At 57.2% G+C, this 57,348-nt stretch carries 55 protein-coding genes; 22 read left to right on the forward strand and 33 right to left on the reverse strand.

The genetic code is table 11. The features are described from left to right. Nucleotides 1–598: porin (locus ASF69_RS23580; protein ID WP_244475430.1), on the forward strand; the 598-nt coding region annotated here is incomplete at its 5' end. A 219-nt stretch (nt 599–817) separates the two neighbouring features. Here the strand turns inward: ASF69_RS23580 and ASF69_RS08935 are convergent. Next, complete coding sequence (locus ASF69_RS08935) at nt 818–2,890, reverse strand: lytic transglycosylase domain-containing protein (RefSeq protein ID WP_062587249.1); 2,073 nt, start codon at nt 2,888–2,890, stop codon at nt 818–820. 375 nt (nt 2,891–3,265) lie between these two features. Here ASF69_RS08935 and dapA point away from each other — a divergent pair, with 375 nt between their 5' ends. Then, nucleotides 3,266–4,150 carry a 4-hydroxy-tetrahydrodipicolinate synthase gene (gene dapA, locus ASF69_RS08940; RefSeq protein ID WP_062587250.1) on the forward strand — a complete coding sequence of 295 codons (885 nt, stop codon included), beginning with the start codon at nt 3,266–3,268 and terminating at the stop codon, nt 4,148–4,150. Nucleotides 4,151–4,265: 115 nt separating this feature from the next. Then, complete coding sequence (smpB, locus tag ASF69_RS08945; RefSeq protein ID WP_062586928.1) at nt 4,266–4,748, forward strand: SsrA-binding protein SmpB; 483 nt, start codon at nt 4,266–4,268, stop codon at nt 4,746–4,748. Between the two features lie 48 nt (nt 4,749–4,796). On the opposite strand, the gene ASF69_RS08950 is transcribed toward smpB, so the two are convergent. The 3 genes from ASF69_RS08950 to ASF69_RS08960 form a co-directional block, all read right to left on the reverse strand. Next, nucleotides 4,797–6,833 (reverse strand): HWE histidine kinase domain-containing protein, encoded by a 2,037-nt coding sequence (locus ASF69_RS08950; protein ID WP_062586929.1) that lies wholly within the window; start codon nt 6,831–6,833, stop codon nt 4,797–4,799. Between the two features lie 240 nt (nt 6,834–7,073). Continuing rightward, entirely contained in the window at nt 7,074–8,570 is a 1,497-nt protein-coding gene (locus ASF69_RS08955) for a globin-coupled sensor protein (protein ID WP_062586930.1), read from the reverse strand. Between the two features lie 179 nt (nt 8,571–8,749). Next, complete coding sequence (locus ASF69_RS08960; protein WP_062586931.1) at nt 8,750–9,322, reverse strand: NYN domain-containing protein; 573 nt, start codon at nt 9,320–9,322, stop codon at nt 8,750–8,752. A 282-nt stretch (nt 9,323–9,604) separates the two neighbouring features. On the opposite strand from ASF69_RS08960, the gene rpoZ reads away from it, so the two are divergent. The 11 genes from rpoZ (at nt 9,605) to recO (ending at nt 18,601) form a co-directional block, all read left to right on the forward strand. Next, nucleotides 9,605–10,000: a DNA-directed RNA polymerase subunit omega gene (gene rpoZ, locus ASF69_RS08965; RefSeq protein WP_062586932.1), complete on the forward strand. Its 396-nt coding sequence runs from the start codon at nt 9,605–9,607 to the stop codon at nt 9,998–10,000. A gap of 132 nt (nt 10,001–10,132) precedes the next feature. After that, nucleotides 10,133–12,367 carry a bifunctional (p)ppGpp synthetase/guanosine-3',5'-bis(diphosphate) 3'-pyrophosphohydrolase gene (locus tag ASF69_RS08970; RefSeq protein ID WP_062586933.1) on the forward strand — a complete coding sequence of 745 codons (2,235 nt, stop codon included), beginning with the start codon at nt 10,133–10,135 and terminating at the stop codon, nt 12,365–12,367. Nucleotides 12,368–12,555: 188 nt separating this feature from the next. Then, nucleotides 12,556–12,702, forward strand: a complete 147-nt coding sequence (locus ASF69_RS08975) for a DUF3563 domain-containing protein (RefSeq protein ID WP_082469690.1) — start codon at nt 12,556–12,558, stop codon at nt 12,700–12,702. 120 nt (nt 12,703–12,822) lie between these two features. Continuing rightward, entirely contained in the window at nt 12,823–13,401 is a 579-nt protein-coding gene (locus ASF69_RS08980; protein ID WP_062586935.1) for a DUF2062 domain-containing protein, read from the forward strand. Next, on the forward strand, nt 13,398–13,802 hold the full coding sequence (gene acpS, locus ASF69_RS08985) for a holo-ACP synthase (RefSeq protein WP_062586936.1): 405 nt from the start codon (nt 13,398–13,400) through the stop codon (nt 13,800–13,802). The genes ASF69_RS08980 and acpS overlap by 4 nt, the downstream gene beginning before the upstream one ends. Before the next feature lie 217 nt (nt 13,803–14,019). Next, nucleotides 14,020–14,766 (forward strand): signal peptidase I, encoded by a 747-nt coding sequence (gene lepB / locus ASF69_RS08990; RefSeq protein ID WP_062586937.1) that lies wholly within the window; start codon nt 14,020–14,022, stop codon nt 14,764–14,766. Next, nucleotides 14,763–15,482, forward strand: coding sequence for a ribonuclease III (rnc, locus tag ASF69_RS08995; protein ID WP_062586938.1), 720 nt, complete (start codon nt 14,763–14,765; stop codon nt 15,480–15,482). Before lepB ends, rnc begins: the two co-directional genes overlap by 4 nt. A 10-nt stretch (nt 15,483–15,492) precedes the next feature. Continuing rightward, on the forward strand, nt 15,493–16,452 hold the full coding sequence (era, locus tag ASF69_RS09000; RefSeq protein ID WP_062586939.1) for a GTPase Era: 960 nt from the start codon (nt 15,493–15,495) through the stop codon (nt 16,450–16,452). Between the two features lie 84 nt (nt 16,453–16,536). Beyond that, nucleotides 16,537–17,286: a Crp/Fnr family transcriptional regulator gene (locus ASF69_RS09005; RefSeq protein WP_062586940.1), complete on the forward strand. Its 750-nt coding sequence runs from the start codon at nt 16,537–16,539 to the stop codon at nt 17,284–17,286. Nucleotides 17,287–17,436: 150 nt separating this feature from the next. Further along, the gene (locus ASF69_RS09010; RefSeq protein ID WP_062586941.1) at nt 17,437–17,799 is read left to right on the forward strand and encodes a response regulator; all 363 of its coding nucleotides are present in this window, start codon (nt 17,437–17,439) and stop codon (nt 17,797–17,799) included. 64 nt (nt 17,800–17,863) lie between these two features. Then, nucleotides 17,864–18,601: a DNA repair protein RecO gene (recO, locus tag ASF69_RS09015; protein ID WP_062586942.1), complete on the forward strand. Its 738-nt coding sequence runs from the start codon at nt 17,864–17,866 to the stop codon at nt 18,599–18,601. Between the two features lie 10 nt (nt 18,602–18,611). On the opposite strand, the gene ASF69_RS09020 is transcribed toward recO, so the two are convergent. From ASF69_RS09020 to ASF69_RS09045, 6 genes are all read right to left on the reverse strand, one after another. Beyond that, entirely contained in the window at nt 18,612–19,835 is a 1,224-nt protein-coding gene (locus ASF69_RS09020; RefSeq protein WP_062586943.1) for an MFS transporter, read from the reverse strand. A 159-nt stretch (nt 19,836–19,994) separates the two neighbouring features. Next, on the reverse strand, nt 19,995–20,477 hold the full coding sequence (locus ASF69_RS09025; RefSeq protein ID WP_062586944.1) for a lipocalin-like domain-containing protein: 483 nt from the start codon (nt 20,475–20,477) through the stop codon (nt 19,995–19,997). Between the two features lie 230 nt (nt 20,478–20,707). Beyond that, nucleotides 20,708–21,553 (reverse strand): MOSC domain-containing protein, encoded by an 846-nt coding sequence (locus tag ASF69_RS09030; protein ID WP_062586945.1) that lies wholly within the window; start codon nt 21,551–21,553, stop codon nt 20,708–20,710. 7 nt (nt 21,554–21,560) lie between these two features. Further along, nucleotides 21,561–22,202 (reverse strand): HD domain-containing protein, encoded by a 642-nt coding sequence (locus ASF69_RS09035; RefSeq protein WP_062586946.1) that lies wholly within the window; start codon nt 22,200–22,202, stop codon nt 21,561–21,563. A 53-nt stretch (nt 22,203–22,255) separates the two neighbouring features. Continuing rightward, complete coding sequence (locus ASF69_RS09040; RefSeq protein WP_062586947.1) at nt 22,256–24,991, reverse strand: DUF2339 domain-containing protein; 2,736 nt, start codon at nt 24,989–24,991, stop codon at nt 22,256–22,258. Between the two features lie 45 nt (nt 24,992–25,036). After that, nucleotides 25,037–26,611: a VOC family protein gene (locus tag ASF69_RS09045; protein ID WP_062586948.1), complete on the reverse strand. Its 1,575-nt coding sequence runs from the start codon at nt 26,609–26,611 to the stop codon at nt 25,037–25,039. A gap of 286 nt (nt 26,612–26,897) precedes the next feature. On the opposite strand from ASF69_RS09045, the gene ASF69_RS09050 reads away from it, so the two are divergent. From ASF69_RS09050 to ASF69_RS09060, 3 genes are all read left to right on the forward strand, one after another. Continuing rightward, a complete protein-coding gene (locus ASF69_RS09050) occupies nt 26,898–27,938 on the forward strand; it encodes an ABC transporter substrate-binding protein (RefSeq protein ID WP_062586949.1) in 1,041 nt (346 codons plus the stop codon). Nucleotides 27,939–28,017: 79 nt separating this feature from the next. Next, the gene (locus ASF69_RS09055; RefSeq protein ID WP_062586950.1) at nt 28,018–28,806 is read left to right on the forward strand and encodes an ABC transporter ATP-binding protein; all 789 of its coding nucleotides are present in this window, start codon (nt 28,018–28,020) and stop codon (nt 28,804–28,806) included. Next, nucleotides 28,803–29,621, forward strand: a complete 819-nt coding sequence (locus ASF69_RS09060; protein WP_062586951.1) for an ABC transporter permease — start codon at nt 28,803–28,805, stop codon at nt 29,619–29,621. The genes ASF69_RS09055 and ASF69_RS09060 overlap by 4 nt, the downstream gene beginning before the upstream one ends. A gap of 44 nt (nt 29,622–29,665) precedes the next feature. On the opposite strand, the gene ASF69_RS09065 is transcribed toward ASF69_RS09060, so the two are convergent. Next, nucleotides 29,666–30,490, reverse strand: coding sequence for a mechanosensitive ion channel domain-containing protein (locus ASF69_RS09065; RefSeq protein WP_062586952.1), 825 nt, complete (start codon nt 30,488–30,490; stop codon nt 29,666–29,668). Between the two features lie 280 nt (nt 30,491–30,770). Here ASF69_RS09065 and ASF69_RS09070 point away from each other — a divergent pair, with 280 nt between their 5' ends. Continuing rightward, nucleotides 30,771–31,610 carry an EF-hand domain-containing protein gene (locus ASF69_RS09070; protein WP_062586953.1) on the forward strand — a complete coding sequence of 280 codons (840 nt, stop codon included), beginning with the start codon at nt 30,771–30,773 and terminating at the stop codon, nt 31,608–31,610. 74 nt (nt 31,611–31,684) lie between these two features. Here ASF69_RS09070 and ASF69_RS09075 read toward each other — a convergent pair whose 3' ends face one another. The 7 genes from ASF69_RS09075 to ASF69_RS09105 all read right to left on the reverse strand — a co-directional run bounded on the left by ASF69_RS09075 (nt 31,685) and on the right by ASF69_RS09105 (nt 35,890). Continuing rightward, nucleotides 31,685–32,218, reverse strand: a complete 534-nt coding sequence (locus ASF69_RS09075) for a tyrosine phosphatase family protein (RefSeq protein WP_062586954.1) — start codon at nt 32,216–32,218, stop codon at nt 31,685–31,687. Continuing rightward, on the reverse strand, nt 32,215–32,826 hold the full coding sequence (locus ASF69_RS09080) for an HD family hydrolase (RefSeq protein WP_062586955.1): 612 nt from the start codon (nt 32,824–32,826) through the stop codon (nt 32,215–32,217). Before ASF69_RS09080 ends, ASF69_RS09075 begins: the two co-directional genes overlap by 4 nt. 2 nt (nt 32,827–32,828) lie before the next feature. After that, the gene (locus ASF69_RS09085; RefSeq protein WP_062586956.1) at nt 32,829–33,677 is read right to left on the reverse strand and encodes a folate-binding protein YgfZ; all 849 of its coding nucleotides are present in this window, start codon (nt 33,675–33,677) and stop codon (nt 32,829–32,831) included. 140 nt (nt 33,678–33,817) lie between these two features. Then, nucleotides 33,818–34,567, reverse strand: a complete 750-nt coding sequence (locus ASF69_RS09090; protein ID WP_062586957.1) for a hypothetical protein — start codon at nt 34,565–34,567, stop codon at nt 33,818–33,820. A gap of 16 nt (nt 34,568–34,583) precedes the next feature. Beyond that, nucleotides 34,584–34,841: a hypothetical protein gene (locus ASF69_RS09095; protein ID WP_062586958.1), complete on the reverse strand. Its 258-nt coding sequence runs from the start codon at nt 34,839–34,841 to the stop codon at nt 34,584–34,586. A gap of 105 nt (nt 34,842–34,946) precedes the next feature. Then, nucleotides 34,947–35,378, reverse strand: coding sequence for a TIGR02301 family protein (locus ASF69_RS09100; protein WP_082469663.1), 432 nt, complete (start codon nt 35,376–35,378; stop codon nt 34,947–34,949). A 62-nt stretch (nt 35,379–35,440) separates the two neighbouring features. Next, the gene (locus ASF69_RS09105) at nt 35,441–35,890 is read right to left on the reverse strand and encodes an NUDIX hydrolase (RefSeq protein ID WP_244475431.1); all 450 of its coding nucleotides are present in this window, start codon (nt 35,888–35,890) and stop codon (nt 35,441–35,443) included. A gap of 141 nt (nt 35,891–36,031) precedes the next feature. On the opposite strand from ASF69_RS09105, the gene ASF69_RS09110 reads away from it, so the two are divergent. Further along, on the forward strand, nt 36,032–36,355 hold the full coding sequence (locus ASF69_RS09110; RefSeq protein WP_062586960.1) for a YnfA family protein: 324 nt from the start codon (nt 36,032–36,034) through the stop codon (nt 36,353–36,355). 12 nt (nt 36,356–36,367) lie between these two features. Beyond that, nucleotides 36,368–37,129: an SOS response-associated peptidase gene (locus tag ASF69_RS09115; RefSeq protein ID WP_062586961.1), complete on the forward strand. Its 762-nt coding sequence runs from the start codon at nt 36,368–36,370 to the stop codon at nt 37,127–37,129. A gap of 10 nt (nt 37,130–37,139) precedes the next feature. On the opposite strand, the gene ASF69_RS09120 is transcribed toward ASF69_RS09115, so the two are convergent. From ASF69_RS09120 to ASF69_RS09140, 6 genes are all read right to left on the reverse strand, one after another. Beyond that, on the reverse strand, nt 37,140–38,432 hold the full coding sequence (locus ASF69_RS09120; RefSeq protein ID WP_062586962.1) for a diguanylate cyclase: 1,293 nt from the start codon (nt 38,430–38,432) through the stop codon (nt 37,140–37,142). Between the two features lie 299 nt (nt 38,433–38,731). Next, nucleotides 38,732–38,866 carry a hypothetical protein gene (locus tag ASF69_RS23745; RefSeq protein ID WP_280136380.1) on the reverse strand — a complete coding sequence of 45 codons (135 nt, stop codon included), beginning with the start codon at nt 38,864–38,866 and terminating at the stop codon, nt 38,732–38,734. Between the two features lie 143 nt (nt 38,867–39,009). Next, nucleotides 39,010–39,876: a phosphatidylcholine/phosphatidylserine synthase gene (locus ASF69_RS09125; protein ID WP_062586963.1), complete on the reverse strand. Its 867-nt coding sequence runs from the start codon at nt 39,874–39,876 to the stop codon at nt 39,010–39,012. A 20-nt stretch (nt 39,877–39,896) separates the two neighbouring features. Beyond that, nucleotides 39,897–40,595, reverse strand: coding sequence for a phosphatidylserine decarboxylase (locus tag ASF69_RS09130; RefSeq protein ID WP_062586964.1), 699 nt, complete (start codon nt 40,593–40,595; stop codon nt 39,897–39,899). Nucleotides 40,596–40,844: 249 nt separating this feature from the next. Continuing rightward, entirely contained in the window at nt 40,845–42,731 is a 1,887-nt protein-coding gene (locus ASF69_RS09135; RefSeq protein WP_062586965.1) for an ABC transporter ATP-binding protein/permease, read from the reverse strand. Nucleotides 42,732–42,847: 116 nt separating this feature from the next. Next, the gene (locus tag ASF69_RS09140) at nt 42,848–44,899 is read right to left on the reverse strand and encodes a LysM peptidoglycan-binding domain-containing protein (RefSeq protein WP_062586966.1); all 2,052 of its coding nucleotides are present in this window, start codon (nt 44,897–44,899) and stop codon (nt 42,848–42,850) included. Between the two features lie 154 nt (nt 44,900–45,053). Here ASF69_RS09140 and ASF69_RS09145 point away from each other — a divergent pair, with 154 nt between their 5' ends. Further along, complete coding sequence (locus ASF69_RS09145) at nt 45,054–45,674, forward strand: TIGR00730 family Rossman fold protein (protein WP_062587252.1); 621 nt, start codon at nt 45,054–45,056, stop codon at nt 45,672–45,674. Nucleotides 45,675–45,739: 65 nt separating this feature from the next. Beyond that, nucleotides 45,740–46,537, forward strand: a complete 798-nt coding sequence (locus ASF69_RS09150; protein ID WP_244475432.1) for an SDR family oxidoreductase — start codon at nt 45,740–45,742, stop codon at nt 46,535–46,537. 31 nt (nt 46,538–46,568) lie between these two features. Here the strand turns inward: ASF69_RS09150 and rarD are convergent, their stop codons facing one another. The 9 genes from rarD to ASF69_RS09195 all read right to left on the reverse strand — a co-directional run bounded on the left by rarD (nt 46,569) and on the right by ASF69_RS09195 (nt 56,859). Next, the gene (rarD, locus tag ASF69_RS09155) at nt 46,569–47,477 is read right to left on the reverse strand and encodes an EamA family transporter RarD (RefSeq protein ID WP_062587253.1); all 909 of its coding nucleotides are present in this window, start codon (nt 47,475–47,477) and stop codon (nt 46,569–46,571) included. 165 nt (nt 47,478–47,642) lie between these two features. Beyond that, nucleotides 47,643–48,599 (reverse strand): prolyl aminopeptidase, encoded by a 957-nt coding sequence (gene pip / locus ASF69_RS09160; protein ID WP_062586968.1) that lies wholly within the window; start codon nt 48,597–48,599, stop codon nt 47,643–47,645. Between the two features lie 10 nt (nt 48,600–48,609). Continuing rightward, nucleotides 48,610–49,074: a GFA family protein gene (locus ASF69_RS09165; RefSeq protein WP_062586969.1), complete on the reverse strand. Its 465-nt coding sequence runs from the start codon at nt 49,072–49,074 to the stop codon at nt 48,610–48,612. Then, nucleotides 49,071–49,544: a GFA family protein gene (locus ASF69_RS09170; protein ID WP_062586970.1), complete on the reverse strand. Its 474-nt coding sequence runs from the start codon at nt 49,542–49,544 to the stop codon at nt 49,071–49,073. The genes ASF69_RS09165 and ASF69_RS09170 overlap by 4 nt, the downstream gene beginning before the upstream one ends. 243 nt (nt 49,545–49,787) lie before the next feature. Then, nucleotides 49,788–51,170 (reverse strand): cysteine--tRNA ligase, encoded by a 1,383-nt coding sequence (gene cysS / locus ASF69_RS09175; protein WP_062586971.1) that lies wholly within the window; start codon nt 51,168–51,170, stop codon nt 49,788–49,790. Nucleotides 51,171–51,381: 211 nt separating this feature from the next. After that, nucleotides 51,382–52,122 carry an SDR family NAD(P)-dependent oxidoreductase gene (locus ASF69_RS09180; protein WP_062586972.1) on the reverse strand — a complete coding sequence of 247 codons (741 nt, stop codon included), beginning with the start codon at nt 52,120–52,122 and terminating at the stop codon, nt 51,382–51,384. 126 nt (nt 52,123–52,248) lie between these two features. Then, entirely contained in the window at nt 52,249–53,742 is a 1,494-nt protein-coding gene (gene purF / locus ASF69_RS09185; protein ID WP_062586973.1) for an amidophosphoribosyltransferase, read from the reverse strand. A gap of 138 nt (nt 53,743–53,880) precedes the next feature. Then, the gene (locus ASF69_RS09190) at nt 53,881–54,468 is read right to left on the reverse strand and encodes a CvpA family protein (RefSeq protein ID WP_062586974.1); all 588 of its coding nucleotides are present in this window, start codon (nt 54,466–54,468) and stop codon (nt 53,881–53,883) included. 105 nt (nt 54,469–54,573) lie between these two features. Continuing rightward, the gene (locus ASF69_RS09195; protein ID WP_062586975.1) at nt 54,574–56,859 is read right to left on the reverse strand and encodes an autotransporter domain-containing protein; all 2,286 of its coding nucleotides are present in this window, start codon (nt 56,857–56,859) and stop codon (nt 54,574–54,576) included. Between the last annotated feature and the right edge of the window lie 489 nt (nt 56,860–57,348).

The following is a 57,348-nucleotide window of genomic DNA, read 5'->3' on the forward strand; positions in this document are numbered from 1 at the left end:
CGATGATCTCTCCGGCGAAACAGACATCCTGTCGTCCAACACGCTGTTCAACTCTGTTCGTTACTCCTACGACGCTGGCTCTTTCGCGGCCGGTATCTCGGTTGATGAACTTGAAGGCGTAGACTTTAATGGCGACAACGAAGACAACAACGTAGGTATCGCTGGTAGCCTCGCTGCAAAGCTCGGCACTGCTGACCTTTCGCTCATCGGTGGCTATGACATCGACCGCGAAGAAGGCGCTGTTCGTCTGATCGCGACTGCTGAAATCGGTCCTGGTACACTCGGCCTCGCTGGTGTTTGGGCTTCGGGCGTCAACGCTTACTACGGCGTTTCCGAATGGGCTGTTGCTGCTGAATACGCGATCAAGGCAACCGACAAGCTCACGATCACTCCTGGCGCACAATATCTCGGCAATGTTGCTGCTGATCTCGTAGGCGTTGGTCAGGACTTCTCGAACAACGATGCTTGGACAGCTGGTTTGACTGTTGATTACAAGATCACTGACGGTCTTGCTACAAAGATCACTGCAAACTACTACGACGAAGACGGCGCAGACGACGAAGTCACCGGCTTCGTTCGCCTTCAGCGTTCGTTCTAATCTGATCTGACTTATGTCAGTGATGGAAAGCCCGGCTTTAGAGCCGGGCTTTTTTTATTTTAACGAAGCAAGGTCAAATCGCGCACGTCATCGATTTGCAGTTTGGCCGCGAGCTGCGGTGACAAAGCGGGTGCGGGTGCGCTTGGGCGAGCGGGGAGGGCGAGAGCGGACACAGCTGTCGCGCCGCCTCAAATTCTGCGTCGGCAAATATGCGGCGTTCTACCCGGAGCGGCCGTTGCGCAGGTCGGTGACGATGTCTGTTTTTTCGCCAAGGCGCGTTTTGTAGACCTGATAGTTCTCCATCACCCGCTGAACATAATTGCGGGTCTCGGGGAAGGGGATGCGTTCGATCCAATCGACAACGTCGTCGATTGATTTGCCGCGCGGGTCGCCGTAGCGATTGATCCACTCCGTTACGCGTTTTGGCCCTGCATTATAGGCTATGAAGGTGAGAATGTAGGAGCCACCGAAGCTTTCGATTTGTTCGCCAAGATAATGGGCGCCGAGGGTCGCGTTGTAACCAGCGTCGGATGTGAGTTTGGCTTGCGTGAACTCCATGCCGTGACGGCTGGCGACCCCCTTGGCTGTACCGGGCAAAAGCTGTAACAGGCCGCGGGCATTGGCGGGCGATACGGCAGAGGGGTTGAATGCGCTTTCCTGTCTGGCAATCGCATAGGCGAGCGCCTTGCCCGAGCCGGAAATATTGGCCGTGACGGGAATGACGCCGATGGGGTAGGCGAGGGCGGCTGCATCGATGCCACGACCGAAGGCAGTCTTGCCGATCTGCAGCGACACCTGGTGACTGTTCTTGCTTTCGGCGCGCGATGCGAGGATCGCCAGTTCGCCGGGACTGTCTATCTGTTCGGCAAGCGCCCGGTAAAGGCTGTCCGCACGCCAGCCGTATCCGGCACTTTCGAGTCGCTCGATGGCTCGTACGGCTTCCCGTTCGGCAAAATGCTGGCGGTCGCCTTCTGTCGGTGTCGGATAGGCGACATTGATCGTGCTCGTGCCGATTCGGGCGGCTGCGAGTTGGCCATAAAACGTGCCGGGGTGCGCGGCGGCGCGGGTGAAATAGTCACGCGCATCTCCCGGTCCGCCAGCTTCTGCGGCGCGCCCCAGCCAGTAATAGGCGCGAGACGATGACAAGGGTTTGTTTGAGGTGGCAAGAAGTGCGTTGAAGTGCTTTGCCGCTGCGGCCGGATCTTGCAGCGCTCGCAGCGCGTACCAGCCAGCATGAAATTCCGCATCCGCGACATCCACCGGCGACGTAGCGGAATGGTTGGCCGAGATCGTATAGGCTTGGGCAAAATCACCGAGGTCGGCGAGGCCACGCGCAATGATGCGGCGCTCGTTCCACCATTCGCCAGGGTTGACGAGCTTCGCCGGGTCAGTCGGCGCCTGTGCCAGAAGCTTGGCAGCGTCCTCATATTTCTGCTGATGCCGCAGGTTTTCTACGCGCGCAAACAGATAGGCGGGGTCGTTGCGAAGGGATGGTGCTACGCTGTTCAGCGCGGCCGGCGCGTTCTTGGTTCGCTGGAGCACTGCTGCCCAGGCGGTATAGAGAGATTGCGCCTTGCCGAGGTCGCCGAAACGCTTCGCCTGGCTGACACGGCTTTTATACATGAGGTAATCCATCCGCGCCTTATGGTCGGCAGCAGACAATTCGGATGGAAACTGATCCATCACGCGATCTTCCAGATCAGTATCCATCCCCTCGCTGATCCACAGCTGGCGAACGAGTTGTTGCGCCTGTGAAAGATGGCCGGAAGCCTTCATGGCCAGTGCCAAGGCCACCTTGCCCTCCGGGGTTTCCGGCGGGTTGGTGCCGAAGGCCGCAAGGACCTGAGGGGCTGGCGGGTTTTCACGCAGCAGGGCGCGTTCGGCATTTGCGCGGAAAATCGTCACGCCGGGCCAGCCTGCAAGTTCCTTCTGAGCAGTTGCAATCTCGCTAAAGGTCACATCTCTCTGCCCGGAGATAGCAATGGCCCATGTGAGAATGTGGCGGTCGAGAGCTGTGGGCGCGAGTGCGTTGCGGATGGAGACCGCACGCGCGACATCCCGGCTGGAAAGAGCATCGAGCCCGGCTTTGAGGTCGCGGACATCAAGCGGATTGTTGGGTCTGATTATGGAGCCGGTAACCTCCGGCGTTGCAGGCAGGAAGGCGGGCACCGTCGGCGCATCGGGTTTGACGAAAGGAAGGGGAACGAGGCCTTCGGGCGCAGCGCCCGCCCATGCGGTCCACACGGTTGCGGCGAGACCGGCTGCCATCAAGCTTAAAGCTGTTTTCTTCATGCCTCTACCCGCGACTTTGGAGCAGCATATAAGTGCGCCCCAACCTCCTTTAAAGCCTGCATAAAGGGAGGCTTCTTCCAGCCAGGCCCTTTTGCGGATCATACCCCTTCATTAGCGGCTTTCATCCTTAACGAAACCTTATCCATAAGCCTCGCATTCGATCAAATATCGGTCAGATGGCGTGTCTTTCACCGATGTTGCAGGGTTTTAAGCGTTGGAATGCCGCTTATGCACAAGCTCTGAAACTATTTGCATTCGAAGGCCCAAAAGGCGCTGTAAACAGCTTGTCGGTCGCTTGGCCCCACACTAATGTGACAGCGTTTTAACCAAGGAATGCGGCTGAAGCATGAACTGGCTCACCGCAAGGAGTTTTGCATGTTCAAGGGATCCATTCCCGCCCTCATTACGCCGTTCACCGCCGATGGCGCTGTGGACGAAACGGCGTTTGCCGCCCATGTGGAATGGCAAATTGCTGAAGGCAGCAGCGGCCTTGTGCCCGTCGGCACCACAGGGGAATCTCCGACCCTGTCCCATGACGAGCACAAACGTGTCGTTGAATTGTGCGTAGAAACGGCGGCCAAACGGGTTCCTGTCATCGCTGGTGCAGGCTCCAACAACACGCATGAAGCCATTGAGCTCGCGCTCCACGCGCAGGAAGTGGGGGCCGATGCCCTTCTGGTCGTCACACCCTATTACAACAAGCCAACGCAAAAGGGTCTGTTTGCGCATTTTTCCGCAATCGCCGAAGCCGTGACGCTGCCGATCATCATCTATAACATCCCGCCGCGCTCCGTCATCGACATGACGCCGGAGACGATGGGCGCGCTGGCCAAAGCTCACAAGAACATCGTTGGCGTGAAAGATGCGACCGGCAAGATCGACCGCGTCTCGGAACAGCGTATTGCCTGTGGCAAGGACTTCGTCCAATTGTCCGGCGAAGATGCGACGGCGCTTGGCTTCAACGCTCATGGCGGCGTTGGCTGTATTTCGGTGGCGGCCAATGTCGCGCCGCGTCTGTGTGCCGAGTTCCAGGCGGCGACGCTTGCGGGAGATTATGCGCGCGCCCTCGAATATCAGGACCGGCTGATGCCGCTGCATAAGGCAATCTTCATGGAGCCGGGCGTTTGCGGTACGAAATACGCTCTGTCGCGAACCCGCAATGGCAGCCGCAAGGTCCGCTCGCCACTGATGGACACGCTTGAGCCTGCAACAGAGGCAGCAATCGATGCTGCGTTGAAACACGCAGGCCTTATGCACTAGCAAGGATAGAAGGTGCGCTGGCAATTGCGCACCTTCACTTTTCGAGCCCCGGCCACTACATAGGGGGCATCGACCCGCAGATCATTGCGGCTCCAGAATATATACGGATTGAAAAATGGCCCCCAAAGGCAGTCAGCGTGTGGTGAACAAGATCGTTGCGGAAAACCGCAAGGCTCGCTTCAACTATGAAATCCTCGATACATACGAGGCTGGCATTGTGCTGACTGGAACCGAGGTGAAGTCACTGCGCGAAGGCAAGGCCAATATTGCCGAATCCTATGCATCTGACGAAGGCAATGAAATCTGGCTGATCAATTCGCATCTGCCGGAATATCTGCAGGCCAACCGTTTCAACCATGAACCGCGCCGACGCCGCAAACTTCTGCTGTCGAAGCGGGAGATCAACCGGATGCGCGTTGGCATCAACCGCGAAGGCATGACGCTTGTGCCGCTGAAGATTTACTTCAACGACAAGGGCAGGGCGAAGCTGGAACTTGCGCTCGCCAAGGGCAAGAAGCTGCACGACAAGCGCGAGACGGAGAAGGAACGGGACTGGAACCGCCAGAAATCCCGTCTTCTCAAGGGCGGCGCAAGCTAAACCGACACATCGGCGTTGCTATGTGTAGCGGGCCGCTTGATGCGGCGTCTATTCTCCAAGCTCCATAACCAGTGAGAGCGGCGCGCGGAAGGTCGCAATCAGGCCTGATGGCGTGAAGTTTTTCTCGACATCACCTGTCCCTGCGATGCCCATGCGGATAAGGCGTGAGCCAAATCCTCTACGCTCAGGCTCGGTCGCGGGTGGGCCGCCTCTCTCTTCCCATTTCAGGGTCAAAATCGGCTTTTCCGAATCGTCAGAGACATGCCAGCTAATGTTGACGGTGCCTGCGTCGGTTGAGAGTGCGCCATACTTTATGGCATTCGTTCCTAATTCATGCAGCAGCAGCGACAGTGACAGACCGGCTTTGGGACCGAGCGGAACCTCAGGGCCAGAGATGACGATCTTGCCATCGGTCGCATGAAGATGCATGACCTTGCCGATAACGTCGCGGAGCCGTGCCGTCGACCATGATTGCTGAAGCAGCACATCATGAGCAGAGCTTAGCGCGTGCAGGCGGCCGTTAAAGGCGGCGACGGCATCCTTTTCAGTGACATTGCGCAGGGTCTGTGCGGCAATCGCCTGAACGATGGAGAGCGTGTTCTTCAAGCGGTGACTGAGCTCCTGGTTCAGCAGGCGCTGTTCAGACTCGGCGTTCAACCGGGCTATTGCTGCATAGGCCCTGTCCGCGACGCCCCAGGCGAAATCCAGCTCAAGCTTGCTCCAGAAACGCGGCTTCGAATCATGCGCAAAGAGAACGCCGACGAGAACGCCGCGATCGATGATAGGAACCTTGACGAAGGAGCGGACGCCCAGCGCGACATAGGCTTCAAGATCCGCTTCCAACCAGCTTGCAGCGTTCACGTTCGGCACGGCCAAGGTGTCGCCAACATCGAGCCGGTCGATGGTTGCGGAGAATTCGTTCAAAGCGTGATGCCCGGCAATCGATGGCACGCCAGCGGCAAGCCAGTTGAATTCGACGAAGAGATTGCCCGTGGCGCTGTTGATCGATGCATAACCTGCGCGGCTGACGGAAAGGCCTTCGGCCAGAATCTCCGATGCTATGCGGGAGATGTCTTCGACTGTCTTGCCGACCCGCAGGCGGTCGCCCAATGTCAGAAGCGCTGCGATACGGGCGTCCTTGCGCTTGGAGTCGGTAACATCGATGACGACGCCGATCATCTTGGACGGTCTTCCCAGATCGTCTTCAACGAATTGCGCGCGGCGGGCGACCCAGCGAACACGCTGGTCGTTGCCACGCCGGATGCGGTATTCGACGCTCAAAGGCGCGTTGGCATCGCCGCTGCTGGCGGCTTCGGAAGCCGTCTTCTTGTCCTCGTCGATAATGAGTTTCTGAAATACGGAGGCATTATAATTGCGCTGCGAGGGGACACCGAAGATGCGGCAGAATTCCTCAGATACAATCATGTCGTTGGATTCGATATCGACTTCGAAAATGCCGATGCGGCCTGCGTCATGAGCGGCCTTGGAACGGGCGTCATTAACGAGCAGCTCTTCGTTCTTGGCTCCGACCTTGGATGCGCGGATCTGCCGTTTTGCTGAAAGACGGCGCTCCAGTGCCAGATCATGCGACATGCCCTGCATGGTGCGTCGCAACTCAAGTTGAGACATGACCTGCCTTGCCAGCGCCTGAAGAGACCGCTTCTGGTCTTCGCTCAATTGCTTCGGCTCATAGCCAAGAACGCAAACCGTGCCAATCGCCAGATCGTCGTCGGATTTGAGGAGCGCACCCGCATAGAAACGAATATTGGGTTGGCCGGTGACGAGAGGATTGCAGTTGAAGCGCGGGTCTTTGGTGGCATCTGCCACCATCATGAAATCCTGCTCAAGAATCGCTTTTGCGCAAAATGAACTGTCGATGGGCGTTTCGCGGACGCCCAAACCAACCTCTGCCTTGAAGAACTGTCTGTCCTCACCGATCAGATTGACGACTGCAATCGGCGTTCCGCAAATCGTGGAGGCGAGTTGCGCTATGTCATCGAAGTCCTGCTCACGCGGGGTATCAAGGACGTTGTAGCTTTCCAGCGCCGCCAGACGGCGTTGTTCTTTAGACGCGATACCTTCCATGGGCTTTTGTAATCTGCTGCTTTCATTGCCGCGCCGGCCCGAAGCAGCCGATCATTCGGTAATTTGATACAATAATCCGCAGCATTATCATAAGAAAAAAAGAATGAACTGAAATGTTTTGGCCATTCTCCGCAGGACTTTTTGCCAGGCCCTGGATCACGGTCCGTCAAGAAGAAAGCGCCAGCGGGAGATCAGAGCCCACTCCGGCGCTTTTCTTGCAAAATCATATGGATGGAAGCATCATGCGGCGCGGTGTTGCCGTTGTTCCTGGCGCACTGCGCCTTGCACGTTGAAGCGTCTCACAAGCTCGGCGAGATTGGTGCTGACGTCGCTAAGACCATGCGTTGCGGCATTGGTTTCCTCCACCATGGCAGCGTTTTGCTGGGTCAATTGATCCATGCTGCTGATTGCCGAATTGATCTCCTGAATGCCCATGGCTTGCTCCTGCACAGCCTGGGTAATGGCGCCGATATGTTCCTGAATGTGATCGACCTTGCCGCCAATCGAATTGAGCGCTTCACCGGTTCGGTTGACCAGCGAAACCCCGTGGGTGACATCCTGCGACGACTTGTCGATGAGAGCACGAATTTCCTTGGCGGCGTTGGCAGAGCGTTGCGCAAGTTCACGCACCTCTTGCGCCACAACGGCAAAGCCTTTTCCTGCCTCGCCAGCGCGGGCAGCCTCTACGCCGGCATTCAGGGCAAGCAGATTCGTCTGGAAGGCAATTTCATCGATGACGCTGACAATCTGGGTGATCCGCTGCGACGATTCCTCGATGGCGCTCATGGCTTCAACGGCTTCGATCACGACGTGGCGCGAGCGTTGGGCTTCTTCCGCCGAGCTCTTGACGATATCCTGCGCCTGCTGTGTGCGCTGGGCGGACTGTTTGGAAATCGTCGTGATCTGGTCCAGGGCGGCAGCCGTCTGTTCAAGAGACGCGGCTTGCTGCTCGGTGCGGCGGGCCATGTCGTCGGTGGAGGATGTCAATTCGCGGGTGTTTTCGGAGATCTTGTGTGATTCTTCGATGATCTCTGAAAAAGCGCCGGATAGCTTGGCAACGGCCATGTTGAAGTTGTTCTTGAGTTCATCGAACTCGGCGGCAAGTTTGCCGTCCAGGCGGGAGGTCAGGTCTCCCTGAGCCATATGGTTCAGCGCGTCGTTCAACATCGAAAGAACGTGCTGCTGCTCGTCTTTCATCCGCTGCTGCTCGGCCTCAGCCTTTGCTCTCTCCTCGGCGAGTGCTTCCAGATAGACCGAAATGGAATAGTCCATATCGAGAAGGGCGGCCTTGATTGCGACCGTTACGTCCTTGGCGACCTTTTTGCCTTTTTTCTCGACAAGAAAGCCCTTGAGTTCCTTTTCGACGACAGCCTTGATGATGCCTTCCAGAATGAGGGCGTAGCCGCCAATATACCAGCGCGGCTCAAGGCCCAGCCGCGCGTGGGTACGGCCGATCGCCGTGACGGCTGTTACGTAGTCGTTATCGAATGTTGCGGAGGAAATATGCGTCCAATGCTTGATCTGCATCGATTTTGCATGATTGATGTGCGCTTCGCTGCTGAAGAACCGGGCCGTATCCGGGACGGTCTTCGCCTTGCGGTAGAAGGCGTCGAGCGAACCATCGAGCGAGGCGGTAATCACTTGCTTCAATGCCGCGAGGTCTTGCCTCTGCTCGGACCCCAGGCCAAGAAATTGAAGTCTTTCGGCGAGTTGTTGTCCGCCATTTTTACCAGTCATGCGTCGTTCCCCTGAAAACCGATGCACGACCCCGTTCGTGCCAATTCCTCAAAGGAAAACACATTTATGCTTAATGATTAGCTAAAATTACGTGCGAATACATTGTAAATTCTAATTAAGTAAATTGCGCGCATCGGCGAAGATGCGCGCATTTTCCAATAGTAAGACGAAAGTATCTTTTACTCGACCGTTTCCACAGGCTCTGTGACGCGATGGGCACGTTCACTCGGATCGCGACCAATCTCTGCTTTCAATGAAAGAAGATCGATGAAGTGATCCGCCTGTCGGCGTAGATCGTCTGCAATCATCGGCGGTTGGGTCGACATTGTTGAGATGACGGAAACCTTGCGGCCCCGACGCTGAAGCGCATCAACGAGCGTCGTGAAGTCGCCGTCGCCCGAGAACAGAACGAGGTGATCGACGGTCTCCGACTGTTCCATGGCATCGACAGCAAGTTCGATATCCATGTTGCCCTTGATCTTGCGGCGACCCATGGCGTCGGTGAATTCCTTCGCGGGCTTCGTAACGACCTTGTAGCCATTATAATCCAGCCAGTCGATCAGCGGACGAATGGAGGAATACTCCTGATCCTCGATCAGCGCCGTGTAGTAATAGGCGCGCAGGAGATAGCCTCTCTTTTGAAATGCTTTCAAAAGTTTGCGGTAGTCGATGTCGAATCCCAGGCTCTTGGAAGCGGCGTAGAGATTGGCCCCATCGATAAACAGTGCAATTTTTTCGCGTGGGTCGAACATTAAAACCAAATCCTCCTAGGCGGGTGAGCCGCCAGTAATGTAGACAGTAACAGGCTTGCGAATATAAACGCGTAAGACAGTACATTATTAAGCATTCATATAAGCGTCATCATACGTCAGTCCAGCCCCTTTCCGACAATTATGGATAAAGATTAATCCAATTGTTCCAATCGCGGGCATTTGCCCACATGAATGCGGCGGATCAGGAAAAACTTGAAATCTGTGGCCAATGCCTGTATCGGGTCGGGTAATCCGCGACAAAAAGACCGCAAAGGACAGGCAATGGCCCGTGTCACAGTAGAAGATTGCATTGATAAAGTAGACAACCGTTTCGAACTGGTCCTTCTCGCCAGCCATCGTGCGCGCCAGATTTCTCAGGGCTCGCAGATCACGATCGATCGCGATAACGACAAGAACCCGGTTGTTGCGCTGCGCGAAATCGCAGACGAGACCCTGTCGCCAGACGACCTGAAGGAAGACTTGATCCATTCGCTGCAGAAGCACGTCGAAGTGGATGAGCCAGAGCCCGATCCGGTCACGATTGCGGCTGCCGGTTCTGCAAGCGACGCGGAAGATGACGACGCGCCCGAGAGCATCAACTTCGACCAGATGTCGGAAGAAGATCTTCTGGCCGGTATCGAAGGCCTTGTGCCGCCGGAAAAGAACGACGATTATTGATTTTACCGCTGCGCACCCGGCGCGACTGCCGGTTACGCTCTGTAAAGCTTTGTCGTCATAATCTGAACCCAGATTATGCAGCAGTGTGCGCCGGTCTAGATCGGCGCGCTTTTTTTTCGGGGCATCCCATACATGATGCGACAATACGAACTCGTTGAGCGGGTTCAAAAATATAAGCCTGAAGCAAACGAGGCCTTGCTGAACAAGGCCTACGTCTATGCCATGCAGAAACATGGCCAGCAGAAGCGCGCCAACGGCGATCCCTATATTTCGCATCCGCTGGAAGTGGCCGCCATTCTCACGGAAATGCATCTGGATGAATCGACGATTGCCGTTGCGCTCCTGCATGACACAATCGAAGATACGAGCGCCACGCGCGCCGAAATCGATGAGCTCTTTGGCGAGGATATTGGCCGCCTGGTCGAAGGTTTGACCAAGCTCAAGAAGCTCGACCTCGTTACCAAGAAAGCAAAGCAGGCCGAGAATCTTCGCAAATTGCTGCTGGCGATTTCCGACGACGTGCGCGTGCTTCTGGTAAAGCTGGCCGACCGTCTCCACAATATGCGCACCATGGAGCATATGCCGGAGGACAAGCGCAGCCGCATCTCCGAAGAAACCATGGAAATCTATGCCCCGCTTGCCGGGCGCATGGGTATGCAGGATATGCGCGACGAGCTGGAAGACCTGTCGTTTCGCTACCTGAACCCGGAAGCCTTCGAAACCGTGACCAAGCGGCTTCAGGATCTGGAAGAACGCAATCAGGGCCTCATCAAGAAGATCGAGGATGAGTTGCGCGAACTTCTGCTGGCGAACGGCATCGAAGGCGCCAACGTCAAGGGACGTCAGAAGAAGCCGCATTCCGTTTTCCGCAAGATGCAGTCGAAGTCGCTCTCCTTCGAGCAGCTTTCCGACGTCTATGGATTCCGCATTCTGGTCGAAGATATTCCGGCCTGCTATCGGGCGCTCGGCATTGTGCACACCAGGTGGCGCGTCGTGCCCGGTCGCTTCAAGGACTATATTTCCACACCGAAGCAGAACGATTACCGCTCGATCCACACCACCATCGTCGGCCCCTCGCGCCAGCGTATCGAATTGCAGATCAGAACCAAGCGCATGCACGAGATTGCCGAATTCGGCATCGCCGCACATTCGCTCTACAAGGACGGCGAGATCGGCGATGGCGATGTGACGTCGCCGGAATCGAATGCCTATTCCTGGCTTCGCCACACGATCGAAGCGCTGGCGGAAGGCGATAGTCCGGAAGAGTTTCTGGAGCACACCAAGCTCGAACTTTTCCAGGACCAGGTCTTCTGTTTCACGCCGAAGGGAAAGCTCATTGCTTTGCCGCGCGGCGCGACACCCATCGATTTTGCCTATGCCGTCCACACCAATATCGGCGACACCACCGTTGGTGCAAAGATCAACGGTCGCATCATGCCGCTGGTCACCCGTCTCAACAACGGCGACGAGGTGGAGATCATCCGTTCCGGCGTTCAGGTGCCGCCAGCGGCTTGGGAAGAGGTCGTGGTCACTGGCAAGGCACGTTCGGCCATTCGCCGGGCGACACGCATGGCCATCCGTAAGCAATATGCAGGCCTCGGCCACCGTATTCTCGAGCGCACATTCGAGCGCGCCGGCAAGCCATTCTCGCGTGAGGCGCTGAAACCCGTTCTGCATCGTCTGGCGCAGAAGGATGTGGAGGATGCGATTGCAGCGGTTGGGCGTGGCGAGGTTTCATCGCTCGACGTCCTGCGCGCAGTTTACCCGGACTACCAGGACGAACGCGTCACCGTGAAGATGACCGGTGACGATGGCTGGTTCAACATGCGCAGCGCGTCTGGCATGATCTTTAAGATCCCGGGCAAGTCGCGTTCTGTGCTTGAAGATGATGGCGCCACAGAGGTTCTGGACGGGCCTGACCCGCTTCCTATCCGTGGGTTGTCCGATAATGTCGAGGTCCACTTCGGCGCTGCGGGCGCTGTGCCCGGCGATCGCATTGTCGGCATCATGGAGAAGGGGAAGGGCATCACCATCTACCCGATCCAGTCTCCGGCCTTGCAGCGCTTCGATGACGAACCGGAACGCTGGATCGATGTTCGCTGGGATCTGGATGAGGCCAACAAGTCTCGTTTCATGGCGCGGGTGATGATCAATGCGCTCAACGAGCCTGGCACGCTGGCATCCGTTGCGCAATCCATTGCGACACTCGATGTGAATATTCGCGGCCTGAACATGGTGCGGATCGGCACGGATTTCTCCGAGCTCGCGCTCGATGTCGAGGTCTGGGATCTGCGGCAACTGAACCAGCTGCTATCGCAGTTGAAAGATCTCGACTGCGTCTCAACCGTCAAACGTGCCTTCGATTAAGGCAGATTTGCTCAAAGATAAGTCATTAAGGCCACCGCTATGCGCTCAGTGCATGGCAGTGGCCTTGTCCTGTCTGTAGTCATGGGCCTCTATCGGGATTATCTTCACTCCAGAAATCGAGAACAGGAAAACGGCCTGCCAGCAAAGAGCTGACGATGTGGCCGATAAATCTGGAAAAGGAAAAGAAGATGTTTGGACCGCTCCGTAAGATCGCCCGTGCCGTTCGTGGCAAGACAACTCAGGAACGCGAATTCGATTACCTGTGTGACTCAGTATCGCGCATCGACCTGGAATTCCGCCAGCGCGAAGTCGACCGCGGCATGTTCCGCAAGTAATGCAAAAATGCATACCGGCCATGCCGGTGTGGTTGTGCAAGAGCGCATTTGCGATGCGCTCTTTGTCCGGGCTGCGGTTTCGCCCTTGGCGTAATCGAAACGATGCAATAAGTTCCTCATATGCCGTTTCGCCGCCGTAAACCCGCTGGACTGTTTGAAAGATTGCGCGCCGCTGTGTGGCCGCGCATGGGCTTTCGCCGTTCGCTTCGTTATTTGAAGCTGAGGCTCGTGCGGCTGTCTGCATCTCCATATTCCGTGGCGGCGGGCGTGGCAGTGGGTGTGGCAGTCGCATGGACGCCCTTTCTGGGTGTCCACATCATCATCGCAATGGTTCTAGGTTTCCTGCTGCGAGCCAATCTGGTTGCAGCGGCCTTGGGCACGACCTTTGCCAATCCCCTTACATTTCCACTGATCTGGGCGTCGACCTGGGAACTGGGCCACCTCATTCTGGGCCGGGGGCAGGGCGATGCGTCTGCCCATGTCGATTTCATGGCGCTTTTCAGCCACATGAACTTCCTGCAACTGTGGCAGCCGGTGCTTGAGCCCATGACCGTCGGTGCAATCATTCCCGCTGCTTTCTCTGCCATTGTGGCCTATGTCAGCGTCTACGCGATCATTCGTGGTTTCAGGACGCAGAAGCAGTTGCTGCTTGCGCAGAACATCGCCAACCGCAAATCCGCATTGGGTGCCAGCGAATGATCATAGGCATGGGCAGCGATCTCATCGACATCCGTCGTATCGAGACCTCGATTTCCCGCTTCGGGGACCGTTTCACGCAGCGTTGCTTTACCGCTGTCGAGCAGGCTAAATCGGACGGACGAAAGAACCGGGCGGCGTCCTATGCCAAGCGCTTCGCGGCCAAGGAAGCCTGCTCCAAGGCCTTGGGTACAGGTATTGCGCAGGGCGTTTTCTGGAAGGACATGGGTGTGGTGAACATGCCGACCGGCAAGCCGACGATGTTGCTGACCAACGGCGCAGCGGACCACCTCGCCAGGCTTTTGCCGCCCGGCCATGAGGCCGTGATCCATCTGACCATTACGGACGAGTTTCCCTATGCGCAGGCCTTTGTCATAATCGAGGCCCTTCCGGTAACCAAATAACGTTGAATTGCGGCAAACTGTGAGCTTTCCGCCTGTCCGCTCACGTGGAAACGCTTTCTTTTATTATTGAAACGCTCTAAAGCATGTCCCGCAAAACTGCGCAGAATTTTGCGAAGCGCCCTGTGCAGAATATTGATTTCAAGTCCGCGGGATTTTTTCACGCGGCAGGCTCTACGCAAGTCCGTTGAAAATGAAGCACGAGCAGGCAGGTCTTTAAGTGTCCGAAAAAGCTGAAAAAAAGCAAAGCGCCCTCTGGGAAAACGTTAAGGTCATCGTTCAGGCATTGTTGCTGGCGATGGTTATCCGCACGGTGCTTTTCCAGCCTTTCACCATTCCGTCCGGCTCCATGATGCCGACCCTGCTGGTGGGAGACTACCTGTTCGTCAACAAATTTTCTTACGGCTATTCGAAATATTCGCTGCCATTCTCTCCGAACCTGTTTTCCGGTCGTATCCTTCAGTTCAGCCAACCTGAACGGGGTGATGTCGTAGTGTTCCGCCTGCCGCCGAACCCTGAAGTGGATTACATCAAGCGCCTCGTCGGTCTGCCTGGCGATCGCATTCAGGTCACCAATGGCGTGCTGTTCGTCAACGGCACGGCCGTTCCAAAGCAACCCGATGGCGTCTTCACCTCGGATTACCGTGCCGATCCCGGCGCCAACGTTCCGGTTTTCCGCGAGACGCTGGACAACGGCGTGACGTTCGACACGCTGGACCAGTCACCGGATTCCCGCGGCGATAACACCCGTGAATTCATCGTGCCTGAAGGCCATTACTTCATGATGGGCGACAACCGCGACAATTCGCTCGACAGCCGTTTCGACGTCGGTTTCGTGCCTGCAGAAAATCTGATTGGCCGTGCAAGCGTGATCTTCTTCTCGCTGGGCAACGATACGCCATTCAGCCGTGTCTGGGACTGGCCAGCTAACATGCGTTGGGATCGCCTGTTCAAGGTCGTCCAATGAGCAAGATAAAGCCGCTTTCATTGGAGGAAATCGGTCGTCTGGAAGCGCTCATCGGTTATAACTTCAGGGAAAAGGCGCGCCTGGACCGTGCATTGACCCATGCGAGCGCGCGATCCGCCAAAGCGGGCAACTATGAGCGGCTGGAGTTTCTCGGAGATCGCGTACTGGGTCTGTGCGTGGCAGAGCTTCTGTTTTCGACCTTTCGCTCCGCCACCGAAGGCGAGCTTTCCATACGGCTCAACCAGTTGGTCAGTGCGGATTCCTGCGCGGCTATTGCTGACGAGATGGAGTTGCATCTGTTCATCCGCACCGGTTCCGACGTCAAGAAGCTGACCGGCAAGACCATGCTGAACGTGCGCGCTGACGTGGTGGAGAGCCTCATCGCCACCATCTATCTCGACGGTGGGCTGGAGCCTGCCCGCCAGTTCATTTTGAAATACTGGCAAAAGCGTGCAACCAAGGTCGATGCCGGACGCCGTGATGCAAAGACCGAGTTGCAGGAGTGGGCGCACGCAAAATTTGCGGCCACGCCTCTTTACAGGATTGACGGGCGTACCGGACCGGATCACGATCCGAGCTTCACGGTAACGGTGGAAATACCCGGTCTGCCGCCTGAAACAGGCGTGGACCGCTCCAAGCGCGCTGCGGAGCAGGTGGCAGCGACCAGACTATTGGAACGCGAAGGCGTCTGGCAGAAACCATCTGCCGCAAACTGATTGGACACTTATGACAGAGAACGAATTCAACGCCGCGCCGGAAAACGAAGATGGTCCGGACGCTGGCGAAACCAGACCGACCCATTCCGGCTTTGTCGCGTTGATTGGCCCGACAAATGCTGGCAAGTCTACGCTCGTCAACCGACTGGTTGGCGCGAAGGTGTCGATTGTCAGCCACAAGGTGCAGACGACGCGCGCCGTCATGCGCGGCATCGCCATCCACAACAACGCCCAGATCGTCTTCATGGACACGCCCGGTATCTTCAAGCCGCGCCGCAGGCTCGACCGAGCCATGGTCACATCGGCCTGGGGCGGTGCCAAGGATGCGGATGTCATCCTGTTGCTGATCGACAGCGAACGCGGCCTCAAGGGTGACGCCCAGACTATTCTGGAAGGCCTGAAGGATGTGAAGCAGACGAAGATTCTCTGCCTCAACAAGATCGATCAGGTGCAGCGCGAGGATCTTTTGAAGCTTGCGGCCGCCGCCAACGAAGTCGTTTCTTTCGATCGCACCTTCATGATCTCCGCCACCAACGGCTCCGGTTGCGACGATCTGATGAACTATCTCTCGGAAGAACTGCCGCAGGGCCCCTGGTATTACCCTGAAGACCAGATTTCAGATTTGCCCATGCGTCAGCTGGCGGCAGAAATCACCCGCGAGAAGCTTTTCCTGCGCCTTCATCAGGAGCTTCCTTACGCTTCCCACGTCGAAACAGAGAAATGGGAAGAGCGCAAGGATGGCTCCGTTCGCATCGAGCAGGTCATCTATGTGGAGCGCGACAGCCAGAAGAAAATCGCACTCGGCAAGGGCGGCGAAGCCATCAAGGCAATTTCGACCGCATCCCGCAAGGAGCTGTCGGAAATTCTGGAGCAGCCCGTGCACCTCTTCCTGTTTGTGAAGGTGCGTGAAAACTGGGGTGACGACCCGGAACGGTTCAGGGAAATGGGTCTCGAGTTTCCACGGAACTGAGACTTTGCAGCATTGCCGGGAGGGGCGCCGGGATGACGCCTCTAATACACGTTTCGAGTTTGTTGTTGCTGCTGGAAGGTCAGATTGCTCAAAAAGCCCAATGGAATCTCAACGACTCCCTGCGAGCAATGTCCTTTGCGCGGCCTGACCCATTTCCGGGATTTCACGCCGCCCGAACTCGATTTCGTTTCCCGGTTCAAGACCGGCGAACTGTCGGTCGAACCGGGGGCCATCGTGCTGATGGAAGGCTCCCACAGCGCCCATCTCTATACCGTTCTGGAAGGCTGGGGATTTCGCTACAAGACGCTCGAAGACGGGCGTCGGCAAATCCTGAACTATCTCATGCCGGGTGATCTGGTCGGGTTGCAGGGAACCGTCATGGGGGAAATGCAGCATTCCATCGAGGCGCTTTCTCCGGTGACCCTCTGCGTCTTCGAGCGCGGTCGTCTTCACAGCCTCTTTGCTGATCATCCGTCGCTGGCCTATGACATAACCTGGATTGCGGCGAGCGAAGAGCGGATGCTCGACAGTCACCTGTTGAGCGTTGGACGACGCACCGCCCTTGAGCGGGCGGCCTATCTTCTTGCGTTTCTTTACGACAAGGCGGTAAGGGTGGGGCTGATGGAAAAGGATATGGCTATCCCCGTCACGCAACAGCATGTTGCCGACACTTTGGGCCTGTCCATCGTCCACACCAACAAGACGCTTCGAAAGCTCGCCGACCGGGATTTTATCCGCTGGACGGACAAGGGCTGTCTCGTGCTCGATCATGTCGGTCTTGCACAGGCCGCAGGTTGGCACCCGGACAACCGCGGGGCGAGACCTTTTATTTAGATGTCGCTGATGTATTCTCGATTTGTTCCGCTATGTCTTTTTTAAATGACTAGTGTGAGTCGATCTGCGATGTCATAAATTATTGATCCCAAGAACCCTTGGGAATGTATTGCTGTCGCGGTTTGTTCCGCGTCTTGAGGAAGATAAAGAATGATCCCTCAGCGGGTTCTCGTCGTGGAGGACGAATATCTGGTTGCGATGGACGTGGAAACGTCCCTTCAGGCCATGGGTGTCGACACCATCGATATCGCGACCACGTTGTTTCAGGCCAAGGAATCACTTTCGCGGGCAAAGCCGGATTGTGTGCTTCTCGACGTCAGCCTGTCGGACGGCATGAGCTATGAACTGGCGCGGCATCTTCGAGATCACTCCATTCCATTCGGTTTTGTCAGTGGCTATGGCGATACCAGCGGCTTTCCGCCGGACTTTGCCAATTCGCATCTGCTCGATAAGCCCTTTGGCGAGGTGGAGCTGAAGGCATTCGTTTCCCGTATCATGGCTGTCGAAAGTTAAGCATCGCTTTGCCGGATTGGGTATAGTCCTTTCTCCGAACCGGCAATGTTAAGCGACCCATTCCATGCAGTGGCAAGACGAGGCAATCATTCTGGGCGTCAAGCGCCATGGCGAAACGAGCGTCATCGCAGAGCTGATGACGCGCAGCCGTGGCCGACATCTTGGCATGGTAAGGGCCGGACGGTCGCGCACAATGCAGCCGGTGCTTCAACCCGGCAACAGGGTCGATGTGACCTGGCGCGCACGTCTGCATGATCACCTCGGTGAATACCGCATAGAGCCGCTGCAATTGCGCGCCGCGCAGCTGATGGAAACCGCAACGGCAGTGTATGGCGTGCAAGCCATGGCGTCTCTGCTGCGGCTGCTGCCAGAGCGTGATCCTCATCCCCATCTGTTTGAAGCCCTGGATGTCATTCTCGACAACCTGTCCGACCCTGCGGATGCAGGCGAGCTCTTTGTACGCTTTGAACTGGCGGTGTTGGACGATCTTGGTTTTGGGCTTGATCTCAGCGAGTGTGCCGCAACGGGCCTGCGTAACGATCTTGTCTATGTCTCTCCCAAAACGGGCAGGGCGGTCTGCCGCGCGGCGGGTGCGCCCTATGCCTCGCGCATGTTGGCGCTGCCGCCATTTTTAAGCGTTGAGCAATCAAAGGCAGCCGATCGCGAAAGTCTGGCCGCCGCATTCCGGCTGACGGGACATTTTCTGCACCGTCATGTCTATGAGCCACGGGGCATCAACGAAAATGCCACCCGCGACGGTTTCGTGCAGGCGGCATTGAAAGCTCTGGAAAAAGCCGGTTGATCGAGGCCGTTCAGGCCACGGCAGGTCTCGCGATGGCGCGTTCCTCGATGGGCCAGTGCACGATGGCGGCGAAGATGCCCATGGCAACGCCGAGCCACCACACGACATCGTAAGAGCCGAGCTTGTCGTAAAGGAAACCACCCAGCCATACGCCGAGGAAAGAGCCGACCTGGTGCGAAAGGAATACGACGCCGCCAAGCATTCCAAGGTGACGGGTTCCGAACATGATGGCCACAAGGCCGTTTGTCGGTGGCACCGTCGAGAGCCACAACACGCCCATCACGGCCGCAAATATGATGACCGACAGGGGAGACTGCGGCAGCAGCAGAAAGGCCGTAACGGCTATCGAGCGGCCAATATATATGTAGGCGAGGAGATAGGGCTTCGAGTATCTCTGCGCGACGAAGCCCGCGATGAGAGAACCGGCGATGTTGAAGAAGCCGATCAGCGCCATGGCAATGACCGCGTAGCGCGGCTCAATACCGATATCTCCGAGATAGGCCGGGAAATGCGCGGTGATGAAGGCGACCTGAAAGCCGCAAACGAAAAAGCCGGTCGTTAGCAGCAGATAGCTCTTGTGTCCGAGGGCTTCTTTCAACGCCTGGGCTGCGGTCTGTTGAAATTGCGCCTGGGACTGGCTTCCCGATGACGAATTGCCGCGCAGGGGCCAAGCGAGAAGCGGCACGATCAGCATCATGGCGGCGAGCCAGACAAGGCTGTCCGACCATCCATAGCTGGAAATCAGGCCTTGGCTGATGGGCGCGAAGATGAACATGCCAGCAGAACCGGCTGCCGTGCCGATGCCGAATGCCATGGAGCGCTGTTCCGGCGTGACATGCCGGGCAAAGGCCGAGAGAATGACGCTGAACGAGCCCGCCGCGATGCCGAGGCCGACCAGCACGCCGCCGCCAAGATGCAGCCATAGCGGCGATGTACCGACCGACATGCAGACAAGACCTGTCGCATAGATCAAGCCGGACAGAACAAGCACACGCGCCGTGCCATATTTATCCGCCAGCGCGCCAAAGAAGGGCTGGCCAAGACCCCAGAAAAGGTTCTGCAACGCCATGGCAAAGCCGAATGTGGAGCGGTCCCAGCCCGTATCTGCCAGCATGGGCAACTGGAAAAAGCCCATGGCCGAGCGTGGCCCGAAGGTCAGCACCGCAATCAGGGACCCGGCGACAATAATGAGCCATGGCATGGGTTGGCTGGCGACTCGTTTTGCAATGGACATGGATGTTCCTCAGTAGATGAGAAACATTAGCATCGATCGCCGATCTCTCCAGCAACTTTTCTTGAAGATTGAATGAGAGCGCTTGATGGGTTGGTGCATGTTCCAGTCACGCTCCCTGAAAGGCTCCAGCTGCTAATGGAGCCCTTCTGGAAACAAGTGTTATTTGTCGCGCGTAAAGGTAATGATCGATCGCGTCGTGCCGGGCCAATTCGGCATCTGTCTCCAGGGAGTTAATACTTCCAGACGTTCGCCATTGCGACGGAATTCGCGGCATTGCGTGGTGCCGACCCATTCAGGGTTCCATGATGCTTCGACATGAGTACACCATTCATTCTTCTTGGTTTTCTCGATGCCGGTATAGGCAACCAACGTGTTCAGCAGCGCAGCCTTATCTGCATCCGTGCTACCAGCCTTTCTCCCTTCGCCGGTCAGTACGAAGGAAACACGGTGATCAGCTGTGAAAATAACGCGTCCTGTCGGATGGTCGCCCATTGCGGGGATTTTTTTGCCGGTAGCCTGGGATTCGACCTCATAGCTTACAAGTTTCCATGAGCCTGTTAGAGAAGTATCGTCAGCCTTGGCCTGCCCATTTGACAGACAAAAAGATGCAATTACAGCTACCGGCCAGAGTTTAAATTTCATCTTATTTAGAGCCTTTAAATATTAGTCACGTTGTTATTGGTGTGTGCAGTGCTAACGCCACGTGAAATAAAACAAGTAAAGGCAAAGTGTGGAAAATCGTAAATAAACGACTTAGAAATTAAGAATAATCATAAAGTCTCTATGGGATGTCGACCTTCCAAAATAGTGAATCGTCAAGTGGCGGCATTCGATAGCTGTCCCTGTTGAACAGACTGGAAGGGGGATGATGCTTATCCCCGCCGCTTGAGTGGCCAGCCTTCTTCCCGCTCTTCCACAATCTTCGCTATGTCTCCAACTGCAATCGATCCTTCGCCACGCGGCGTCACGTTCCAGCCGAACAACACGCCGGGCACGCGGCGGTCGGCAGACATGCGCAGGCGACCCATGGCTTTCATGGGGGAGGGTACATCGCGGGAGCCGGTTGTCTGATCCTGCGTGGTCATGATGCAGCGGGTGCAGGGTTTGACGAGGTCAAGCCGGATGCCGTTGATTTCGAGCGATGCCCAGCGGTCTTCCGCCCATGCTTCATTCGTTTCCAGCACGATGTTGGCGCGAAAACGCTCCATCCCGACGCGGTCTTCACCATTGGCGGCCATATCTGCATTGAGGGCAGCAAGCGAAGCCGTGGTGGTGACGAGGATCTGGTAGCCGTCGGAGAATGTGACGGGCGTTTCGTCTCCTGCCCACTCCGGGTTGGCGATGCGGCGTGACTGCTCATCGAAGAAGACGAGCTTTACATCGCGGCCGAGCCAGCTGGAGAGCGTTTCATTCGCCTCATCCGTGGCGAGGGCCGCGTCGATGACGGATTTCCACACGGTCGCATCGAGCCGCTTTTCGGATGGTTTGGCGAGAATCTCGCCCTTGCCCTCGGCAGAGATCCGCAAGCCGCCCTGTTCGGGCACCACGCTGACCGTCGCGAGAGCCTGCATTTCGCGTTGGGTGATGAAGTGCCCGGAGGGGTCAACCAGCACCGCGCGACGGTCTCCAGCCAAACCCTCGGCGGTGATTTGGCTCTGCGCCAGCGAGATGCCGCGGGCGCTTTTCAAAGGGTAGATGTTGAGTTCCGTAATGCGCATGGCTGCCTCAAATCTCGTCCAGAAACAGGGTCAGAACCTGTTGCAGACGTTCGTGCCGTTCTTTTGCCAATTGCCGCCCGGCTTGCGTCCGGAAGCCATCGGCAAGCTTGAACAGCTTGTTTTCGAAGTGGTCTATGGCAAATCGCCGATCATCCAGCGGGCGGTTTTCTGCCAGCGGATCTTCGGGGTCGTAGAGGGCAGAGCCCATGCGCCCGGCGATGTAGAAACAGCGCGCGGCACCAACCATGCCGATGGCATCCAGCCGGTCCGCATCCTGTAGAATTTTTGCTTCCAGCGTTTCAGGGGCAATATTGGCGGAAAAACTGTGAGCCAGAATGGCGTGGGCGACGGCCTCGATATCCGTCTCTTCCCAGCGCAGGTCCCGGAGCAGGCCGCAAGCCTTTTCCGCTGCCAGTCGCGACGCCTGCGCGCGCAGTGGCGAGTTCTTTTCCACGGCAACGCAGTCATGCAGCAGCACGCTTGCCGCCAGCACCGTTCCATTGCCGCCTTCTTGCCCATGAATACGCATGGCATTGCGAAACACGCGGTGAATGTGGGCCAGATCGTGCGATCCGTCATCGCCTTGCGTGGCGTGGGGGATCAGCGTTTCGGCAAGCTGCTCGTAAGGCGAAAAGGCATCTGCCCGCATGTGATTCCCCCGTCATGAAAGATGCTTTTAGGACGGGGAAAAGGCAGGCGCAATCACCCCCGCGCTTCCTGCGTCTTTGGCTGGGCGGTGAGTATCTTCTGGTAGAACAGGCCAATACCGATCAGGACCACGCCAAGACCGATGAAAGACAAAGCCCGCAGTACACCTTCCAGATTGCTCATATCGATGAGGAATGCCTTGGCGACGGCGAGCAGCACCAGGGCAGCTGAGGCAAGGCGCAGGCTTTTGGCGTTGAAGCGGGAACCCAGCAACAGCAGCAGAACGCCAATGACCAGCCAGACAACGGAATAGCTGTAGGTTTCTCCCTGTAGAAAACCTTTCCAGTCGGCGATGTTTTCACCCTGCCAGAAACGGCGGACCGAGAGTGTCGCCCAGGCAAAGCCAAGTGCCGCGCCGGAAAGGGCCAGCATCGCGACATAAGCGGCGGGGCGTTTGCCGCGCGCATACCAGGCAAGCCCGCCATAGGCCGCAGCCGGCATCAGATAGGCGATGAGCAGCAGGTTGAGGAACGGCCACGGCCCGGTATTTTCGCCGGTAAAATAGGGGTTCAGGGCAAAGAAATGGGCCACCAGCACATTGAACATGGCAATGACGCCCGCCAGCATGGAGCCATAGCGAAAGATGGGGCTCGGGCTTTTCAGATCCAGCGTCATCAGCACGCCTGACATGCCGATGGTCAGCAGCGTGTAGATGGATTGTTCGCCAAGCGTTGGCGCAGCGTCGTTCAACACGCCGCCATTCATGGCGTGACGAACGAGAATGGCGATGGTCAAAAGACCCATGAGGCTGGCTATGGCCTGCAGGACGTTTCTTGCCCGAGCGCCCGGCCAGTTGCGCAGCAGCCATGCGGAGGCGATAGCCAGCAAGGCGGGTAGGCCGTAACCGGGCAGAAGCGCGTTGAAGACCGGCGTTGTGCCGAGGTTCTGCGGACCGACGATGGTAGGCTCCCACGCAATGCGGCCAAGAACGAAGACGCAGGCCAGCGCCATGGCAAAGGGCAGGGCGTGCCAGCGCAGTCTCAGGCCGCCAAGCAGGTAGGCAAAGCCGACGACGGAAATAAGGATGGTGGTCGCCAGACCCGATGTCAGCGTATGAACGACAAAGACCATCGCCAGGAACGAGCCAAGCGACATGATGTTGAGGGGTGCTGTAAACGCCTCATCGTCTTTCTTGCTCAGCCAGTAGGCACGGCCAAACAGCAGCAGCGCCGCAGCCAGACCATAGGCCGCGTGCAGCCAGTCGCGCGTCAGGTTGCCATATTCCACGAAACTGATGATGCCGAGACCGAGCGGCACGATGGAGCCGAGAACAGCCCACAGGATGCCGAAGGAGCGATCCCTCGAAGACATGCGCCGGACGGCCTCTATGGAGAACAGCAGGAAGATAACGCCCATGACCCGCGTGATGGTGCCCTGCACGGCGGTGTCGACCCCGGGTGCCGAAAGTGCGGTGCTGCCGTCACCCAGTGTGGGAAGGTAGTTGACCCCGAAGCCAGCCAGAAGATTGGCGCAGCCGAGGGCTGCCAGCGATGCGAAGATGGCAGGCCAGACCGCGTGGTTGCGCCCGGCACCATATGCCGCCAGCCCAAGCACCAGAACTGCCATGGCATAAGCCGGATGCATCGTAATTCCGGTCTCGATGACGGAAAAGGCGAGCGCGGGCAGGACAATTGCCATAGAAAGCGTGATGTTGATGCTCAGTGGCGCCCGGCTCATGAGATCGGTCACAATCGATCGGCCAGCGACGCCCGGTTGCGTATCTTCTTCGATATTTTGCGGCTCGCTCAAGTATTTTCCGGGCCATATCCAGATCGATCCGGCGATCATGGCAATCAGGCTGGCAATGACAGGCTCGGCTTCGATCAATGGCGCAAAGACCATATAGCCTAAAGCCCAGAGACCAAGGCCCACATTGGCAAGAGTAGGGACCACATACCAGCGTTGGCTGCGCGATGCCGCAGCTGTCGCAAGCCATGATGCGGTAAGATAGCCGAAGAGTGCCCAGATGTTCGGGTTTTCGGTGGAAATCAACAAGGGTGTGACCATGGAGCCAAGCAGGCCGAGACCCGCCAGCGCCTGCCCATGCAGCAGCGACAGGCCAAGTGTTGCGAAGCCGACAATCGCCAACAGAAGGAAAGCCGTTGTCGGGCCGATATAGCCATAAATGCCATAGGCGGCATAGGTGACGCCGAACAGTGTCAGAGCGCCAGCTGCCGTCAGCACGCCGGGAATCATGGCGTTGGAGTAGGCGCTTGCAATGTCAGGCAAGACCTTGCGCCGGACGGCTTCACCGGCGGCGGCCAGCAGCAGGCCGAAGATTGCAGCCATGGCCAGCCGGACGCCTGGGCTCAGAAGGCCGCTTTCAATGGAATATTTGACGAGGAATATGCCACCCAGCGCCAGCGCCAGACCACCGGCCCAAACCGCCCAACGCGCGCCGAGCCTGCTTTCAAAGCTTTCCTTCTGACGTTGCGGAGCTGGTTCTTCGGTGGTTGCGGGGCCGTCTTCCACAGTCGTTGCGACTGCGGGCAGGGCTTCCTCCGAAGCCTTTGCAGCTATGGGCAAAGCCTCTTCCGTCGTCGATGGGTCAGTTGCTTCCATCGAAACAGTTTCGCCGGGCAATTCAGGCGCAGTCGCAAGCTTTGACTTGAGAGCCTTCAGTTCCGCTTCGACGATTTCAAGCCGCCGCGAGTTTTTTATGCTCGCATTCAGCGTGTAGAAAAACGCCACGATATAGGCCAGCAAAAGCAGCAACAGGAATGCGGTCATAAGAACTCCGGATATGATCCTGTTTTTTAAGCTCTTTCTGAAGGATTAGGCAAGGCCCGTCACGCCAGCCTCCACCGCCCATTGTCTTGCCAGTTCCACATCTTCCAGCCCAAGCTGGTGACCAAGCGGCAGATGCCGGATTTGCACGGCGGCACCATTGCCCTCGAGGCGCGCTTTCAGGTGCTCCGTCTCACTGCCGTGGCGATCCTTCGTGCCTGCTGCAAGCGTCAGCTGTTTTCCCGCAAGATCCGAAAGCGGCCACGGTTCAAGCACCGGCATGGGGCGCAGCAGCAGGGCATTGCGCGCGAATTGCGGGTAGAGCGCAAAGAAAGCAGCCAGGAAGTTGGCGCCATTCGAATGGCCGATGAAGCTCAGCCTTTGCCAGTCAAGATCATAGGCGGAAATTGCTCCTTCGATGAAAGCGGCAAATGCTTCCGCTTCGGATGCGATGTCCTTCTGGTCAAAGCTTGTGGGGGAGAAGCGGCGAAACCAGCGCGCAATGTCTTCCTCCGTGCTGCGGCCGCGCACGCCCAGCAAGGTTGCGCGCGGGTTGGCACGGTGTGCGAGAGACATGAGACTGGTTTCGCTGCCGCCTGATCCATGCAGGAGAAGGATCGTGCTGCCATCCGCATCCTTCGGCGTGTAGAACCGGTGCACGAACGGAAGGTCGCGGTAGATGACCCGCTCTTCCCCCGGCATGGAGAATTGCGGCAGAGCCACGCGCACGTCCTCCTCATCCCGCATGAAAAGCGGCGGTATGAAGAGTTGCTCTCCCAAGGTTTCTTCCGGCTCATCCAGCGCCATGCCCGGCGCATCCGTCGCCATCTCGATCAGCACGTTGCCGGGCTCGCGAACATAGAGGGAAGAGAAGTATTTCCTGTCATGTGCGTTTGTGGTGGAGGAGTTCAGGGACTTGAGCTCCTTGAGCGTCTCGTTCAGGTCATCCATGTCTCTTGCACGAAAGGCGATGTGATCCACCGTGCCGGTGCCGGGCGCGCTAGACCAGAAACCTGCGGCATCGCGTACATCCACAATGTCGCCGGACGCTGATCCCAGTCGGCGGATCGATCCGTTGTGACCAAGCCGCTCATAGCCGAAATAGCGCTGCAGAAAGCTTTCCGTTTCCTCCGGTACTTCACTCAGCATCGTTGCGCCGCGAATGCGGCGAATGGCGTGTTCGAGGGGAATGCCGGGGGCCACATGCGGCGTTGCCTGTGGAAAAGCATGAGTGCCGACAAGTTTGAGGATGATGCCGTCAGGGTCCTTCAAGCGAATGACCGGTTCGCCGAATTCCTCCATCGGGCCTTCGGTGCGAATACCGGCAGAGAGAGCGCGCGTCAGCCAGAAGCCGATGCTGCCGGGGTCTATGGCAAGCGACACTTCGAGTGTCTGCCCATAGCCCACGCGGCCCTGGCCACCGTCTTCCCAGACAAGGAAGGTCATGAGGGAGCCCGGTGTCGCCGCGTGATCGCCGTAGAAAAGGTGGAGCTGCATGGCATCTTCGAACCCGGCCGACCGTTTGACCAGCCGCAGCCCCAGAAAGCCGACGTAAAAATCGACATTCGCCTGAACCTTGCGGGTGATCATGGTGATGTGGTGGATGCCGAGGGCGGATGTCATGGGTGCCTCCAAAAGGTCTTCGCTTGAGGCCCTATGTTTGCCGCATCTGCTTTTTTAGCAATCCCGCCATTAGAGAACGATGTGTTCGATTTGTGAACAATCTTGTGACGACGGCGATGAATGCCTGCAAAACGCGCTTCAAGCAGCTGCGAAAAATGCTAAAAGCACAATATTTAATCAGAATAATTTTTGTGTAAAAAATGTGCTGTTTTTGCTTGCCATGCCGTTTCAAATTGGTTTGTATGGTCACCAACACAATAAAAAACCTCCAGAGGGAAATTTCAGAATGTTGACGCGAAGGCTGTTTTCAAAGACAGCGGCTTTGGCCGCTATAGGTTTGTCTGCAACAATTTCAGCGCTGCCCGTTCCAGCCTTCGCGCAAACCGCCGTCAAATTCACGCTCGATTGGAAATTCGAAGGTCCTGCCGCCGGCTTTCTGCTCGCGCTCGACAAGGGATATTTCAAGGCGGAAGGTCTTGATGTGACGATCGACAGCGGCAATGGCTCGGTGGAAGCCATTCCGCGCGTGGCGACCGGGGCCTATCAAATGGGCTTCGGTGACATCAATTCGCTCATCAAGTTCCTGGACGAAGATCCGTCCCAGAAGGTCAAAGCCGTCTACATGGTCTATGAGCGCCCGACATTTGCGGTCGTTGGCCGCAAGTCGCTGGGTGTGACGGGTGACCCCAAATCGCTGGAGGGCAAGACGCTGGGCGCACCGCCGCCGGATGGTGCCTTTGCGCAATGGAAAGCCTTCAAGCAGGTCGCGAAGATCGATGACAGCAAGATCAAGATCGAATCCATCGGCTTTCCCGTGCGTGAGCCGATGCTCGCAAAGGGTGATGTCGACGCCGTCTTCGGTTTTGCCTTTTCGGTCATTCTCAATCTGAAGGCCCAAGGTATTGCCGATGACGACATCGCAACCATCCTCATGGCCGAGCATGGCTTGAATCTCTATGGCAATGCCGTGATGGTAAACACTGATTTTGCTGCGGAAAATCCCGCTGCGGTCAAAGGATTTCTCAAGGCTCTCGCCAAGGGTTTCGCCGATGCGGTCAAGAACCCCGAGGAAGGCGTCGCGGCCGTTTTGAAGCGGAATGAAACGCTCAACAGCGACATTGAATTGCAGCGGCTGACAATGGCCAATGCCATGAACATCAAGACACCCTATGTGGTCGAGAACGGCATGGGTGGCGTAGATCCCGCGCGCCTTGCGGCATCGCTCGAAACGCTCAAGGTCTCGCTTGGACTCAAGGGAAATGCGAAGGCCGAACAGGTGTTCGATGCGAGCTTCCTGCCGCCGAAGGACGAGCGGTTGCTGCCCTGACGCTCGCCCTGCGACGGCAACTGCTGTCGTCGTATGAAGACCGCGAGCTTCAAAGCGAAATTCAAAAACAGGAACAGGAATGGCTCATCTGGTTGAAATCGATGGCGTCGATATGCGCTATGGCGGCACAGCCGGTACGCTTGCCGTTTCAGGTCTCGATCTCAAGATCAAGAAGGGCCAGTTTGCCGCTGTCGTCGGACCATCGGGCTGCGGAAAATCGACCTTGATGAAGCTCGTCACCGGCCTTCATATCCCCCAGACCGGCAATGTCATCGTCGCAGGTAAGCAGGTGACGGAGCCGGTATCCATCGTTGGAATGGCATTTCAAAACCCCACCATGCTGCCATGGCGCACAACGCTGGAGAATATCCTGCTGCCGCTGGAGATCGTGGAAAGACACAGGCACAGGCTGAAGGCCAACAAGGCAGAATATATCGCCAAGGCCGAGCGCCTGCTGGAAATCGTGGGGCTGAAAGGCTTCGGCTCGAAATTCCCATGGCAGCTGTCTGGCGGAATGCAGCAGCGGGCAAATCTCTGCCGCGCGCTCATCCATGAGCCTGAATTGCTGATGCTGGACGAACCATTCGGCGCGCTGGACGCCTTTACGCGCGAAGAGCTGTGGTGCGTCATCCGCGACCTGCACGCTGCCAAGCGCGTGACCATCGTGCTTGTGACGCATGATCTGCGCGAGGCGACATTTCTGGCCGACAAGGTCTTCGTCATGAGCGCAAGACCGGGGCGGATACTTGCAGAACACAAGGTTCCTTTCGCCAGACCGCGCCAGCTGGATCTGATGTATGAGAAAGGCTTCAACGAGATGGTGCAGCAGTTGCACGGCGAAATCGCCAAGACGAGGGTTGCTGCATGAGTTCGGCCATTGAAAGCCCAGTGGCTGCGGTACCGCCCAAGCCACTGGTTGCCCGTATCAACTGGGTCAAGGCAGCGCCGTGGCTCTATACACTTGCGCTAATTCTTGTGTGGGAACTGCTGGTCCACGCGTTGAAGATGCCGCAGACCGTTCTGCCGTCGCCCATGCGGGTCGCGCAGGCCATCGTGCAATACTGGTCGCCGATCTGGAAAAACTCGCTGCAGACGCTTTATACGACCACGCTTGGATTTGCGCTTGCTGTGGCAGCAGGGCTGGCAATCGGTCTGTTCATTGGCTGGTCCAAAACCATTTATGCCGGGCTTTATCCGCTCATGATCGGCTTTAACGCCATCCCTAAAGTGGCGCTAGTCCCCATTCTTGTGATCTGGTTCGGCATCGGAACCGTGCCTGCGGTGCTGACGGCCTTCCTCATTTCCTTCTTCCCGATCGTCGTCAATGTGGCGACCGGCCTTGCCACCATCGAGCCTGAAACAGAGGATGTTTTGCGGGCGCTGGGCGCAAGGAAGATGGACATCATGCTGAAAGTGGGCATCCCCAGATCCATGCCCTATTTCTTCGGCTCCCTGAAGATTGCCATCACGCTTGCTTTCGTCGGGTCCGTTGTCTCAGAAACCGTCGCTTCCAATTACGGGCTTGGCAACATGATGAGCTCGGCCCAGAGCCAGTTCAATGTGCCGCTTGTTTTCGCCGGGCTGTTGATGCTCGCCGTCGAGGGCATCGTCATGTACGCCATCATGGCGTGGGTTGAACGACGCATGACAGGCTGGGCACACCGGTCCACCATGGGTCAGTAAGTCGGGCAGGCAGGTCGTTCGGACGACCTGCCTGCGTCACGCTTTTACTGTGCGGACTGATCTCCTACATTCACCGCGCGTTCGTCGAACGCCGACTTCAGCGCCTTTGTCACGTCGCGGGTTGTCGCAAACCAGTTATCGCTTTTGGCCCAGTAGCGCAGCTTGACGGTTGCGCTGTCGTTGCTGGCGGAATCGACAAATGTTGTCGGTGCGGGATCAAGCAGAACACGGCTGTCGGAGCGGACGATGTTCATCAGCATTTCCTGCGTGTCAGCGATGCTTTCGCCCTTCGGAACGGTAACGGTAAGCTCATGGCGGCGTGATGGGAAACGGCTGAAATTGGTAATCGGCACGTTCCATAGCGTCGAATTGGGAGCCAGGCGATAAAGCCCATCACTGGTCTTCAACTCCGTCGCAAACAGTCCGATTTCAACGACAGTACCGGTGACCGCGCTGGTCTCGATATATTCGCCAACGCGGAATGGGCGAAGGACGAGCAGCATGATGCCGGCAGCAATGTTCTGCAGCGTGCCTTGAAGCGCCAGACCGACGGCCAGACCGGCGGCACCCAGCGCCGCAAGGATCGAAGCCGTCTGTACGCCAAACTGGCCAAGCACCATGACGAGCACGAGAATGAGCACAACGTAGCGCACGATGCCGGAGAAGAACCGCGCCAGCGTTTCATCAAATCCGCGAATGCGCGACAGACCCTCATAGGACCAACGCTGTAACAGCGTTGCGGCAACCCAGCCGATGATCAGCAGAATGAGGGCTCCGACAATGGAGAAGGAATATTGAACCATCAGCGCACTTGCCTGACGAAGTGCCGCCTGCGACGCGACGATGATATCCGTAGCCTGTTGATCCATATATTCTAACCTCTTTATGTTGCGTGAGAAACGGTAACGGCGCGATGCCGGTTTTGCTCCATCCGTAGAGAAAAAACGACGATCGGGGCCTGTCAGAACGGGTTAGATAACGAAGCGATTTTTTAGATTTGTGAAATGTCGACCAGAAATAAATGGTTAACAATTCGTTTTTATTTTCACTGTAATTCAAGTAATTATTGTCTGGTTCGCCTTTATCGCGTGGCGCGAACATGTCCCCCTAAACAGCCCAAGACAATATGCTCCGACAGGGAGACGGTGAATGACGACCATTTCATCAATTTCTAATAATCAATATTATCGCAGCCCCAACGCTCTCGCCCAGACCACCGATAGCACTGTCAATTACGAAGGAAACAGCACTGCCTCAGCTGGCGGCTCGTCTTCAGGCTCCAATATGAGTTCTGAAAGCGCAGACAGCAGCAGCGCGATCAACCAGTTCCTTTCCACGCTGATGACAATGCTGCTCAATTTCTCGCCGACCTCCGAGTCCGACGAGACGTCGAGCAGCACCAGCGAACAATCGCAAGCCGACTATTTCTCCAGTCTTGATACGGATGGAAGCGGCACGCTTTCGCAATCCGAATTCTCGACAGCTCGGCCTGATGATGTGACCGAGGAGATGTCGACCAACCTCTTCACGCAGCTGGATAGCGATGGCGATGGTGTCGTCAGCGCGACAGAGATGTCTGCCATGGAAACCCGGCCGCGTGGTCCGCATTCCGCTGGCAGCGAGGAGGACGATTCGACCACGACATCATCCCTCGATACCAACGGTGACGGCGTCGTTTCCCAGGCAGAATTTCTGGCCAGGCGCCCTGACGACCTGGCCGAAGACATGGCGACAACCCTGTTCAGCAGCTTGGACAGCGATGGTGACGGTTCTGTCAGCCAGGAAGAAATGAAGGCGGGCAGGGGCACGGAAGGCGTAGGTCCACTGCCACGTGCCATGTCTTCTTCAGCGGAAACTGCAGAGAGCGATGACAGCAGTGTTGTCGATGGCTCAATGGATGGTTTTCTCGCGCGTCTGGAACAGATAGCCAAGGAATATCAGTTCGTAGGCGATGAAGAGGACACCACCGCGCAGTCGATCACCGTCTGACATGTCGTTGCCGCAATGATGCGGCGACCTCATCCATGGAGAGCCGGGGGCGGATCGTGCTTCCGGTTTTCGCCTCACTCCTGAGCCACCTGCTCATAGAGGGGCAGGACAAAGGGTACATTGCCATCCGTATCCGCGCCGCGTCCGATTGATTTGATGGCTGCAATCAGCGCACCGCCCCGGCCAAGCAGGCGATCGCCGATTTCGATGATGCGGGAATTGGGCGTAGCATAGGGTGAAACGATGCGGAGCCGCGCGGCGAGCGCCGCGTCATCCTGTTCCGGCCGAACCGCCAGAGCGACGATAAGCGCAGCGGCGGGAGAGCGCGAAACGCCCATCCAGCAATGAATCAGCAACGGGGCGGACTGGTCCCACCCATGGGCAAAATCGATCAGTTGCTGCACGTGCAGATCATCCGGTGCAATCAGCTTGTCGGTGCCCTTGAAGGTAATGTCATTCATCTGAAGGGTCAGATGGCGTTCTGCAGAAATCACGGCAGGGCGGTGGAAGCTCTGCTCTTTCGCAATCAGCGTTACCATTTCCCGCGACTTGTGTCGCACGGCCATTTCCCCGATGCGCGACAGGGGGCAAACGACAATCTGGCTCATCTCAAATCCTTCCGAAGCTGCTCTATAGCTTCGAAGCGTGCTATAAATCGATCTTGAGCATCGATCGCAGGCACGGGCGATATCTCGATCATGTCTCTGGTGATGCCGCGTGGCAGGCCGAAGAATTTCTGCGCTTCGCTGAGTGAGAAACCCGCCAGCTCGGTTGCCTCAAAAAAGGCTGCGACAGTATCCGCCTTCTTGATGCGGTCCTTGAGTTCGCGTCCTGGATGCGGGGCAAGACCGAAGCGCAGGTGGATTGCCGCTTCCAGCCGCTTTTCGACACTCTTGTAACCGCCGCCGACAACGGATTTGAAGGGCGATATCATGTCGCCGATCACATATTCCGGCGCGTCATGCAACAAAGCCATCAAAAGTTCGTCCGCGGTCGCCGCAGGGTTCAATCTGGAGAAAATGGTTTCCACGATGAGGCTGTGTTGCGCGACGGAAAACGCATGGTCACCCTGCGTCTGCCCGTTCCAGCGCGCCACTCTGGCGAGACCGTGAGCGATATCGGCCAGTTCCACGTCAAGCGGCGAGGGGTCCAGAAGATCGAGCCGCCTGCCCGAAAGCATTCGCTGCCACGCGCGTGGCGTTTTCGACGCTGCCACGTTCAGTCTTCCGAAGAGACTGCCGGGTCGGCAGCAGGAAAGCTCAACCCGCTCCAGGCGGGCAGGGCGACCGTAACCGCGGCGGAGCCTGCGGTGATATCGGCGTCCGATGCCATCGCATCGGCGGCGCGATCCGTACGGATTATGGCTAGTCCCTGTTTTCCGCAGACGGTGCCGAGGACGCCGAGAGGTTTGCCGGCGGCGAGGATTTCCGTGCCGCTGTCCGGGAGGTCCGTATCTGCAGTTACCGTTACGACACGGCGGCGGGCCGTGCCGCGATGCTTCATCCTCGACACGACTTCCTGCCCGACGAAACAGCCCTTCCTGAAGGAGACGCCTTCATTCACGTCCATCAGGACATCATGCGGGAAGGCATCCTGAAGCTGGTAGTCGAGGCCAGCGACGACGATGCCATGTGCCACGCGAAGCTGGTGATATGAAGATGCGTCTTGCGCGCTGGAAGTGCCAGGCATGCGGTAGAGATCGACACCGGCCTTCGAGAAATGGCTATCCTTGACGGCACCTGCCGGTGCCGTCTCGTCCCAAAAGACGCTGACGCCCGGTTGTTCGTCTGCGGTGAGTTGGACAGGGGCACGCAGCTTGTACATGGTCAGGCGGCGCAGCAACTGGTCCTGTTGATCGCTGCCCGTTTCCAGCACGTATCCATCGTCGCTGCGCCAGATCAGGAATTCGAACATGATCTTTCCCTGCGGCGTCAGCAGTGCGCCAGCGCGCGCTTCACCCTCGGGCAGCGAATCGAGATCGGGGGTAATGAGGTTCTGCAGGAAATCCGTGGCACCGGTGCCGGAAACCCGGATCAAACTACGGTCGATCAGAAAGGCGGAAGACATGGGCGTTACCACTCGGGTTCGTTCTTTCCCGAAGAGCTAGAGCGTTTTCAATGCAATTGAAACCCTTCTCTTGGCTTGATGTCCATTAGAAAGGTGTGGGAGCAGCAGGAGTGAGGCGCATTGCACGGAAGGTGCGGACCTCAATCCCCCGCCGTGAAGAACTTCCACTGGCCGTCAGGCGAGATGCCGATCCGGTAGAAGCTGTAATTCCCGTATTCCTGCATATCCGCGAGATCGCCCGCGGTGATGATCCGCAGCAACTCCACCTTTTCAGGCTGAGTGAGGGTGTTCAGCGGCTTTCCGGCAAAATATGGGAAGACATACATCTCGTCAGGCGTACCAGCGTCCACATGCGCATAGCCGGTCGACAGCAGATCAATGATGATGGCGAGGACTTCCAGCCCATCGGGATCGCCGGAGAAGCTCTTCAGAGCAGCGACGGGGTCTTCCGCATCACCATCCACCCGTGCCTGGTTCGGGCCGGGATTGACGAGCGGGCGCAATTTTTCAATGTCGCCGGTAGAGGCTGCATCGATGATGAGCTGGCGCAGGCGGCGAACCGGCTCAGGTGCCTTGCTGATATCGTGCTCGATCTGTGCCGAAATCTGCGGTGTATCGTTCTGGGGCTGTTCGGCCTTCTGCGCGCCGGAGCGATTTACCAGGGGATCGGGGAGCGGAATGCCGTCCGAATCACCTTCAACTGCGTCCGGCTCTACGGGCTGCTTGTTTTCAGCAGGTTTTTCACCTTCGCTACTGGCAGGATCCTGCGCTGGCCGCAATTCCGACAGGGCGAAAGCAGAGCCTGGAACGCTGACGGCGAACACGGACAACGAGACCATCAAGGAAACAGCGGCTGTCGACCGCAAAAACCCCTTGCGAGAGCGATACATGATATAAAACTCCAGCTTACTGAATAATGCGGTGAGGGGAGAATTCGCCCTCAAGCATGCGCTGGCGCAGAGATTCCAGCATGGCTTCAGCGCCCGCTTCACCGTGCATACGGATGGTTTCGCGCATGGCAAGAGCGATAGCGGCGTCAGCGATGATCTCCGGCTCGATCCCATCGGCCATACCGTCGGCCCATGCTTCGTTTTGATGTTCCAGAGCGACCTGCATCTTTTCATGCGCGATCATATCGTGGATTTCGTTACGGCTTGTTTGCATCTTTCATCCTCGACAAGGCGGGCAACTCGTTACCACCCTGTTAACAACTCTAACAGTCTTTTCTCAAAACGGCACGGCCCGCAGCCAAAAGAGGTTAATAAACCACTAATTTCCGAACCTTGACGCAATTTCCTGCGCCAGTGTTGCCCCTTCGATACGGTATTTCTCTTCTGCAGCGATTGCGGCAGGCGTGCAGGCCGTATGAACGGCCGCAAAACTGCGATAGCCACGGTTGAATGCTGCAGTCATTCGCTGCCGTCGATTGGGCTCATTGGCAGTGTCTGCCGCCAGAAGGTCGCTCATCGACTTGCGCCATTCCTCCGAGCCCGTGGCAGGACAAAGCGTGCGCAGATATTGCACGGCACCCAGTATCTCAGACAGTCGCGCCATCTGGTTGTCATAGGGTGCCGGCTTGTTTTCCTGCTGGGCGGCGGCGGCTGGCGGCGGCGGTGGAGTGTGCTGCGCAGCATTGGCCACGGTCAACGGTGTTCCCGTTGCCACCGCAATCGCCAGCATCCATTCCATCCGTCTTTTCATCAATTTACGCATTACCCGGCATGACGGTTTACTCATCCGCCCGGAGATAGCCGCGATTCTTCTTAGCATTGCAACTGCCCCAGCAGACGTTCTGCACACTCGACAACGCTTTCCGGCGCAGGCAGGCTTCGGATTTCGTCCAGCGTGTACCACCCGGCTTCTGCCGCATCGTCTGCTGCCACCACGATTGCGTTGCTGTCGGCTTCCACAGTGTATACCGAGAGAAAGAAATGGCTGGTCAAATGTCCGTCAGCGTCATAGCCGGGCAGATCATAGGTCGCGAAAAGCTGTGGATGACGGGCGACAATGCCGGTTTCCTCTTCCAGTTCACGCAGGGCAGTTTCGTCCGGGCTTTCACCCGGCTCACCGCGACCTCCCGGAAAGGCGAACATGTCTTGCGAGGGAGGATTGATGCGGCGCACGAGGAGCACGCGATCGGCGCGTCGAACGATTGCGGAAGAGGCAGCTTGGGGCAGGGGCATACGGTATCCTTGTGCGATATCGATGATCATTATGACCTGAACCTTGCAGGAAACGTGGCAACAGCTTCACGTTGCAGGAAATTCTTGAGGCAAGGCCCGCTGCATCAGCTATATGAGGATCTTCGATTTTGATCAGTCCGCGCGCAGGCCGGTCACCGGCGGGAACATCGCATGAAACTCTATCTCCTCTATGCCGCAGCAGCGCTGGCCGAAATTGCAGGCTGCTTTGCCTTCTGGGCCTGGCTGCGGATGGAAAAGTCCATTGGCTGGCTTGTTCCCGGCGTGGCGTCGCTGGTTGTGTTTGCATGGTTTCTTGCACTGGTTCCAGCTGATGCTGCCGGACGTGCCTATGCCGCCTATGGCGGAATTTACATCGCCGCCTCACTGCTCTGGCTGTGGGCCGTCGAGGGACAGCTTCCGGACAGGTTCGATATGGCCGGTGGGGCGATTTGCCTTGCGGGTGCTTCGCTCATATTGTTCGCTCCAAGAGGATGAGAGCTTAAGGCCATGTGTGGACGTTTCATGCTGGATGCCGCGCCAGGAGAAGTCGCGGACTATATGAACCTCAGCGAGCTGGAGGATTTTCCGGCACGGTTCAACATTGCGCCGACACAGCCCATTCTGGTCGTCGTGGAAGGTGGCCACTCAGAGCCGGGAAGCAACCTGCCCAACCGGCAAGCGTTGCTTGTGCGCTGGGGCTTCCTGCCGGGCTGGGTAAAGGACCCGAAGGAATTTCCTCTGCTGATCAATGCGCGTGCCGAGACAGCAATCGGCAAAGCCTCTTTTCGGGCGGCCATGCGGCACCGGCGAATTCTTATTCCGGTTACCGGCTTCTATGAATGGCGCAGACCATCGAAAGAGGAGGGCGGGAAATCGCAGGCCTATTTCATAAAGCCCAAGCGCGGCGGCGTGATTGCCTTTGCCGGCCTGATGGAAACCTGGTCATCGGCTGACGGTTCTGAAGTGGACACTGGTGCCATTCTGACCACCGCCGCAAACCGGACGATTGGACAGATTCATGACCGGATGCCGGTTGTTGTCTCTCCGGAAGATTTCACCCGCTGGCTGGACTGCAAGACCCAGGAACCGCGCGATGTTGCGGAGCTGATGCGGGCGGCGGATGAGGATTTGTTTGAGATGATTCCGGTGTCTGATAAGGTCAACAAGGTTAGCAACACCGGCGCGGATCTGCTTGAGCCGGTTGCGGAAAGCCTGCCCACAGCCCCGAAAAAGGCGCCGAAAGACGACGCGCAAATGTCGCTGTTCTAGAGCGCTTGCCTCATGACATCTGGTCAAGCCTGGACAGCTCTCTGCGCGCCATGACATCGGAATAGACGCAGTTACGACCATTGGCTTTTGCAATGTAAAGCAATTGGTCGGCGGCCGTGAGCTGCTGATCCAGAGATCCGCCTTTTTCCACCTCCACGACGCCGACGGAAATCGTCAAAGGTATCTCGGAACCGACGAGGCTTTCCGCATTCGCTGCGACTTCCTGACGAAGGCTTTCGCAGAATGCATGGGCCTGCTGGCCGTCCAAGCCTTTGAGGAAAATCGCGAATTCTTCACCGCCAATGCGTGCGGCGAGGTGTTCGCCTTTGCTACAGAAGTCCGAGAGAAGATTGGCAAGCATCTTCAGCGCCTTGTCACCTGCGCTATGACCAAATGTATCGTTGATTTGCTTGAAGTGGTCGATGTCCACAATGGCGACTGCCCCACGTGCACCGGTTACCTTGAGGTTTTCCAGCAGACCGGTTGCATGGTCGAAGAAGGAACGTCTGTTCGGCAGGCCGCTGAGGTGATCCTTTTCAGCAAGCTCACGCAGACGCATCAGCTGTTTCAACGTTTCGACATTGTTGTCGATACGACATTGCAGCTCTTCCGGCACGAAGGGCCGGTAGATGAAATCCGAGGCACCGGCTTTCAGAAAATGCGCCGAGAGCATTCTATCGGTGGATGACGAAACGCCGATAATGCGAAGTTCTTCGGAGGAGCGTCCAGCGCGGATGAGGCGCGTCAACTCGTAGCCATCCATATCCGGCATGTAGTAATCGGTGATGACGAGTTGTATCGACGGATTGCTAGCCAGGATATCAAGGGCCTGTGCGCCCGAATAGGCCTCCTGCACGGTGAAATTCTGCCGTGTCAGAATTTCCTTAAGGCTGGACCGTGCCGCTTTCGCGTCATCGACAATAAGAATGGAAAATTGTCTGTTGGCCAAGATACGGTCGACCGTCTTGACCACCGTATCGACCGTGCGACGTCCGTCCTTGACGATATAGTCGATGATCTTCTTTTCGGCATAGTGCTGCCGTGCCTGTTCGTCCACAGTCGCCGTAAAGACAATCGTCGGGACTTTGCGCTTTTCCAGCAGATTGAGGATTTCGCCATTTGGTGCGTCGGGTACTGTCAGACCGGTCAACGCAAGCGTAAACTTATGTCGCTTGAGGAGATCAGCGGTTTGCGACATCGTTTCACAATGGAAAATCTCGGCGTTCGTTTCGTCCGCGAGCCGCATCTTCAGCAGAATGGAAAGAGCAACTGAATCTTCGATGAGAAGAATTTTATCCCGCATGAGTTGGTCGCAACCTTTGAAAACGAATTACGGTGTCATTGTCTTCGTTCGTCTGAAAGTTGGCCAAGCTGGATAGTAGCAAACGGTAGAGAAACAATTTTCCGAAAAAAGAACGATAAACGATATTGTTTTATATTTGGTGTTTTCGCCGGCTCCAAGAATAGCCGTACCTTTGCATGGCGCTGGGCGCAAATCCAGCTACTAAACCACGCCTATAAAAAATGGCACCCCGAGGTGCCAGTTTCCCTATTCGTCAAAAATCTGCGCCAAATGGGCGACTGTGCCGATTTACCGCCGTCTCAGGCCGCTTTTGGCTCTTTGGATTTGCGTGTCAGCATCAAAGCGGCAGCGGCTACAGCCTTCAGGCCAAGCGGCCTGTAATGGCTGTTGAGGTCCGGTTTCGCCGGAACGTCCTGTTTCGTCGTTTCGCTCATATTCAATCTCCTGAATTCCCCTGTAAAGCCGCCGATTGGCAGTCTTCCCGGAAACCTCTTTCAAAAGAAATCATGACGAATTCGAGGCAAATTCAATCAATTGAAATTTGCAGGCTGCGACATTTCGTGTCCGGGCGAATGGCCTAAAGACCGCGATCCATGGCGCTACCGTCATGGTGGTCGCCGTGGATATCTTCCTCGATCGTCAGCGTGCCATATCGCTTGTGCCAGATCCGAGCGCTGAAGGGCAGGAAGGCCAGATAGGCAAGGACGGTAACGACTAGCACTTCCCAGGTGAAACTCATCAACAGCGCAACGTAGAGAACGACGATGAGAATGGCGGGAAGAACCAGATCGCGGCGAATGCGGCTTTCGGATTTGCCAGACCACACCGGCAGTCGGCTGATCAGGAAATAGCCGATAAGCACCGTGTAAGCGCTGCCGATATAGGCGAAGGTCTTGCCGGGCTCTATGCCCATGAAGCCGAGATAGACCGGCAACAGAACCAGCATGGCCCCCATGGGTGCTGGAACGCCCACGAAGAACTCGTTCTGCCAGGGCGCCTTAACTTCACGCTCAATCATGACGTTAAAGCGCGCGAGCCGCAGCCCAGCGGCGATGACATAGATAAGAGCGGCGATCCAGCCCAACGAGCGGGCGTGATCGAGGAGGTAGGCATAGACGACAAGAGCGGGTGCAACGCCGAAGTTGACGATATCGGCCAGCGAGTCCATCTGGGCGCCGAACTTCGACGTCGCCTTCATCATGCGCGCCAGGCGGCCATCGACACCGTCGAGGAACGCGGCGAGCAGGACCATGCCGACCGCAAGTTCGAAGCGGCCCTCAAAGGCGAGGCGGACGCCGCTCAGGCCTGCGCAGATGGCAAGCACGGTAACGAGATTTGGAATGACAAGACGCAGCGGTATTTCCCGCAGGCGCGGCCCACGGCCACTGTCATTGGTCATCTCGGGCTTGATGTTGCTGCCGGGCTCGGGCGTCGTCGTTTCCATGGCGTTGCTCCTGCTCAGGCTTAGCCGCGTCGGCTGATGACCGGACCCTTGGCAGAGCCAAATTCCGCCAGAACGGTTTCACCGGCAATGGCTGTCTGGCCAACGGACACGCGTGGCTGGAAGCCTTCAGGCAGGAAGATGTCCAAACGAGAGCCGAAACGGATCAGACCGAAGCGTTCGCCAGCATCGACAGGCTCGTTCGGCTTGACCCAGCAGACGATACGGCGCGCGACCATACCGGCAATCTGCACAACGCCGACCTTGCCATGCGCGGTCTCGATGACGAGGCCATTGCGCTCATTGTCTTCCGAAGCCTTGTCGACCTCCGCGTTGAGGAACAGGCCGGGGCGATAGGCGACATTGATGATGCGGCCGCGCACAGGCGAGCGGTTGACGTGGCAATTGAAGACATTCATGAAAACCGAAACGCGAACCATCGGCTCCTTGCCGAGTTCCAGCTCAAGCGGGGGAACAACGGTCTGGATCGCTGACACGGTTCCATCGGCAGGGCTGATGATGAGCGTATCATCCTGTGGCGTGACCCGCTCCGGATCGCGGAAGAAATAGGCGCACCAGGCAGTCAGAACCAGACCGATCCAGAAGAGCGGTTCGGCTATCCAGCCAAGCACCAGCGACGCGACGAAAAAGGCGGCGACGAAGACGTAACCTTCCTTGTGGACCGGCACGATGGTGTTACGAATGGTGTCGAACAGGTTCATTGATCTTTCTTCTCCGAATTTATCTTTGGTCAGCCTGGCCGGGTCGTGGCGCTATGCTGCTATGTCAACCTCGCGCCCGGACTTTGCAATGCCTGGCTCTGCAATGCCGACTCCGGCACCAAAGCCATTCTGCATATAGTCATTCCGCGACGATATTCACGCCCAGACGCGACAACACACGAATAGGTGACTACAGGCAAAACGCTTGGCGAGCAATCTGTTAGGCTTGAACGCCAGCGTTTATACGCATCAATGCGCGCGTTCTCCCCGGTCCACGACACCCAGGTCGTCCTGTTCCCTGACTTCGCGCAGGCGTTCTTCCGCCTGTATGGCTTCGCGCTGGCGGCTCCACATGGAGGCATAGAGCCCGCCCATCTCGATGAGTGACGCATGGGTGCCACGTTCGGCAATCGTACCGTCCTTGAGAACGATGATCTCATCTGCGCCGATGACGGTGGAAAGGCGGTGGGCGATGACCAGCGTCGTGCGGTTTTTGGAGACGATATCCAGCGCGCTTTGAATTTCCTGTTCGGTGTGGGTGTCGAGCGCCGAGGTCGCCTCATCAAGGATGAGGATGGGCGGTGCCTTCAGAATCGTGCGAGCAATGGCGACGCGCTGTTTTTCACCGCCGGAAAGCTTCAACCCACGCTCTCCAACCATGGTCTGATATCCCTGTGGCAGCTTGCTGATGAAGCCGCTGATCTGGGCGGCACTGGCTGCTGCCATGATTTCGTCCTGCGACGCATCCGGCCGTCCATAGCGGACGTTGTAGGCGAGCGTATCGTTGAACAGGACCGTGTCCTGCGGCACCATGCCAATAACCGAACGCAGGCTTTTCTGCGTTACATCGCGGATATCCTGCCCATCGATGGTGATCGAGCCGTCTTGAATGTCGTAGAAGCGATAGAGCAATCGCGACAGGGTGGACTTGCCCGCGCCGGATGGTCCGACGATCGCAATTGTCTTTCCGGCGGGCACATCGAAGGAGATGCCCTTGAGGATCGGGCGGTCGGGATCATAGGCAAATCGCACGTCGCGGAAACTGACCGTACCCGCGCCGATCTGAAGTTCCTTCGCGTCCGGTGCATCCACCACCTCTGCCTCGACTTCCAGAAGGTCGAACATCTCCTCGATATCGGTCAGGCCCTGGCGGATTTCACGATAGACGAAGCCGATGAAATTCAGCGGCACCGAGAGCTGCAGCAGCAGGGCGTTGATGAAAACGAAATCACCGATGGTCTGCTCGCCGTGCTGCACTGCCAAGGCAGACAGCACCATCATGACGGTGGAGCCGATGCCGAAAATGACGCCCTGGCCGAAGTTGAGCCAGCCGAGCGACGTCCAGATGGCGGTTGCCGACTTCTCATATTTCGCCATGGAAGCATCGAAGCGGCGCGCTTCCATGTCTTCGTTTCCGAAGTATTTGACCGTCTCAAAATTCAGCAGCGAGTCGATCGCCTTGGTGTTGGCGTCCGTGTCGCTGTCATTCATCGATCTGCGGATGGAAATGCGCCAGTTGCTGGCCTTTACCGTGAACCAGATATAGGCCCAGACGGTGATGACGGTGACCGCCACATAGATGAAACCGTAGGTCATCCAGAAGACGATGACGGTCAGCAGAAACTCGATGAATGTGGGTGCCGTGTTCAGGATCGTGAACCGGACGATGGTTTCGATACCCTTGGTGCCACGCTCGATGACGCGCGACAGGCCGCCGGTCTTGCGCTCCAGATGAAAGCGCAGGGAGAGGCGGTGCATGTGCACGAAGGTCTTGAAGGCAAGCTGGCGGACCGCGTGCTGGCCAACGGAGGCAAAGAGCGAATCCCGCAGCTGGTTGAGAGCGACCTGCAAAAGGCGCGTCAGATTGTAAGCCACGACAAGTGCGACGGCACCCAACAGGAAGACGGGAACGAGCCCCGCCATATCGAGCTTGCCATTCAGTGCATCCGTTGCCCATTTGAAGAAGTAGGGAACGGATATGAGAACGAACTTGGCGAGGATAAGAAAGAACGTGGCCCAGACGACCCGCATCTTGAGGTCTGGCCTGCCTTCGGGCCACATATAGGGCCAAAGATTTATGATCGTCTGCAACGGATTGCCCGAATCCGCTGAAATCGTTTTCTTCTTGTCCGTCATGCTCTGCTCCGGAGGGCGTCTGCCGGAATGCAGACAGCAACACGGCGGCTTCCTTGAAGCCGCCGTCTCAAATTAGATATAGCTGTCTTTCGGGCAATGCAATGCCGCAGGGGAGATCACCGACCCATGAGGCGCTTGCGGTGCAGCTCTTCGGCATTGGGCAGGGCATTTTCAGGAACGCCGAAGATCTGGCCGGGCTCGATCAGATCAGGGTTTGCGATCTGATCCTGATTGGCAAGATAGATCGTCGTATATCGAACACCCTGACCGTAAACGCGCCGGGAAATCTGCCACAGAGTATCGCCGCGTCTGATGATGACGGCGCTGTCGCTGTGGGCGAGAGGTGCCTGTTCGAAGGTTTTCGGACCAGTTTGTGGTTGGGCCTGCGTTGTGGAAGACGCAGCATTGGCAGCTTCAGGCATTGCCGCGTTCAACTGCGCGAAACGGTCGGAGAGGCTGGCGATCTGCTTGCCAATGGCCGCGACATCGTTCGGCAGACCATCGATGACGGCAAGCAGCGCACGCTCCTTGGCGACGATATCGGTGACGAAAGCCGTGAAAGCCGGATCGGCATTGGCAGCTGTACGGAATTCCGACAGCGAACGCAGGGCAATCGATGTGGCGGACTTTGCGGCTGCAACCTCTTCCAGCGCGGGCGACTTGCCGTCCGCGTAGAGACCGGAGAGAATGGCGAACGCCTTGCTCACATCAACGCGCAATGCCTCGAAAGCGGTGCGGTCACTGACAACGCCAGGGTCCTGCAGACCGGCGGCAGCACCTGTCGTTGACGACGGCTGTGTCGGCGTCTTCTGCATCGCGACCGTTGCCTGATCGCTTGCGGGACGCATGAAGGGCACGCGAACGCGAACGGTAACATTGCCCGCAGCATCAAGCGCCTCTGCCGTGACGATGTGATCGCCAACGCTCAGCTCGATATCGCCCTCAATGACGAAGCTGCCGGATGCTTCTGCCTTCGCACTGCCGATCTGCTGATCGTCCACGAGGACACGCACATTGGTGCCAGCCGGGGCGGATCCGGCGACGAAGATTTTTGTTCCCTCGAATTCCACGGCCATGACGCGGATGGATGAGGTTTCGCCGGATGTGGCGGCAGAGCCAGCCTGACCCTGCGCTGCAGGGGCTGTGGTGGATGTGCCGGGCTGCACTGCTGTCTGGCCAGGCTGTGTCTCGCTGGCGTTCTGACCAGCTGCTCCGAGCGCAGGCGGGGCTGTCTCCGGCATGGTCAAGACGCGGCTGGCTTTTCCAGGCGTCGTCACCATGGCAAGAAGCTCGCCACTTTTCTGTTTTGGAACGGAAACGGTCGCGGTTTCGGTTGATTGAACCGTCGCGCCGTCCTTGCCGATGGCGCGCAACACGATTTCATGATCGCCGGGGGGAAGCGGATTGTCGAGGACTGCGGCAAAGTCACCACTGCCTTCAACGGTCGTCTGCGCGATGACCTGTCCGTTGTTGACGATCTCAAGCTTGGAGCCCGGAGCAGCCTTGCCAGCGATGACCGCCGAACCATCCGGCTCGACGCGCAACACGTCGAAGCGTGGCAATTGAGGCTCCGCTGCAGGTGTCGAAGCAGGCGTTGCGGAACGCGCGGGCGCCGCAGGCGTTTCTGGCCGTGGCGCCCCATCGTCCGTGCCGGCAAAAACACCGGCAAGACGACGGACCTGATCCGCAGCCACGCTCGCATCCGCAGGCAGGCCGCGCAGGAATGCTATGGCTCTTTCGGCTGCGGTCCGCGCCGTTGTGATCAGACGTGAAGTGTTCTCGTCAAGTGATTCTGGAATATCGACATTTCCAAGTTCCTTGAGGGAATCCTCGACCTTCGCGCGTGCAGCTGCAAATTCCTCGTTGGTCGGCACCTTGTTGTCGGCAAAGCGGCCCGTCATATCCTTGATGGATTGGGTTGCGGCTTCTGCCAGACGTCCAACCTTCTCGGCGATATTGGTTGTTTCCTTCGCCGCATCCGACAGAAGGTCGCCGGATTTCTCGCTACCCATTTCCACGCTGTTCTTGACGTCGTTGCCAGCCTGATTGATCGCATCACCAATCGGTCTGTCATCGGTAGACATACGTGGGAGAACGAAGAAGACCATGAGAAGCGTCGCGACGCCCAGCACGATAAGCGCCAGCAGTCCGGCCCTTTTATTGTTCATCATCACTCTCCGGGTAACTTTCTTGTCTTCACGTTGCGATAGCTAGCGTTTAAAAAACACTCATACAAGCGGCTGCCCTTGAAAAGCAGCCTATCCAGCGCTTCATTCCCCAAATTTTCTTGACGGATTGGCCGCCCGGATGTTCCTTCAGCCCATGACTGAAGAAAATACATCGATTCGATCCATCTGCGTCTATTGCGGTTCCCAGCCGGGACGTGACCCAGCCTATATGGAAGCCGGGCGCGCGCTCGGCAAATCCATTGCCGAAAACGGCATTCGCCTGGTCTATGGCGGCGGCACAAAAGGCATCATGGGCGCTGTTGCCAGCGGCGTTCTGTCAAGTGGCGGCGAAGTTACGGGCATCATACCGGAATTTCTGGTTGATATGGAGGCTACACGCCATTCTCTCGGACAATTGAACGAGCTCGTCATCACCAAGGACATGCATGAGCGCAAGCACATGATGTTTGAACGCTCCGATGCCTTCGTTACCTTGCCCGGCGGCATCGGTACGCTGGAAGAGATTGTCGAGATCATGACATGGGCGCAGCTCGGTCGTCACGCCAAGCCAATGGTCTTTGCCAATATCAACGGCTTCTGGGACCCGATGCTGGAGCTGATCCGCCATATGCGCGACCAGGGCTTCATCCACCGCGCCCATCTGCTCAATCCGCTGGTCATCGAGGCCGTTGAAAACATCGTGCCAGCGATCATTGAACGCGCGACCGCACAGCAAAACCCTGAGGGCGATCCCACAATTATTTCGCAGTTGTGATAGGGTTTCGGGAGCCTTTTTTAATTGATCACCTACAGGTGGCAAAGCGATGCGCTTGACAACGAGTGGCGCCTTTTGCTTGCCTTACTATGGTCAATCGGAAGGAAAATGCAGTGTCGCTTCTTGGAACAACGGTATTGGTGACGGGCGCCGGGCGGGGGTTGGGCGCAGCGCTCGCCTATGTGCTGGCTGAGAACGGCTGCAAGCCAATTCTTGCGGGGCGCGATGTCAGCGCGTTGAAACGTCTAAGCGTAAATATTCAAGATCGTTTCAACATATGTCCTGACATTATACAGCTTGATCTTTCGGACACTCGAAGTGTCGACGCTGCAATCCTTAAGCTTCGAGGCAGTCACGACACGATTGATATTCTCATCAACAATGGTGCTATGTGGCTCGAAGCTTCTGACAAGGACCATGTGGCCCAGGATGTTTTGGTTACTATTAATTCTGCAGTCACCGGTACTTTCCTTTTGACACAAGGGCTTCTGCCCAGCCTTCTGAGTTCGCCTCGTCCCGATATCGTCACAATTGGCTCGATAAGCGGGCTACCAAATGCAGCACTTCAGACGGTTTCAATTCCGATGTATGCCGCAAAACGTGGGCAGTCCGCTCTTGCGGAAGGATTCGCCCAGATGCTGGCAAGGACACCAGTTCGCTCCATTGCTATCCATCCACCCTATCTCGATGACATAGCGCCCGGCACATCCGAATGGGAGATGGCTGCTGCTCGCTTTAAGGGGCAGCGCGGGACCAACAGAGACATCGCGGAGGCGGTTTTGTTCGCTGTAACGCGGCCACGTCACGTTACGCTTTCGATTACCGTGGATGCCGATGATGGCGGATTGCATCCGTCGCGGTAATCGCAAGAACCGCAAAGGGTAAACGCCATCTTCACGTTTTTTTTCGGATCAATCCCGGCACGGTATAAATAACCAGTGCCGACCAGATCATGAAGAAGGCGATCAGCCTCACCGTATCGAAGGGTTCCCGGAACACGAACACCGCGATGATGAAGATGATCGAAGGCGCTATGTACTGCATGATGCCGATGGTCGAGAGCTTCAACAGCTTGGCACCATTGCCGTAGAGAATGAGCGGCGTGGCGGTGACCAGACCGCTTGCGATGAGCAGCCACGTATCCGTCGGCGTGCCTGCGAGAAAATGGGCTTGTCCCGTGCTCATGAGATAGATGATGTAGGCAAGTGCGGGGGGCGTCATTAACAGGACCTCCAGCAGGAACCCCTGTGTCGGGCCTATCGGCAACGTTTTTCGGAAAAACGCATAGAAACCCCAGGAGACTGTCAGGGCGACGGAAACCCAGGGGAGGCTGCCAGCGTGCCATGTCAACAAGGCGACGGCGAGAGACGCCAGGACAATAGCTGCGATCTGAAACCGGCTGAGCTTTTCTCTCAGCAGTACGGCCCCGAGAAAAATGCTGAAGAGCGGATTTATGAAATATCCAAGTGCCGCATCGAGCGCGCGGCCACTGCCAATTGCCCAGATATAGACACCCCAGTTGATGCTGATGATGGAAGCCGTCAGGCAAGCCATGGCCAACATGCGCGGTGTCGTCAGCGCCACCCTGATTTCGGCGGTGCGACCCAGGATAACGAGCACGGCAGCGGCAATCGGCACGGACCAGACCACCCGGTGCGCAATCACCTCGAACGGCGAGACATGCGCGACAGCCTTCATGTAAAAAGGCAGAAAGCCCCACAGGATATAGGCGACGAATGCGTAGGCAAATCCCCGTGCTCCATCCGCCTGTCTGGCACTTTCATTGGTTTGGTTCACGGCCATGTTGAATACCACGCTTATCGGAAAGCACCGGGCTATTCCTGTTTTGCGTGATATACCAATTCATTCGCGTGAAGGATGGTGTCAGAAAAAATGAGGCTACCCGAAGAGATGCGCCGCCTTGAATCAGAATGTCAGGCGGTGCATCTAATCTCTTGTAACCAAGGGTTATTTTCCCGCGAAGCGATCTGTCGCCCGGATGAGCTGGTCGAGAATGCCCGGCTCGCTGACAGCGTGGCCGGCGGCCTCTACGATACGGAAGTCTGCCTTTGGCCATGCCTTTGAAAGCTGCCAGGCATATTTCAGCGGGCAGGGCATGTCGTAGCGCCCGTGGATGATGACGCCGGGAATGTCTTTCAATTTATAGGCGTCGCGCAGTAGTTGGCCCTCTTCAAACCAGCCGCCATTGACGAAATAGTGCGTTTCGATGCGCGCAAAGGCGATCGCATACTGGTCCTCGCCAAATTCATCGACCCGCGTCTGGTCCGTCACCAGCGAGATCGTGGCACCTTCCCACTGGCTCCAGGCCCTGGCGCATTCCAGTTTTTTCTTTTCATCAGAACCGGTGAGATAGCGGTTATAGGCCACCATCATCTCGCCGCGCTCAGCCTCAGGAATAGGCGCAATGAAGGTTTCCCAGCGATCGGGATACATTTCCGAGACACCGAACTGGTAGTACCAGTCCAGTTCCGCCTTGGTCAGGGTGTAGATGCCGCGCAGAACAAGTTCGCTGACCCGCTCCGGATGCGTCTGCGCATAGGCGAGCGCCAAGGTCGATCCCCAAGAGCCACCGAATACCTGCCACGTCTCGAAGCCGAATTTTTCGCGAAGCTTTTCGATATCTGCCACCAGATGCCAGGTTGTATTGGCCTCAAGCGACGCGTAGGGCGTTGAGCGTCCACATCCCCGCTGGTCGAAAAGGACGACATCATAGAGCGCTGGGTCGAAGAGACGCCGCTGCATCGGGTTGACGCCGCCGCCGGGACCGCCATGCAGGAAGACCGCTGGCTTGCCGCCCTTAGTGCCGACACGCTCCCAATAGATGACATGGCCATCGCCTACATCCAGCATACCGGTTTCGAAGGGTTCGATCTCTGGATAGAAGCTGCGCAGCGTCTCGCTCATTGCATGTTCCTCAATTCACATTGTCTTCAGGTGGCCATACAGCCGTATCGTGGTCTGGATGCTGGTAGGAAACCAACGTGCTCTCATCCAGACTTTGCTGCACATCGGGCTTGTCGAACAATGTCTTGATCCAGGGCATCTGCATATGCGCGTTGACCTGCACCCGGGGCTCAAGGTCTTGCGGGTGGTCGAAGGCGCCGATGGCGATCTCCACACCGCCGGGATAATGATATGTCAGCGGCGTACCGCATTTGTTGCAGAACCCGCGATGGATTTTCGCCGAAGAGCGAAAGAGCGTCGGCTGTCCGCGCGTCCATGTCAGATGCGCCTGATCCGCCCCCACCAAGGCGCCGAAGAAGTTGCCGAAATGTTTCTGGCACATGCGGCAGTGGCAGATGGAAGGGCGGCCAAGCTTGCCCGCGTGAAAGCGTACCGCACCACACTGGCAGCCGCCGGAATATCCCGTATCAGTCATGATTTCTTCTCCGGCCATTCTGGCGTGTCGTGATCTGGATGCTGGTATGAGGTGAGGTTCAACAGATAGTCCACCGTGGTCAAGTCCTCTTCTGTCGCCACGGCGGGAAGGGTGTGGAGACTATCTACGAAACCGATCTTTTTCTCGATACCCCATTGTATCGAGGGCGGAAAAGCTGAGGGATCGTCAAACGCGCCAGCCGCGATTGCCATGCCATCCGGTGCCTCATAGGTCAGCGGCGTTCCACACTCTGCACAAAAGCCACGCCGCACAACATCCGAAGACTGAAACCGCTTCGGCTCGCCTCGGGTCCATTCGAAACGCACACCACGGACCGAAACCAGTGGCGCATAATAGGCACCGAACGCCTTCTGGCACATGCGGCAATGGCAGATGGAGCTATCCTCAAGATCGCCCTCGACATGAAAGCGGATCGCACCGCATTGGCATCCACCGGTGTGGATCGTCATGGCATGTCCTCCTCGATTGCTCTCAGTATGTGGAGACGTGGCTTGTCGACACACTGTGAGATGCCGTTGCAGGACGGCATCCAACTCGATTACCAGCTTATGCGAAGGACGAGCAAAATCAACGATACATCCAAGACGCTGTGGCGTCGCTGCGAAACAGAGAGGGGGCTTACCGCGAAGCAAGCCCCCTGTGCAGCCAAAACGGCAGTGGTAGCGAAAGTCTCCAACTAAGGTGCGATAAACCTATCGCTTGATTTCCCAGGTCGTTATCCGCTCACCGGTTTCCTTGTCCTTGCCGTCCTTCAACTGGATGCCCTTGGCCAGGAGATCGTCGCGGATGCGATCTGCTTCTGCGAAGTTCTTCGCCTTCAGCATCTCGAGCCGCATCTCCACCAGAGAATCAACCGCTGCCGCAATGGCATCATCCACAACGGCCTTTTTAGGCAGCACACCCAGCAATGCGGCACTGGCTGCGAAAGCGGGCAGCTTTTCCGGATCGGCATTGGCGGCCTGCGCGAGTGCGTGAAGGGCCTGCACAGCCGCCACCGTGTTGAGATCGTCCGCCAAGGCGTCCAGCACCGTCTGATCGGGCTCGGCATCGCTGACATCAGCGGCAGGCCATTTCGCCAGCAGACGTTCTGCCTCTTCCAGGCGTTTTACCGAAAAATCGATAGGCTCGCGGTAATGGGTCATCAGCATGGCAAGACGCAGCACGTCTCCCGCCCACTTCCGACCGCCAAATGTTTCGGTGTGCAGCAACTCGTGGATGGTGATGAAATTGCCGTCCGACTTCGACATCTTGCGGCCTTCGACCTGCACGAAGCCGTTATGCATCCAGACATTGGCCATTACATGCGTGCCGTGGGCGCAGCGCGACTGGGCGATCTCGTTTTCGTGGTGTGGGAAAATCAGGTCCAGCCCGCCGCCATGAATATCGAAGGTCTCGCCAAGGTAACGGCCAGACATGGCCGAGCATTCGATGTGCCAGCCGGGGCGACCGCGGCCCCATGGGCTTTCCCAGCCGGGCTCATTGTGGCCCGAAAGCTTCCAGAGCACGAAATCTCCGGGGCTCTTCTTGTGAACCTCGACCGCCACGCGCGCACCCGCCTGCTGTTCGTCCAGCGGGCGCTTGGAAAGTTGGCCGTAATCGCCCATGGATTTCGTATCGAACAGGACTTCACCGCTGGCGACATAGGCGTGCCCGCGCGCAATCAGTTTCTCGATGATCTCGATCATCTGCGCGATATTGTCGGTGGCGCGGGGCTCGACCGTTGGCTCCAGGCATCCCAGCATGGCGACATCGTCGTGGAATTGCTGTGCCGTCTTTTCAGTGACGGCGTGGATGGCATCGTTCAGTGGCAGGTCAGGGTAATCCCGCAGCGCCCGCGCATTGATCTTGTCATCGACATCAGTGATGTTGCGCGCATAGGTAACGTGTTCCTGGCCATAGACATGACGCAGAAGCCTGTAGAGCACATCGAACACGATGACGGGACGCGCATTGCCAATATGGGCGAAGTCATAAACAGTAGGACCGCAGACATACATGCGGACATTATCAGCATTGATCGGCTGGAAATCAGCCTTTTCGCGGGTCAGCGTATTGTAAAACTTCAGGCGCGACATGGGATTTTTCCTCAAGGGCAATCAATTCCCCAGCCGGAACGTTTGTCTGCTTTGACCTTTCGGGAGACGAAAACGATCTGGCCGGGTGGTTAAACCGGCAAAATTCAACTCAGCAACAGCAGCAGATCGTTATTTTCATGGCTTGCCTTATGAAACGGCAAGAGGTTCCGGTCAAGAGCTGTGGTGCGCCGCTGCGCACCAATCTCAACCTTTACTCCGGTGTGCGGTAGCTCACGAACTTCCGGTCGCGGACCACATAGATCTTGCCGGTTTCCGTGACATCAGGTGAGGCCAGAGGCAGAATGGCGGCTGCGACCTCCGATGGATGGGGCAGGGTGTCAGGATCTTCGCCTGGCATGGCCTGGGCGCGCATGGCCGTGCGGGTGGCGCCGGGATTGATGCTGTTGACGCGCAGTGCGGTCGCTTCCGTTTCCGCTGCCCATGTGCGGGCGAGAGCCTCGACCGCTGCCTTGGACGTTGAATAGGCACCCCAGAAGGGACGGCAGGAATGCGGTGCGCCCGATGAGAGGATGAGCGCACGGCCTGCATCGGATTTCAACAGCAGGGGTTCTACGGATCGGATCAAGCGCCATGTGGCGGTGACGTTGATGGTCATGACCTTTTCGAAGACCTTCGCCTCGATATGCCCGACGGGAGAAATGACGCCAAGCACGCCCGCATTGGCGACGAGAATGTCCAACTTGCCCCAGCGCTGGTGGATGGATGCGCCGAGTGCATCAATGGCGTTCATATCCGCAAGATCAAACGGCACCAAGGTTGCGGTGCCGCCCGCTGCCTTGATGGCGTCATCGAGGTCTTCGAGACCGCCGACCGTTCTGGCGCAGGCTATGACATGTGCCCCAGCCTTTGCCAGTTCCAGCGCCGTGAAATAACCGATGCCACGGGATGCGCCGGTTACGAGCGCGATGCGGCCTTTAAGGTCGATGGTCATTGTCTCCCCCGAGAAGATGTTTGAGAGTGCGTCTTAAAGGCAAGCGCACCAGACGGCAATTGGCCGGGACGTCGCATGGCCAGGTGCGACAGGAAAAGCCCGCGCAGCAGCGCGGGCAATCTTCAATCAGCCATTGCTGGCAAGCATGGAAATCTTGTTGCCCATGGCTTCGCCATTCTTGTCCAGAAGGCGGGTCGGATATTCACCGGTAAAATAATGATCGGTAAACTGCGGACGGGCAGGGTTGCGGTCCACGCCGCCCACGGCCTGATAAAGGCCATTGATGGAAAGGAATGCGAGCGAATCCACGCCGATGAACTTCGCCATGTCGGCGACATCGGCATACTGGTTTGCCAGCAGCTTGTCGGCATCCGGCGTATCGATACCGTAGAAATCCGGATGGAAAATCATCGGGCTGGCAACGCGGATGTGCACTTCCTTGGCACCGGCCTCGCGGATCATCTGCACGATCTTGACCGATGTGGTGCCGCGCACGATGGAGTCATCCACCAGAACGACCCGCTTGCCTTCGATCATGGCGCGGTTTGCCGAATGCTTCAGCTTGACGCCAAGCGCGCGGATGGACTGAGTTGGCTCGATGAAGGTGCGGCCGACATAGTGATTGCGGATGATGCCGTATTCGAACGGAATGCCGCTTTCCTGAGCAAAGCCAAGAGCAGCGGGCGTGCCGCCATCCGGCACGGGCACGACAACATCGGCCTCCAGCGGCGCTTCCTTGGCAAGGATGCTGCCCATATTCTTGCGGGTCGTGTAAACGTTGCGACCGCCCACCACGGAATCCGGACGTGCGAAATAGACATATTCGAACAGGCACAGGCGCTCTGGCTGTGGCTTCACCGGCTTGCGGGCATCAATGCTGATCGAGCCGTCCGGCTGTATCTCGCAGATGATGACCTCGCCATTTTCGACATCACGAATGAACTTCGCGCCGATAATATCGAGCGCGCAGGTTTCGGAGCAGAAAATCGGCTTGCCATCGAGTTCACCCATGACAAGCGGGCGGATGCCCGTGGGGTCACGTGCGGCAATCAGCTTGGTGCGCGTCATCGCCAGCATCGAATAGCCGCCTTCCATCTGCCTGATGGCATCGATGAAGCGGTCAGCCGTGGAGGAGTGGCGGGAGCGGGCAATGAGGTGGAGAACGACTTCGGTGTCGGATGTAGACTGACAGATGGCACCGGTTGCGATGATCTGGCGACGAAGCGTCAGTCCATTGGTGAAGTTGCCGTTATGGGCAACCGCGATGCCGCCTTCTTCCAGTTCGGCAAACAGCGGCTGCACGTTGCGCATCGCCACTTCGCCGGTGGTGGAGTAACGTGTATGGCCGATGCAGATGGAGCCGGGCAGGCGGGCCAGCGTGGCTGGATTGGTGTAATGGTCTCCGACAAGGCCCATATGCCGTTCCTGGTAGAACCGCTTGCCATCGAAGGACACCATGCCAGCGGCTTCCTGGCCGCGGTGTTGCAGGGCGTGCAGGCCAAGAGCCGTCAGCGCCGCCGCATCGGGATGGCCGAGGACGCCGAACACGCCGCATTCCTCATGCAGCGTATCGCCATCAATGATGTCGTTGAAAGTAGAATGCGAAAGCGGCTCATTCATCTGGCTTGCCTTTGCTGAAGTGCCAAAAACAAAAACCGCGCCGGGGAGATCGTCCGCCAGTTTGGTCTGTCTACTGCCTATATTGAATATCTAGCACAAATAGCGCGCCTTGCATGTATTGCAAGACGCGCATGACCGTCAATTGTTTGTGGCCGGAGCGGTTGTCGCAGGTGCGTCTTCCGCGGGCGTCTGCTCGGTCGTCCCTTCCGCCGGCTTGCCCAGAATGCGGGCCCGGATTTGCGGCTCGATATTGTCGGGAAGGGCCGCTTCAAGCTTCGAGACCAGACCGTCCAGGAAAGGCTTGGACTTGGCCTGCGTTACCCATTCCGGCTGGGTCCTGACATCGACCAGCCAGTTCCAGAAGGCAACGGCGACGACCAGAAGCAGGATGCCGCGGGCCGCCCCGAAGAGAAAGCCGAGTGTCCGATCCAGAGCGCCGATACGGCTGTCGATGATGAAATCGGCAATCCGCGACGTTATGAAGGATATGATGATGAGGGCGACGAGGAAGATGACGCCTGCCGAACCGGCAACCGCGATCTTTTCGTCATCGGTATAGTTGCGCGCATAGGGCAGCAGCACCGGATAGAGATAATAGGCGGCCGCGACCGAGCCGCCCCAACTAGCGATGGACAAAATTTCCCGCGAAAACCCCCGCACCATGGCGAGAATAGCGGAGAATAGAACGACGGCAATGACTATGCCGTCGAAAATCGTAATGGGCATCTACCAACTCCGGAGAACGCGACACTGAGTGAATCGTCACTGTGCCAAATTTGGTCCCTCTTACACTAGGCGTTTAGCCAGTTAAAGGACCAATAGCTTATGTTCTCAAAACTTGACCGTATAGTTCGAGCGCAGCCACACGGTCGGGTCCTGCCCCTGCGTGGTTGCGTTGACCATGAATGATGCCGTGCCGCCGGCTACATCGAGCTCCGCACCGATGCCGCCGCGAACCCAGATCTGCTTGAGATCCTGACCTTCAATGCTGAAATCATTGATGCCGGTCAGTGTGCCGCTGGTGGCTGCGGATTGATCCTCGAACTGGTAGCTCACTTCTGTTTTTGCCAGAAGTCGAACGGTCTCGTTCATGGGGCGAACAAAATCCGCACCGATGCGGGCAATCGTCGAATGATCGCTCGTCTCGTCATAGCGGACGGGGAAGGAGCCGCCGGTTTCGCTGTAGCCATCGACCGTCGTGCTCGCATAGGAAAGGCCCGCATAGGGGGTGATGTCCGTGTTTGCGACATTCGCAGCGTTCAGCCAGTCGAAGCGGATCTTGCCGCCCCATGTGTCAGCGTCCGTGCTGCCCTTGGAATAATCCTGAGCCGCGCCATTCAGGTAACCGCGCGAGGTATCGATGCTGGTCCGGCTGAAGTAACCGCCGAGGGTGACGTAGAGATTGGAACCCACATTGGCGGAGGCCTCGGGCGAAAGGTAAAAGCCCTTCTGTTTCACCCAGCCGCCTGCATCGAGATCCTGGTCGCTATAGCTGCCACCGACCGAAATGCGTGCGGTGATGCCTTCGGCAATGCCATAGCCATAACCGAATTCGCCCAGTGCCAGACCGCCCTTGGAGATATCGCTGTTGTCATAACCACCATCGACCGTGCCCCAGGCAGACCGTTCACCGACGCCAAGCAGGTTGCGCATCGGGTTACCCTGGGCACCGAACATGATGGTGTTGGCGCTGGAAACGCTGTTCTGCACGGTACTGGAAGCTGCCTGGACGACCGTTGGATAGAATTCCTCTAGCGTGATGATGCCACCGGTGCCGCCACCTGCATCACCACCTGTGCCGCCGCCTGCGCCGCCGCCTGTATCACCACCGGTATCACCGCCTGTGTCGCCGTCTGCGTCACCGCTGAATTCACCCACACGGGCCACAAAGACGTCGCCGTTGCTTGTGTAGCCCATGACAACATTACCGTCATCGGAAATGAAGACCGCATCTTTTGTGGTGTAATTTGCTGTGACATTGGCACTTGCCAGCCACTGATCGACAGAAATCATGTTTGTCGTTTCAGACCAGCGAAACGCCTGATCTCCATAGGCGGTGCTCGTTGATTTACCAACGACGTAAGCGCCGTCGGCGCTAACGGCACGAGCCTCCGACGTGCTGGCGCCACCTTCATGGAGGACGCCCAGATCCGTGAGCGTCGTCTGGTTGTCGGAATGCACGAGATAGCGAAAGGCATGCGTGGTGGAAACTTGATCCGATAAATCCATGGCGTCACCGGAACCGACGATCGCATTACCCGAAAGTGACAATGCAGCGGCATTCATGGCTCCCGGGGCCTGGGAATAGAGGTCTTGCATCATGTTGCCGATGTCTTTAATTCCGCCGTCCGGCGTCCAGCGAAAAACCTTATAAAGCGAATTGCCTATCCCGCTGCCTGCTACCACGGCCCCGTCGGCGCTCACGTAGTAAGCATAGGAGTAATCGTAAAGGCCGTCGTTAATATCCGTCACGGTGTTCGTTGCCGTGTTCCACACCATGGCATGGCTCTTTTCGTAGTCCAGCGTATCAACCGGCGGAGCCAACAAGTTACCGACAACGGTGCTGCCATCGCGGCTTATTGCGTCGGCGAAGATATCGTTGTACCGGCTGCTGTTAGCCGGCGCTGTCAGCGTCGGGCTGCCGTTCTGCCAGAGGAAAAGCCGTGCGCCGTCATTCTGGTAGCTGTAAGTGCCAAAAACCTTGCCGTCGTTGCCTACGCCAGAGATAGTAAGGGATGCGCTGTCCTTGTTCTCGATTGAAATATTTGTGTAGGCTCCATTGCGCCAGATGAAGCTGATGGTTTTGCCTGTTTGCGAGTCGTCATATTTGCCGACCACATATTTTCCATCAGGGCTTATGCTCCTGGGTTGAAAATTCTGTGCGCCCTGCGGAGGGGTTAGGGTGACGCTGGAATCGTTGGCATTGGAAACGACCTGATAGGTATACGTAATGCCGTCGCTGCTAGGGATTCCCACCAGATAAAAGGCGCCATTGGCGCTCATCCCGTAAATATTCGATTGCGCATGGGGGATAGCTGAAGCAGCACTACCGTAACCTGCGACCACCGCTGCCAGCGATACGGCAGCCAAATATCCATTAAATTTCTTTTTCAGCATATACTCACCAAGCAATCTTCGATCCGAACCAATACTCGGATTTACGAATCATCAGGTAGCATTGGCCATTTTTGATTTCAATATTCTAGATTTAAGCAAGTAAAGTTACGAATAGAGAGCGATAGTATATTTATCCAATTTTAACGAGTTTATATATGCGTTGGTTTTTAAGTGGAGCATCATATAGGATAAAAAAATACCGAGATAATCGCGAATGAACTTACATGAGTAATGTTCGATTTTTTATCCAAGAGTATTTTTTGAATATCATGAGAGTATTTGTAATGTTTTTGCCGTCGACTCCAAGAAAAAATTTGGACAATCGGTGTTGAAAATTTACATCACTTTCCATCGGCGAAAAGCTTTGTGAAATGGGACGTCGTTACCAAGGAAGCACTCTGCCGCTAACAAACTTCAGCAACTTGAGCTTGAAATATTCATAGCTCAATGACGCCTCTGGACGGGATGATATCGACCGAAGCACGACGC

It is taken from the genome of Rhizobium sp. Leaf311, from assembly GCF_001423445.1.
Taxonomy (GTDB): Bacteria; Pseudomonadota; Alphaproteobacteria; order Rhizobiales; family Rhizobiaceae; genus Agrobacterium.

Bases quoted from the DNA above. Each gene is read 5' to 3' on its own strand.
- ASF69_RS09140 (WP_062586966.1), bottom strand. From the start codon at position 44,899: ATGAACAATAAAAGGGCCGGACTGCTGGCGCTTATCGTGCTGGGCGTC.
- ASF69_RS09190 (WP_062586974.1), bottom strand. From the start codon at position 54,468: ATGCCCATTACGATTTTCGACGGCATAGTCATTGCCGTCGTTCTATTC.
- purF (WP_062586973.1), bottom strand. From the start codon at position 53,742: ATGAATGAGCCGCTTTCGCATTCTACTTTCAACGACATCATTGATGGC.
- ASF69_RS09020 (WP_062586943.1), bottom strand. From the start codon at position 19,835: ATGTCCATTGCAAAACGAGTCGCCAGCCAACCCATGCCATGGCTCATT.
- ASF69_RS09025 (WP_062586944.1), bottom strand. From the start codon at position 20,477: ATGAAATTTAAACTCTGGCCGGTAGCTGTAATTGCATCTTTTTGTCTG.
- ASF69_RS09050 (WP_062586949.1), top strand. From the start codon at position 26,898: ATGTTGACGCGAAGGCTGTTTTCAAAGACAGCGGCTTTGGCCGCTATA.
- ASF69_RS09105 (WP_244475431.1), bottom strand. From the start codon at position 35,890: ATGATCATCGATATCGCACAAGGATACCGTATGCCCCTGCCCCAAGCT.
- ASF69_RS09065 (WP_062586952.1), bottom strand. From the start codon at position 30,490: ATGGATCAACAGGCTACGGATATCATCGTCGCGTCGCAGGCGGCACTT.
- dapA (WP_062587250.1), top strand. From the start codon at position 3,266: ATGTTCAAGGGATCCATTCCCGCCCTCATTACGCCGTTCACCGCCGAT.
- acpS (WP_062586936.1), top strand. From the start codon at position 13,398: ATGATCATAGGCATGGGCAGCGATCTCATCGACATCCGTCGTATCGAG.
- ASF69_RS09060 (WP_062586951.1), top strand. From the start codon at position 28,803: ATGAGTTCGGCCATTGAAAGCCCAGTGGCTGCGGTACCGCCCAAGCCA.
- ASF69_RS09090 (WP_062586957.1), bottom strand. From the start codon at position 34,567: ATGTATCGCTCTCGCAAGGGGTTTTTGCGGTCGACAGCCGCTGTTTCC.
- ASF69_RS08955 (WP_062586930.1), bottom strand. From the start codon at position 8,570: ATGACTGGTAAAAATGGCGGACAACAACTCGCCGAAAGACTTCAATTT.
- smpB (WP_062586928.1), top strand. From the start codon at position 4,266: ATGGCCCCCAAAGGCAGTCAGCGTGTGGTGAACAAGATCGTTGCGGAA.
- rnc (WP_062586938.1), top strand. From the start codon at position 14,763: ATGAGCAAGATAAAGCCGCTTTCATTGGAGGAAATCGGTCGTCTGGAA.
- ASF69_RS08975 (WP_082469690.1), top strand. From the start codon at position 12,556: ATGTTTGGACCGCTCCGTAAGATCGCCCGTGCCGTTCGTGGCAAGACA.
- ASF69_RS09170 (WP_062586970.1), bottom strand. From the start codon at position 49,544: ATGACGATCCACACCGGTGGATGCCAATGCGGTGCGATCCGCTTTCAT.
- rpoZ (WP_062586932.1), top strand. From the start codon at position 9,605: ATGGCCCGTGTCACAGTAGAAGATTGCATTGATAAAGTAGACAACCGT.
- ASF69_RS09040 (WP_062586947.1), bottom strand. From the start codon at position 24,991: ATGACCGCATTCCTGTTGCTGCTTTTGCTGGCCTATATCGTGGCGTTT.
- ASF69_RS08960 (WP_062586931.1), bottom strand. From the start codon at position 9,322: ATGTTCGACCCACGCGAAAAAATTGCACTGTTTATCGATGGGGCCAAT.
- ASF69_RS09075 (WP_062586954.1), bottom strand. From the start codon at position 32,218: ATGAGCCAGATTGTCGTTTGCCCCCTGTCGCGCATCGGGGAAATGGCC.
- ASF69_RS08970 (WP_062586933.1), top strand. From the start codon at position 10,133: ATGATGCGACAATACGAACTCGTTGAGCGGGTTCAAAAATATAAGCCT.
- ASF69_RS09145 (WP_062587252.1), top strand. From the start codon at position 45,054: ATGACTGAAGAAAATACATCGATTCGATCCATCTGCGTCTATTGCGGT.
- ASF69_RS09100 (WP_082469663.1), bottom strand. From the start codon at position 35,378: ATGAAAAGACGGATGGAATGGATGCTGGCGATTGCGGTGGCAACGGGA.
- ASF69_RS09085 (WP_062586956.1), bottom strand. From the start codon at position 33,677: ATGTCTTCCGCCTTTCTGATCGACCGTAGTTTGATCCGGGTTTCCGGC.
- ASF69_RS09045 (WP_062586948.1), bottom strand. From the start codon at position 26,611: ATGACATCCGCCCTCGGCATCCACCACATCACCATGATCACCCGCAAG.
- cysS (WP_062586971.1), bottom strand. From the start codon at position 51,170: ATGTCGCGCCTGAAGTTTTACAATACGCTGACCCGCGAAAAGGCTGAT.
- era (WP_062586939.1), top strand. From the start codon at position 15,493: ATGACAGAGAACGAATTCAACGCCGCGCCGGAAAACGAAGATGGTCCG.
- ASF69_RS09035 (WP_062586946.1), bottom strand. From the start codon at position 22,202: ATGCGGGCAGATGCCTTTTCGCCTTACGAGCAGCTTGCCGAAACGCTG.
- ASF69_RS09055 (WP_062586950.1), top strand. From the start codon at position 28,018: ATGGCTCATCTGGTTGAAATCGATGGCGTCGATATGCGCTATGGCGGC.
- ASF69_RS08980 (WP_062586935.1), top strand. From the start codon at position 12,823: ATGCCGTTTCGCCGCCGTAAACCCGCTGGACTGTTTGAAAGATTGCGC.
- recO (WP_062586942.1), top strand. From the start codon at position 17,864: ATGCAGTGGCAAGACGAGGCAATCATTCTGGGCGTCAAGCGCCATGGC.
- ASF69_RS09180 (WP_062586972.1), bottom strand. From the start codon at position 52,122: ATGACCATCGACCTTAAAGGCCGCATCGCGCTCGTAACCGGCGCATCC.
- ASF69_RS09135 (WP_062586965.1), bottom strand. From the start codon at position 42,731: ATGACGGACAAGAAGAAAACGATTTCAGCGGATTCGGGCAATCCGTTG.
- ASF69_RS09095 (WP_062586958.1), bottom strand. From the start codon at position 34,841: ATGCAAACAAGCCGTAACGAAATCCACGATATGATCGCGCATGAAAAG.
- ASF69_RS09010 (WP_062586941.1), top strand. From the start codon at position 17,437: ATGATCCCTCAGCGGGTTCTCGTCGTGGAGGACGAATATCTGGTTGCG.
- ASF69_RS09030 (WP_062586945.1), bottom strand. From the start codon at position 21,553: ATGCGCATTACGGAACTCAACATCTACCCTTTGAAAAGCGCCCGCGGC.
- rarD (WP_062587253.1), bottom strand. From the start codon at position 47,477: ATGGCCGTGAACCAAACCAATGAAAGTGCCAGACAGGCGGATGGAGCA.
- ASF69_RS09165 (WP_062586969.1), bottom strand. From the start codon at position 49,074: ATGACTGATACGGGATATTCCGGCGGCTGCCAGTGTGGTGCGGTACGC.
- ASF69_RS23745 (WP_280136380.1), bottom strand. From the start codon at position 38,866: ATGAGCGAAACGACGAAACAGGACGTTCCGGCGAAACCGGACCTCAAC.
- ASF69_RS09120 (WP_062586962.1), bottom strand. From the start codon at position 38,432: ATGCGGGATAAAATTCTTCTCATCGAAGATTCAGTTGCTCTTTCCATT.
- ASF69_RS09130 (WP_062586964.1), bottom strand. From the start codon at position 40,595: ATGAACCTGTTCGACACCATTCGTAACACCATCGTGCCGGTCCACAAG.
- ASF69_RS08935 (WP_062587249.1), bottom strand. From the start codon at position 2,890: ATGAAGAAAACAGCTTTAAGCTTGATGGCAGCCGGTCTCGCCGCAACC.
- ASF69_RS09070 (WP_062586953.1), top strand. From the start codon at position 30,771: ATGACGACCATTTCATCAATTTCTAATAATCAATATTATCGCAGCCCC.
- ASF69_RS09110 (WP_062586960.1), top strand. From the start codon at position 36,032: ATGAAACTCTATCTCCTCTATGCCGCAGCAGCGCTGGCCGAAATTGCA.
- ASF69_RS09125 (WP_062586963.1), bottom strand. From the start codon at position 39,876: ATGGAAACGACGACGCCCGAGCCCGGCAGCAACATCAAGCCCGAGATG.
- ASF69_RS09115 (WP_062586961.1), top strand. From the start codon at position 36,368: ATGTGTGGACGTTTCATGCTGGATGCCGCGCCAGGAGAAGTCGCGGAC.
- pip (WP_062586968.1), bottom strand. From the start codon at position 48,599: ATGAGCGAGACGCTGCGCAGCTTCTATCCAGAGATCGAACCCTTCGAA.
- ASF69_RS09195 (WP_062586975.1), bottom strand. From the start codon at position 56,859: ATGCTGAAAAAGAAATTTAATGGATATTTGGCTGCCGTATCGCTGGCA.
- ASF69_RS08950 (WP_062586929.1), bottom strand. From the start codon at position 6,833: ATGGAAGGTATCGCGTCTAAAGAACAACGCCGTCTGGCGGCGCTGGAA.